General features: G+C 62.4%; 55 protein-coding genes, 1 tRNA gene and 1 riboswitch (2 of these 57 running past the window's edge). Of the genes, 15 read left to right on the plus strand and 41 right to left on the minus strand.

What is annotated here, in order from left to right:
• The 4 genes in view from EU811_RS19145 to EU811_RS19160 are tightly spaced (at most 9 nt apart) and all read left to right on the plus strand, a layout consistent with a single transcriptional unit that may run on beyond the window.
• Nucleotides 1–292, plus strand: the 3' end of a protein-coding gene (locus EU811_RS19145; RefSeq protein WP_142939894.1) for a branched-chain amino acid ABC transporter permease. It extends 1,106 nt beyond the left edge of the window; the window shows 292 of its 1,398 coding nt (coding positions 1,107–1,398); its start codon lies off the left edge, out of view; its stop codon occupies nt 290–292.
• 9 nt (nt 293–301) lie between these two features.
• Nucleotides 302–1,270 carry a branched-chain amino acid ABC transporter permease gene (locus EU811_RS19150; protein ID WP_142939895.1) on the plus strand — a complete coding sequence of 323 codons (969 nt, stop codon included), beginning with the start codon at nt 302–304 and terminating at the stop codon, nt 1,268–1,270.
• Entirely contained in the window at nt 1,267–2,250 is a 984-nt protein-coding gene (locus tag EU811_RS19155) for an ABC transporter ATP-binding protein (RefSeq protein ID WP_142939896.1), read from the plus strand. The genes EU811_RS19150 and EU811_RS19155 overlap by 4 nt, the downstream gene beginning before the upstream one ends.
• On the plus strand, nt 2,247–3,020 hold the full coding sequence (locus EU811_RS19160) for an ABC transporter ATP-binding protein (RefSeq protein WP_017198706.1): 774 nt from the start codon (nt 2,247–2,249) through the stop codon (nt 3,018–3,020). The genes EU811_RS19155 and EU811_RS19160 overlap by 4 nt, the downstream gene beginning before the upstream one ends.
• A 79-nt stretch (nt 3,021–3,099) precedes the next feature.
• On the opposite strand, the gene EU811_RS19165 is transcribed toward EU811_RS19160, so the two are convergent.
• The 25 genes from EU811_RS19165 to EU811_RS19285 all read right to left on the minus strand — a co-directional run bounded on the left by EU811_RS19165 (nt 3,100) and on the right by EU811_RS19285 (nt 29,148).
• Complete coding sequence (locus EU811_RS19165; RefSeq protein ID WP_142939897.1) at nt 3,100–4,038, minus strand: lipid kinase; 939 nt, start codon at nt 4,036–4,038, stop codon at nt 3,100–3,102.
• A gap of 123 nt (nt 4,039–4,161) precedes the next feature.
• Complete coding sequence (locus EU811_RS19170) at nt 4,162–5,517, minus strand: ABC transporter substrate-binding protein (RefSeq protein WP_142939898.1); 1,356 nt, start codon at nt 5,515–5,517, stop codon at nt 4,162–4,164.
• A 223-nt stretch (nt 5,518–5,740) separates the two neighbouring features.
• A tRNA-Leu gene (locus tag EU811_RS19175) sits at nt 5,741–5,814 on the minus strand.
• Nucleotides 5,815–5,835: 21 nt separating this feature from the next.
• Complete coding sequence (locus EU811_RS19180) at nt 5,836–6,756, minus strand: N-acetyltransferase (RefSeq protein ID WP_142939899.1); 921 nt, start codon at nt 6,754–6,756, stop codon at nt 5,836–5,838.
• A gap of 105 nt (nt 6,757–6,861) precedes the next feature.
• Nucleotides 6,862–8,316 (minus strand): NAD(P)/FAD-dependent oxidoreductase, encoded by a 1,455-nt coding sequence (locus EU811_RS19185; RefSeq protein ID WP_142939900.1) that lies wholly within the window; start codon nt 8,314–8,316, stop codon nt 6,862–6,864.
• Nucleotides 8,317–8,354: 38 nt separating this feature from the next.
• On the minus strand, nt 8,355–9,761 hold the full coding sequence (locus tag EU811_RS19190) for a S8 family serine peptidase (protein WP_142939901.1): 1,407 nt from the start codon (nt 9,759–9,761) through the stop codon (nt 8,355–8,357).
• Nucleotides 9,758–10,723 (minus strand): Ppx/GppA phosphatase family protein, encoded by a 966-nt coding sequence (locus EU811_RS19195; protein ID WP_142939902.1) that lies wholly within the window; start codon nt 10,721–10,723, stop codon nt 9,758–9,760. Before EU811_RS19195 ends, EU811_RS19190 begins: the two co-directional genes overlap by 4 nt.
• Nucleotides 10,720–11,403, minus strand: coding sequence for a DUF501 domain-containing protein (locus EU811_RS19200; RefSeq protein ID WP_187697251.1), 684 nt, complete (start codon nt 11,401–11,403; stop codon nt 10,720–10,722). Before EU811_RS19200 ends, EU811_RS19195 begins: the two co-directional genes overlap by 4 nt.
• A 69-nt stretch (nt 11,404–11,472) precedes the next feature.
• Nucleotides 11,473–12,279, minus strand: coding sequence for an FtsB family cell division protein (locus tag EU811_RS19205; protein ID WP_142939904.1), 807 nt, complete (start codon nt 12,277–12,279; stop codon nt 11,473–11,475).
• 148 nt (nt 12,280–12,427) lie between these two features.
• Nucleotides 12,428–13,708 (minus strand): phosphopyruvate hydratase, encoded by a 1,281-nt coding sequence (eno, locus tag EU811_RS19210; protein WP_142939905.1) that lies wholly within the window; start codon nt 13,706–13,708, stop codon nt 12,428–12,430.
• Between the two features lie 116 nt (nt 13,709–13,824).
• On the minus strand, nt 13,825–14,514 hold the full coding sequence (locus EU811_RS19215; RefSeq protein WP_142939906.1) for a MazG nucleotide pyrophosphohydrolase domain-containing protein: 690 nt from the start codon (nt 14,512–14,514) through the stop codon (nt 13,825–13,827).
• Nucleotides 14,492–15,634, minus strand: coding sequence for an adenosine deaminase (locus EU811_RS19220; protein WP_142939907.1), 1,143 nt, complete (start codon nt 15,632–15,634; stop codon nt 14,492–14,494). The genes EU811_RS19215 and EU811_RS19220 overlap by 23 nt, the downstream gene beginning before the upstream one ends.
• 28 nt (nt 15,635–15,662) lie before the next feature.
• On the minus strand, nt 15,663–16,355 hold the full coding sequence (locus EU811_RS19225; RefSeq protein ID WP_142939973.1) for a DedA family protein: 693 nt from the start codon (nt 16,353–16,355) through the stop codon (nt 15,663–15,665).
• A gap of 192 nt (nt 16,356–16,547) precedes the next feature.
• Entirely contained in the window at nt 16,548–17,198 is a 651-nt protein-coding gene (locus EU811_RS19230) for a DedA family protein (protein WP_142939908.1), read from the minus strand.
• Between the two features lie 89 nt (nt 17,199–17,287).
• Nucleotides 17,288–18,598, minus strand: a complete 1,311-nt coding sequence (locus EU811_RS19235) for a thymidine phosphorylase (RefSeq protein WP_142939909.1) — start codon at nt 18,596–18,598, stop codon at nt 17,288–17,290.
• On the minus strand, nt 18,595–18,999 hold the full coding sequence (locus tag EU811_RS19240) for a cytidine deaminase (RefSeq protein WP_142939910.1): 405 nt from the start codon (nt 18,997–18,999) through the stop codon (nt 18,595–18,597). The genes EU811_RS19235 and EU811_RS19240 overlap by 4 nt, the downstream gene beginning before the upstream one ends.
• A 2-nt stretch (nt 19,000–19,001) precedes the next feature.
• Complete coding sequence (locus tag EU811_RS19245; RefSeq protein ID WP_142939911.1) at nt 19,002–20,291, minus strand: ABC transporter permease; 1,290 nt, start codon at nt 20,289–20,291, stop codon at nt 19,002–19,004.
• Complete coding sequence (locus EU811_RS19250; protein ID WP_142939912.1) at nt 20,288–21,643, minus strand: ABC transporter permease; 1,356 nt, start codon at nt 21,641–21,643, stop codon at nt 20,288–20,290. Before EU811_RS19250 ends, EU811_RS19245 begins: the two co-directional genes overlap by 4 nt.
• Nucleotides 21,636–23,153, minus strand: a complete 1,518-nt coding sequence (locus EU811_RS19255; protein WP_142939913.1) for an ABC transporter ATP-binding protein — start codon at nt 23,151–23,153, stop codon at nt 21,636–21,638. The genes EU811_RS19250 and EU811_RS19255 overlap by 8 nt, the downstream gene beginning before the upstream one ends.
• 134 nt (nt 23,154–23,287) lie before the next feature.
• Entirely contained in the window at nt 23,288–24,394 is a 1,107-nt protein-coding gene (locus EU811_RS19260) for a BMP family lipoprotein (RefSeq protein ID WP_446698065.1), read from the minus strand.
• 244 nt (nt 24,395–24,638) lie between these two features.
• Nucleotides 24,639–25,658, minus strand: coding sequence for an NADP-dependent oxidoreductase (locus EU811_RS19265; protein WP_142939914.1), 1,020 nt, complete (start codon nt 25,656–25,658; stop codon nt 24,639–24,641).
• The gene (locus EU811_RS19270; protein WP_142939915.1) at nt 25,655–26,086 is read right to left on the minus strand and encodes an organic hydroperoxide resistance protein; all 432 of its coding nucleotides are present in this window, start codon (nt 26,084–26,086) and stop codon (nt 25,655–25,657) included. The genes EU811_RS19265 and EU811_RS19270 overlap by 4 nt, the downstream gene beginning before the upstream one ends.
• Nucleotides 26,087–26,140: 54 nt before the next feature.
• The gene (locus tag EU811_RS19275; protein WP_142939916.1) at nt 26,141–26,575 is read right to left on the minus strand and encodes a MarR family winged helix-turn-helix transcriptional regulator; all 435 of its coding nucleotides are present in this window, start codon (nt 26,573–26,575) and stop codon (nt 26,141–26,143) included.
• A 123-nt stretch (nt 26,576–26,698) separates the two neighbouring features.
• Nucleotides 26,699–27,904 (minus strand): amidohydrolase, encoded by a 1,206-nt coding sequence (locus tag EU811_RS19280; RefSeq protein ID WP_142939917.1) that lies wholly within the window; start codon nt 27,902–27,904, stop codon nt 26,699–26,701.
• Between the two features lie 110 nt (nt 27,905–28,014).
• Nucleotides 28,015–29,148 carry a mannose-1-phosphate guanylyltransferase gene (locus EU811_RS19285; RefSeq protein WP_142939918.1) on the minus strand — a complete coding sequence of 378 codons (1,134 nt, stop codon included), beginning with the start codon at nt 29,146–29,148 and terminating at the stop codon, nt 28,015–28,017.
• Between the two features lie 254 nt (nt 29,149–29,402).
• On the opposite strand from EU811_RS19285, the gene sdhC reads away from it, so the two are divergent.
• From sdhC to EU811_RS19310, 5 genes are all read left to right on the plus strand, one after another.
• Entirely contained in the window at nt 29,403–29,783 is a 381-nt protein-coding gene (gene sdhC / locus EU811_RS19290; protein ID WP_011773978.1) for a succinate dehydrogenase, cytochrome b556 subunit, read from the plus strand.
• A 3-nt stretch (nt 29,784–29,786) separates the two neighbouring features.
• Nucleotides 29,787–30,263, plus strand: coding sequence for a succinate dehydrogenase hydrophobic membrane anchor subunit (locus EU811_RS19295; protein WP_142939919.1), 477 nt, complete (start codon nt 29,787–29,789; stop codon nt 30,261–30,263).
• Between the two features lie 100 nt (nt 30,264–30,363).
• Nucleotides 30,364–32,163, plus strand: coding sequence for a succinate dehydrogenase flavoprotein subunit (gene sdhA / locus EU811_RS19300; protein WP_142939920.1), 1,800 nt, complete (start codon nt 30,364–30,366; stop codon nt 32,161–32,163).
• A complete protein-coding gene (locus tag EU811_RS19305) occupies nt 32,163–32,945 on the plus strand; it encodes a succinate dehydrogenase iron-sulfur subunit (RefSeq protein ID WP_142939921.1) in 783 nt (260 codons plus the stop codon). Before sdhA ends, EU811_RS19305 begins: the two co-directional genes overlap by 1 nt.
• 147 nt (nt 32,946–33,092) lie before the next feature.
• Entirely contained in the window at nt 33,093–33,869 is a 777-nt protein-coding gene (locus tag EU811_RS19310; protein ID WP_142939922.1) for an alpha/beta hydrolase family protein, read from the plus strand.
• An 81-nt stretch (nt 33,870–33,950) separates the two neighbouring features.
• Here the strand turns inward: EU811_RS19310 and EU811_RS19315 are convergent, their stop codons facing one another.
• Nucleotides 33,951–35,252 carry an ABC transporter substrate-binding protein gene (locus EU811_RS19315; protein ID WP_142939923.1) on the minus strand — a complete coding sequence of 434 codons (1,302 nt, stop codon included), beginning with the start codon at nt 35,250–35,252 and terminating at the stop codon, nt 33,951–33,953.
• A 112-nt stretch (nt 35,253–35,364) separates the two neighbouring features.
• On the opposite strand from EU811_RS19315, the gene EU811_RS19320 reads away from it, so the two are divergent.
• From EU811_RS19320 to EU811_RS19330, 3 genes are all read left to right on the plus strand, one after another.
• Nucleotides 35,365–36,147 (plus strand): family 43 glycosylhydrolase, encoded by a 783-nt coding sequence (locus tag EU811_RS19320; RefSeq protein WP_238703463.1) that lies wholly within the window; start codon nt 35,365–35,367, stop codon nt 36,145–36,147.
• A 446-nt stretch (nt 36,148–36,593) separates the two neighbouring features.
• Nucleotides 36,594–38,690, plus strand: a complete 2,097-nt coding sequence (locus EU811_RS19325; protein ID WP_446698066.1) for a hypothetical protein — start codon at nt 36,594–36,596, stop codon at nt 38,688–38,690.
• Nucleotides 38,687–40,063 carry a Gfo/Idh/MocA family protein gene (locus EU811_RS19330; RefSeq protein ID WP_142939925.1) on the plus strand — a complete coding sequence of 459 codons (1,377 nt, stop codon included), beginning with the start codon at nt 38,687–38,689 and terminating at the stop codon, nt 40,061–40,063. Before EU811_RS19325 ends, EU811_RS19330 begins: the two co-directional genes overlap by 4 nt.
• 90 nt (nt 40,064–40,153) lie before the next feature.
• Here the strand turns inward: EU811_RS19330 and EU811_RS19335 are convergent, their stop codons facing one another.
• The 10 genes from EU811_RS19335 to EU811_RS19380 form a co-directional block, all read right to left on the minus strand.
• Entirely contained in the window at nt 40,154–41,797 is a 1,644-nt protein-coding gene (locus EU811_RS19335) for an extracellular solute-binding protein (protein WP_142939926.1), read from the minus strand.
• Nucleotides 41,798–41,810: 13 nt separating this feature from the next.
• A complete protein-coding gene (locus tag EU811_RS19340; protein WP_238703464.1) occupies nt 41,811–42,782 on the minus strand; it encodes a carbohydrate ABC transporter permease in 972 nt (323 codons plus the stop codon).
• The gene (locus EU811_RS19345) at nt 42,779–43,759 is read right to left on the minus strand and encodes an ABC transporter permease (protein WP_165450211.1); all 981 of its coding nucleotides are present in this window, start codon (nt 43,757–43,759) and stop codon (nt 42,779–42,781) included. The genes EU811_RS19340 and EU811_RS19345 overlap by 4 nt, the downstream gene beginning before the upstream one ends.
• Nucleotides 43,760–43,912: 153 nt before the next feature.
• Complete coding sequence (locus EU811_RS19350) at nt 43,913–45,832, minus strand: polysaccharide lyase family protein (RefSeq protein ID WP_160147665.1); 1,920 nt, start codon at nt 45,830–45,832, stop codon at nt 43,913–43,915.
• Between the two features lie 257 nt (nt 45,833–46,089).
• Nucleotides 46,090–46,242 (minus strand): glycine zipper domain-containing protein, encoded by a 153-nt coding sequence (locus EU811_RS23695; protein ID WP_142939928.1) that lies wholly within the window; start codon nt 46,240–46,242, stop codon nt 46,090–46,092.
• 13 nt (nt 46,243–46,255) lie between these two features.
• A complete protein-coding gene (locus tag EU811_RS19360) occupies nt 46,256–47,341 on the minus strand; it encodes a YihY/virulence factor BrkB family protein (RefSeq protein WP_142939929.1) in 1,086 nt (361 codons plus the stop codon).
• Entirely contained in the window at nt 47,268–47,945 is a 678-nt protein-coding gene (locus EU811_RS19365) for a 2'-5' RNA ligase family protein (protein WP_142939930.1), read from the minus strand. The genes EU811_RS19360 and EU811_RS19365 overlap by 74 nt, the downstream gene beginning before the upstream one ends.
• 4 nt (nt 47,946–47,949) lie before the next feature.
• The gene (trpS, locus tag EU811_RS19370; RefSeq protein WP_142939931.1) at nt 47,950–49,074 is read right to left on the minus strand and encodes a tryptophan--tRNA ligase; all 1,125 of its coding nucleotides are present in this window, start codon (nt 49,072–49,074) and stop codon (nt 47,950–47,952) included.
• Nucleotides 49,075–49,094: 20 nt separating this feature from the next.
• Nucleotides 49,095–49,928, minus strand: coding sequence for an exodeoxyribonuclease III (locus tag EU811_RS19375; RefSeq protein WP_142939932.1), 834 nt, complete (start codon nt 49,926–49,928; stop codon nt 49,095–49,097).
• 10 nt (nt 49,929–49,938) lie between these two features.
• Complete coding sequence (locus EU811_RS19380) at nt 49,939–50,505, minus strand: hypothetical protein (RefSeq protein WP_142939933.1); 567 nt, start codon at nt 50,503–50,505, stop codon at nt 49,939–49,941.
• A gap of 130 nt (nt 50,506–50,635) precedes the next feature.
• On the opposite strand from EU811_RS19380, the gene EU811_RS19385 reads away from it, so the two are divergent.
• On the plus strand, nt 50,636–51,085 hold the full coding sequence (locus tag EU811_RS19385) for a pyridoxamine 5'-phosphate oxidase family protein (RefSeq protein ID WP_142939934.1): 450 nt from the start codon (nt 50,636–50,638) through the stop codon (nt 51,083–51,085).
• 52 nt (nt 51,086–51,137) lie between these two features.
• A complete protein-coding gene (locus EU811_RS19390; protein ID WP_142939935.1) occupies nt 51,138–51,626 on the plus strand; it encodes a pyridoxamine 5'-phosphate oxidase family protein in 489 nt (162 codons plus the stop codon).
• Between the two features lie 5 nt (nt 51,627–51,631).
• On the opposite strand, the gene EU811_RS19395 is transcribed toward EU811_RS19390, so the two are convergent.
• The 5 genes from EU811_RS19395 to glyA form a co-directional block, all read right to left on the minus strand.
• On the minus strand, nt 51,632–52,465 hold the full coding sequence (locus EU811_RS19395; protein WP_142939936.1) for an ABC transporter permease: 834 nt from the start codon (nt 52,463–52,465) through the stop codon (nt 51,632–51,634).
• Nucleotides 52,462–53,301 carry an ABC transporter permease gene (locus EU811_RS19400; RefSeq protein ID WP_187697261.1) on the minus strand — a complete coding sequence of 280 codons (840 nt, stop codon included), beginning with the start codon at nt 53,299–53,301 and terminating at the stop codon, nt 52,462–52,464. Before EU811_RS19400 ends, EU811_RS19395 begins: the two co-directional genes overlap by 4 nt.
• Before the next feature lie 16 nt (nt 53,302–53,317).
• Nucleotides 53,318–54,247, minus strand: a complete 930-nt coding sequence (locus EU811_RS19405; protein WP_142939937.1) for an ABC transporter ATP-binding protein — start codon at nt 54,245–54,247, stop codon at nt 53,318–53,320.
• A 158-nt stretch (nt 54,248–54,405) separates the two neighbouring features.
• Nucleotides 54,406–55,299, minus strand: coding sequence for a bifunctional methylenetetrahydrofolate dehydrogenase/methenyltetrahydrofolate cyclohydrolase (locus EU811_RS19410; protein ID WP_011773960.1), 894 nt, complete (start codon nt 55,297–55,299; stop codon nt 54,406–54,408).
• Between the two features lie 149 nt (nt 55,300–55,448).
• Nucleotides 55,449–56,744, minus strand: coding sequence for a serine hydroxymethyltransferase (gene glyA, locus EU811_RS19415; protein WP_142939938.1), 1,296 nt, complete (start codon nt 56,742–56,744; stop codon nt 55,449–55,451).
• Nucleotides 56,745–56,860: 116 nt separating this feature from the next.
• Nucleotides 56,861–56,946: riboswitch (ZMP/ZTP riboswitch) on the minus strand.
• A 35-nt stretch (nt 56,947–56,981) separates the two neighbouring features.
• On the opposite strand from glyA, the gene purU reads away from it, so the two are divergent.
• Nucleotides 56,982–57,222, plus strand: partial view of a formyltetrahydrofolate deformylase gene (gene purU / locus EU811_RS19420; RefSeq protein ID WP_142939939.1) — the start only. Its footprint extends 611 nt past the window's final position; only the first 241 of its 852 coding nucleotides appear in the window; it begins with the start codon at nt 56,982–56,984; its stop codon lies off the right edge, out of view.

The raw sequence follows: 57,222 nt of genomic DNA on the forward strand, positions 1-57,222 counted from the left end.
CGGCGTCCTCGCTTCCCTCGGCGGCATCCTGTGGGCGTACTACCGTCCAGGTGTCACCTTCGACATGGGCTCGCAGATCCTGCTGCTCATCTTCGCCGGCGTGACCCTGGGTGGATTGGGAACCGTCTTCGGCGCCCTGATCGGCTCCATCGTCGTAGGTATCTTCGTGGAACTGACTACCGTGTTCGGCCTGCCCGCCGACCTCAAGTACGTCGGTGCGCTGTTCATCATGATTGTTGTTCTTCTGTTCCGACCGCAGGGTATCCTCGGCCGGCGTGAGCGTGTGGGTTAGGAGCGGGCCATGGACTTCGGATTTATTCTCTCCAGCGCCCTTGGCGAATTGTTCAGCCCAACGACGGCGGCTTACGCACTTGCCGCTCTGGGCCTCGCGGTGCACTTTGGCTACTCAGGGCTGTTGAACTTCGGCCAAGCCGGCTTCATGGCCGTGGGTGCCTACGGTTTCGCCATTTCCACCCTGACGTTCGACGCACCGTTCTTCCTGGCATTGATCATTTCTATTCTCTGCTCGGTCATCTTCGCGTTCATCCTGGGCATACCTACTCTGCGGCTCAGGGCGGACTACCTGGCCATTGTCACCATTGCAGCGGCAGAAATTGTCCGCTACGTAGTCACCACCAATCAGCTCACCAGTGTCACAGGCTCCGCCAACGGCCTGGCAGCGTTCGAGAACACCTTCTATGCCATGAACCCCTTCCCCGAGGGTTCCTATATGGGCATGAACAACCGCGACTTCTTTATCCGCGTGGTGGGTTGGGGACTGGTCATTGTGTGCTGCGTCCTGGTGTGGCTCCTGATGCGCAGCCCATGGGGCCGTGTCCTGAAGGGCATCCGCGAGGACGAGAACGCCGTCCGCTCCCTGGGCAAAAACGTCTACGCCTACAAGATGCAGGCCCTGGTCATTGGTGGCGTGCTGGGTGCCTTGGCGGGCATGATCTTCACGCTCCCCCGCGGTGCCGTCCAACCGTCCAACTACGGCACGGAACTGACGTTCTTCCTGTGGACCTGCCTCCTGCTCGGCGGTATGGCCACTGTCCTGGGGCCGGTTATTGGAGCCATGATCTTCTGGGTTGTGCTCTCACTGACGCAGAGCTTGCTCTACGGCCTCATCGAATCAGGAATCATTACCTGGCTGACCACCGTCCAAGCTGGCCAGTTGCGCTACATCCTGGTGGGTGTTGCGCTGATGCTGCTGATGATCTTCCGCCCGCAAGGCGTCTTCGGCAATAAGAAGGAGCTTGCTTTCGCATGAGTGAGACCAACGAAAACAACATTGACTACATGACCGATTCGCGGCCTATCGCCGTCGGGGAAAACACCCCCGGCTGCAAGAAGCGCGATCCCATTGTGGTGGCTGAGGACGTCACCCGTTCCTTCGGCGGCATCAACGCCGTGGACGTTGAATACCTCGAGATCCCGCGCCACAAGATCACCGCTTTGATCGGTCCCAATGGCGCAGGGAAGACCACGCTGTTCAACCTGCTCACTGGCTTTGACACTCCCAATACAGGTAAGTGGCAGTTTGAAGGCAACAGCCTGGCAGGGGTCTCCTCTTACAAGGTGGCCCGCATGGGCATGGTCCGCACCTTCCAGCTGACCAAGGTGATGGGCAAGCTGACCGTTATGGAGAACATGCGGCTCGGCGCGGCGAACCAGCCCGGCGAGCGACTCTCCAAAGCCCTGTTCAAGGGCATGTGGGGTGGACGCGAAAAGGAAATTACGGCCCAAGCCAACCTGCTGCTGGAAAAGTTCAAATTGGACGCCAAGAAGGACGACTACGCAGCATCCCTCTCCGGTGGCCAGCGGAAGCTCCTGGAGATGGCGCGTTCCTTGATGGTCAAGCCCAAACTGGTGATGCTCGATGAGCCCATGGCCGGCGTGAACCCGGCCCTGACGCAGTCGTTGCTGGACCACATCAAGAACCTCAAGGCGGAGGGCATGACCGTTCTGTTCGTCGAGCACGACATGAACATGGTCCGCCACATCGCCGACTGGGTAGTGGTCATGGCCGAAGGCAAGGTTGTTGCCGAAGGACCTCCGGGCGAGGTCATGAAGAACCCCGCTGTCATCGATGCCTACCTTGGTGCGCACCACGATGTGGACCTGGGCGACGCCGAAGGCATCAAGGAACTCGAGGCTGAACTGGAAGCTGACGAAGAGTCCGTGGTGGGAACCGAAGATGCAGGCATCCTGTCCGAAATCGAAGAAACCAAGAAGGAGGACGGGAAATGAGCAGCAGCATCAGCGAAATGCCCGCCTCGGCGGCCGCCCCGGCCGGTGATTCCGTAGTCAAGGTCACTAATCTCGTGGCCGGTTACATTCCCGGCGTCAACATCCTCAACGGCTGCAGCATTGAGGCCCGCAAGGGCGAACTCATTGGCATCATCGGGCCTAACGGCGCCGGTAAGTCCACGCTCCTGAAAGCCATGTTCGGTTTGGTGAAGGTCCACTCCGGCACAGTGGTGGTCCGGGGCCAGGACCTCACCGGGTTGAAGGCCAACAAGCTGGTTACCCAGGGCGTGGGCTTCGTGCCGCAAACCAACAATGTTTTTGCCACGCTGACCATTGAAGAGAACCTGCAAATGGGCATGTTCCAACGGCCCAAGGACTTCTCCGAACGCTTCGACTTTGTGACCAGCCTCTTCCCTGAACTGGGAAAGCGGCGCGCCCAGCGTGCAGGGTCCTTGTCCGGTGGTGAGCGCCAGATGGTGGCCATGGGCAGGGCACTAATGATGGACCCGGCCGTGCTGCTCCTTGACGAGCCGTCGGCAGGCCTCTCCCCCGTCAAACAGGACGAGACCTTCCTGCGTGTCCACGAGATCAACCGCGCCGGTGTTTCAGTGATCATGGTGGAACAGAATGCCCGCCGTTGTTTGCAGATTTGTGACCGCGGATACGTCCTGGACCAGGGCAAGGACGCGTACACCGGCACGGGGCGCGAGCTCATGAAGGACCCCAAGGTCATCCAGCTTTACTTGGGTACTCTGGCGGACGAGGTCTAGCTGCGTCAGCCCCGAAGGCCTGGTTCCGGTGTCGCTCCGGAGCCGGGCCTTCGGCGCGTCCAGGGACGTTCAGGAAAGCTCAGGGGCGTCCCTCAAATGTGGCGCTGGTGCTGTCCTTCGGCACCACCACATGCACCGCGTTGCGTTGAACAGTGAAGTCGGTGGGTGTCCCGGTGGTGATCTCGCCGTCGAGGTTCACCGGCAGTGGCGGGGTGGTCACCAGCCTGACCCTTTGGCTGGTGACATGGTGCACTCGCTCGTTCTCCACAAATTTGCCGTTCTTGAGCGAGCGAGCGATTTTTGCTTGCTCACGCAGGGGAGCCATCAGGATTGCGTAGATGTCCAGGGTGTGGTCATCAATCCCTGCGGTGGGAGAAACTGCATTGCCGCCGCCGTAGTAGCGTCCGTTCCCTACAGCCACCTGCAACAGGTTCTCCAGCTCCACAGGCTGATGGTCCCCCTCCGGGAACTCCAGACGGGCGTGGAATGGCTTGTGCTTGGCATAGGAGCGCACCGTAGCCACTCCGTAGGCCATGGGTCCAATGAGCCGCTTGAGACGCGGACTGAGGGCTTGGGTAACGGCTACGGACAGGCCGGCTGAAGCCACGTTGAGGAAGGGCTGCCCATTAGCCCGGCCGAGGTCTATATCCACTATTTTTCCCTCGGCGAGGGCTTTGCAGGCCTCACCCAGGTCCTTGGGGATCTCCAGCGTCCGGGCAAGATCGTTGGCGGTACCCAGTGGAAGCACACCCAACGCCACGTCCGTACCCGCCACCAGTCCTGCGGCGGAAGCAACCGTTCCGTCTCCTCCGCCCACCACCACAAGGTCATGCCCTCCAGTGACCGCCCGTTCCAAAGTCCGGTTGAGGTCCCCGGCCTCGTCCACCGTATACATGGCCGAAACCGGAAGCCCTGCCGCGTCCAGGCTCCGGACCACCAGCTCCCGGGCAGCAGAGCCTTTGCGTGAACCGGTATTGATGACCACCGCGATGGAGCGGGCTTCCCGGGTTAGCTTCATGTGGACATGGTAGGTCCACCGCCTGTGTGAAAGCTTTATTGAAGCTTGGGGAGACGCACAACGGGCCCCCTTCCTGGTGAGGAAGGGGGCCCGTCGCTAAAAGCGGCCTAGTTGGCGTTCAGCTTAGAGCTTGCCGAACTCTTCGCGGACCGGCTTGTAGGTGTTGTCGTCCTGGTATTCGTAGATACCGATGTATGCCTCGGTGGGGTCACCGGCATCGGAGAAGGTTACCGGACCGGACTGTCCGTCGTAGTCAATATCCTTGCCCTCGCGGAGCAAGGTGACACAGGACGGGAAGTTCGTGCACTTCTCGCCACCTTCAGAGACTTCCTTGAGCTTGGCTGCGATGTCCGTGCCCTTGGTGCTCTTGGCTGCCTCAGAGGCCAGCGCGATCAGATTCACGGCGTCGTAGGACTCACCTGCGTAGCTGTAATCCTTCAGCGCGGGATCGATTGCGAGGAGCTTCTTCTTGAAGTCGTCCTTGGCGAACGTACCGGGGATGGTTCCCTGTGCGCCCTTCATGGTTCCGGCTTGGAAGTCCTTGCTGTAGTCCGAGGTGTTGCCGTCAACCATGAACAGCTGCGTGGGCTTGACGCCCTTGCCGGTCATCAGCGGGACGATGCTCTTGGCTTGGTCGAAGGTAATCAGTGCGATTGCATCCGGCTTGGCTGCGAGGACCTTGTCCACCTGGCTGCTGAACTGCGAATCGCCCTCGTTGAAGAGCTCTTCAGCAACAACCTTGCCGCCGGCTGCCTCGAAGGCTTCCTTGACGTTCTTCTGCAGGCCGGTTCCGTAAGCGTCGTTGAGAACGATCATGCCAACGGTCTGGGCGCCACAGGTGGCCATGTAGTTGCCCAGGACCTTGCCCTGGAGCACATCGGAGGGTGCGGTGCGCCAGTAGAGGCCCTTGTCATCCCATGTGGTGAAGTCAGGCGAGGTGTTTGCCGGAGAGAAGTGGATGACGCCGGCGCCGGTGATCTGGTTGATGACCGTCTTGGAAACGCCGGACGAGGCCGCACCGATCACTGCGCTCACACCTTGGCCCAGCAGGGCCGTGGTGGACTGCGTGGCGATGTCCGTCTTGGTGTCGCCGGAGTCGCGGTGGGTTACTTCCACCGGCGCACCCAGAACGCCACCGGCGTCGTTGACTTCCTTGATACCGAGGTTGACGCCGGCAATTTCGGGCGGGCCAAGGAACGCCAGCGACCCCGTTGTCGGCAGGAGCGATCCAAGCTTAAGCGGCGTAGCCGTCGTTGTGGTCGAGGGAGGTACTGGTCCCGTGTTGGTGGCAGCCTGGCTGTTGCCGGCTCCCGCCCCGCCGCTCGGTGCCGGGCAGGCGATACCTGCCGCGGCGGCGGAAGAAGACCCAGTCTGGGTGGGCGTCGAAGACCCACCACAAGCTGTGGCCAAGAGAGCGACCCCAATGCCAAGCGCTGTTAGCTTGGCGGCTCGGGGCGCCGCTGGGGAAAGATCAAACATGCGTTGTCTCCTCGATCGAAAGGTGCGAACTGCCTTTGATGCGATTACTCAGGTGTTCCTGATTAGGACTCAAACTAGTGCAATTACCCCCGGAACATAAGTGATTCAGGTCACATCCCTATAACACTCGTTGCCTGTGGGGAATCTCCGAGGTGGCTGGGAAAATGCGCTGAGGAGAAGAACGATGCACTGGAAGGGAGAAAGAGCTCTCACCTTGCCGCTGTGCCCCAGGTGGGACTCGAACCCACAACACGCGGATTTTAAGTCCGCTGCCTCTGCCAATTGGGCTACTGGGGCGCCCGGACCATGGTATCTCAGCTAGAGCCTGTTGAATGGCGCGGCGTAGCGGAAGGTGCCGCTGGCGTCGTCGGGCCACCCCGGAAGGGCCAACAACTGGAAGTGGTCTCCCCACGCAGCCTCGGGCGGTTCAACGCCTAACGACGTAGCCGGAACATAGCCGAAACGCGGGTAATACAGTGGGCTGCCAAGCAAAGCGATCCCGGGCTCTCCAAGGGCCGTGGCGCGTGCCGCCGTTTCGCGCATCAACGCAGAACCCACTCCACGCCGCTGGAACGGTGGAAGCACGCCTATAGGGCCCAGTGCAAGGAGCTCCAGCTGGTCCACCCAGCCCCTGGTGCTGATGGCGTGCCCCACTATCTCCCCACCCATCTCAGCTACGATGCTGAGCTCCGGAATGTATTCGCTGCACTCAAAGAGCTCCTTCAGGAGCCCCACCTCAATGGGCGTACCTTCAACAGGTTCGCCGGTCACCGGTGAGACGGAAAAGGCCCGCGCAGTGAGTTCCAGGATCTCGGCCCGGTCCTCGGGCTGTTCGGAGCGCAGGACCACGCCGCGTGCCAGAAGCCTCAGCACATCCATGGCCCTGCCCGCGTCCGCCGATGGCACCAGGAGGTGATCGTGGTGGAACCCGGCAAGGACATTGCAGCTGATGCCCGCGTGCGTCAGCGCCGCGCTGACCGCTGCGGTCAGGCCCACGGCCTCCAGTGCCGAATGGACCTGCAGTGTGATCCAGGTGGCCACGAAATCGTAGCTAAGGCCCAACGAGTCCGCTTCGTCGCGGTGAAGGACAACAGTCAGGCCCTCAGCCTCCCGAACGGCCGCCTCGATGCCGCCCTCCAATGGCCGGCCGTGCGGCCACAGGGCGTACACGTACTCGCCGTCACGGGCTACGGGATGAAGGGATTCCAGGAGGGTCTTCAGATCGGTTTCACCGGACATGAAGACAGTCTAGGGGCAGCCGTGCAGCGGCACTTCTTAAAACGCAGACGGTTAAACGCCGACGGCGGCCACCCCCTCAAGGGGACGGCCGCCGTCGAGCGTGTACTACTTGGCGTCAGCAGTTACCGGAGTCTTGACTTCCTGGGCAACCGGCTTGGCTTCCACCGGTGCCGGAGCGGCAGCGGGCTTGGGAGCCGGAGTAGCCGCAGCCACGAAGGCACCGCGCGGGTTGTCCAGGTCCATCAGCTGCGTGGTGTCGCGGCCTGCGAAGAAGGCCAGGATCCAACCGAAGATCACACGGAACTTGCGCTCCACCGTGGGCATGGCCATGCCGTGGTAACCACGGTGTGCCAGCCAGGCGAGGCCGCCCTTGAGGCCGATGCGGCCGAGCAGGTTGATGTTGGCAACACCCTTCCACTCGCCGAATCCGGCTACGGCACCGAGGTTCTTGTGCTTGTAGTCGTGCAGCGGCTTGTCCCAGCGGGAAGCCCAGAGGTTCTTTGCGAGCTTCTTTGCCTGACGAAGTGCGTGCTGGGCGTTGGGGACGCAGGTGCCGTCCGGCAGGCCCTTGCCCGTGAGGTCCGGAACGGCGGCGATGTCGCCGGCGGCCCAGGCGTTCTCCACAATGCCTTCATCGCCGGCGATGCGGAGGTCCGGGAGGACGCGAACGCGGCCACGCGGTTCCAGCGGGAAGTCGGTGGAACGGATCATCGGGTTGGCCTGCACACCGGCAGCCCACACCAGGGTGTCTGCTTCAACTTCGCCGGCAGAGGTCTTGTCAGGGAGGTTGATCAGCTTGAGGTTGCCCTCGGCGCTGTCCAGGGAAGTGTTCAGGAGTACTTCGATGCCGCGGCTGCGGAGGTGCTCCACAACCCATTCGGCCTGCGAAGCGGTGACCTCGGGCATGATGCGGCCCATGGCTTCGACCAGGATGAAGCGGACTTCCTCCTGGCGGATGCGCGGGTTGTTCCGCACAGCTGCGCGGGCGAGGTCTTCCATTTCGGTGAGGCATTCGATGCCGGCAAAACCGCCACCGACAACTACGAAGGTCAGTGCCTTGGCGCGTTCTGCGGGGTCAGTCATGGTGGAAGCGGATTCAATACGCTCCAGCACCTTGTTGCGCAGTGCAACGGCTTCTTCGATGGTCTTCAGGCCGATGCCCTTGTCCGCAAGGCCCTTGATGGGGAATGTGCGGGTGATGGCGCCGGCTGCGATCACGACGTCGAAGTACGGGATCTCGAAGTTTTCGCCGCCATCGGAGGGGGCGATCACCGCGGTGCGGTTTGCGTGGTCGATGCTGGTGACGCGGCCCTGGATGAGCTCAGTCTGCTTGAGGTGCTGACGGTGGGAGACGACGGCGTGGCGTGCCTCGATGTTGCCGCCGGCAACTTCCGGAAGGAAGGGCTGGTAGGTCATGTACGGCAGTGGATCAACGACGGTGACGATTCCGCCTGCGTTCGCGATCTTCTTCTGCAGTTTGAGTGCTACGTACAGGCCGACGTAACCGCCGCCGACGACGAGAACCCGGGGACGGTCAATGAGCTCTGGGGTGGTTGCCATGATTCCAGAGTACAGCACTTTGTGAAAATCTTCACTAACTACGTCCGGGTGGGTGGATCCACCTTTACAAGGGCACCCGTTTCGGCCTCTTCGGGCACTGCGGGCGGGTTCTTTGAGACCCTTCGCAACTGGATCGCCGCACCTGAGACCAAGGCAATGAACAGGGCGCCAAAACCAAGCACGACGGCGGCAGGAAGGGCGTCGTCCATGGTGGCCGGCGTCTTCGCTACGGGAACAGTCGGATCGGCCAGCGTGGGTGCGGCACTGGTGGGGCTTGCCACGGGCGCCGGCTCGGGCTCGCTGAAGACACCACGCCGGTGGACGCGGATCCAGTCCCCGATGGAACCCAGCGGGTTAGTGCTGGTGACGGGTACGTCATTCTTCAACGCGGCTTCGGCGTTAAGGATGCCGTAGCCGTAAATTGGGTCCTTGCCGGGAGCGCCGGCGTCCTTGGCAGTGCTGACGATCCTGTTGATGACCTGGGTAGCGCTCATTTCCGGCCACTTGGAACGGATCAGTGCCGCCACACCCGACACGATGGGGGCCGCTCCGGACGTCCCAGCCCACTCGGCATAGGAACCTCCGGGGATGCCGCCCACCAGCTTTTCGGCCGGGGCAGCCACTCCAATGCTGATGCCCTGGGACGAGGAGTCAACGCTGGCGCGGCCCTCGCCATCAAGGCCTGCCACGGTGAGGACACCAGGAATGGTGGCCGGGGCGCCAACTTGAATATTGCCTCCAACGCGGTTTCCGGCGGCGGCAACAATCACCACGTCCTTCTGCTCCGCGTAAAGGAACGCTGCATCCCAGCTCTGCGGCCAATCCGGCGAGGTACTGCCCAGGGAAATGTTGATGACCTTGGCACCGTTGTCCACGGCCCAGCGGACGGCCTCCGGTATCTGCTCCTGGTCTGTCTTGCCGCCGGGGTTGGGTGAACCCAGCCAGGTTGAGATGGCCAGAATCTCCGCTTCGGGCGCAACCCCGGTGATGCCGTCCGGTCCCCCGGCAGGCGGAGTGGTTGGCGGCGGAGGCGGTGGGGCAGGTGACGCCGAAGCGGACGCTGAGGGCGACGGGGGCGGCGTGGGTGTTGTGTGGCCCCGCCCGGCCAGCATGGTGGCCACCAATGTGCCGTGCTCGGTGTTGGCACCGATGCTTTTTTGTCCGTTCGGAGCCCCGGCATTGGAGACGTCCGTTCCCCCGACCACAACTCCCTTGAGGTCCGGGTGGCTTCCGTCAACACCGCTATCGATGATGGCTACCTTGACTCCAGCACCCTTGGACACCTGCCAGGCGTTGATGACTCCAGATTCCTTGAGCCAGTACTCCTTGTCCCGCCACGCGTCAGCGTTGGCCGCCGGAGCCGACAACAGCGCACCGGCCAGCGTCGCACCGGCCAGCATGGTGGCAAGCGCAGCTGACAGGGCGCGCCGGTGCCGCTGTGTCATCGGCTGTCCCGGATACTCAGGGCGATGCCGTCCAGGATGTCATGTTCGCTGGAGACGGCCGCTTGGATGGTTCCTTGGCTGACAGTCGCCAAACGGTCCAGGATCCGGCGCCACACCAACGCTCCGGCGCCGATAACGTCCACGCGGCCCGGATGCATGTAGGGAAGCGCCGCGCGCTCGTCCCGGGTCATTTCCAGCAGGTTGGTGCACGCATCGGTGATGGTTTCCAGGTCCAGCGACGCACCGTGGATCCGGTTGGGCTGGTATTCGTCCAGGCCCAGCGCGTGCGCGGTGATGGTGGTGATGGAACCGGCAACGCCCACCACTGCCGTGGCGCGGGCCAGCGGTACCGTCTGCGCGGCAAGATCAAACGCGGCATCGACGTCGGCCTCCGCTGCGGCGATTTGCGCAGCGGTGGGCGGATCGCTGCGAAGGTGACGTTCGGTGAGCCGCACGCAGCCGATGTCCACGGAGCGTGCTGCGATGACGCCAGTGGAGTCGCCCAGAACGAACTCAGTGCTGCCGCCACCGAGGTCCACCACCAAGATTGGGTCCGCCCCCGTGGCCGGCAGGACACTGCTGGCCCCGGCGAAGGACAGCGCAGCTTCCTCGTCACCGGAAATGACCTCTGGCTCAACGCCCAGGAGCTCCCGTATGCCGTCCACAAAGACCTGCCGGTTGCGGGCGTCACGCGTGGCGGACGTCGCTGCGAAGCGGATACGCCCTGCACCGTGCTCCGTGATGAGTTCCGCGTAGTCACGTGTCGCAGCGAAGGTGCGTTCCAGGGCCTCAGGGGCCAGTTCACCCGTAGCATCGACGCCTTGGCCCAGCCTGACCACCCGCATTTCACGCACGACGTCCGTCAGGGGACCCGTCGCAGCGTTCTCTGATGCCGCAGAAGCATCAGCAATGAGGAGGCGGATGGAGTTGGTTCCGCAGTCAATGGCAGCAACGCGGCTCATGCAGTACCTTCCTGCTCGCCGTGGGATTCGCTCTTGGATTTCCGCACGGGCGCGGGACGCCCCACGATGTCCGGCAGTCCTTGCGGACCATGGCGGCTCAAGTCCCGCGAAGGGGCCTCGCCGGCTGTGTCCCAGGCGCCATCGCAATAACAGCGGTCCTTGGTCCACCACTCGGTGATCGAGGCCAGTGCCTCGTCCCCCAGCGGGTTGACGCCCGGTCCGGCAGCCAACGAGTGACCCACCAGGACATGGAGGCATTTCACGCGGGTGGGCATGCCGCCCGCGGAAATGCCGTCGATCTCCGGCACCGCTCCGGTGCCGGAGCGGCCGGCGATCTCGTTGCGGGCCTGGAGGTAGGCATCATGGGCGCCACGGTAGGCACCGGCCAGTTCCTGATCGGCGGTCAAACGCTCATTCATCTCGTTCATCAGCCCACCAGCTTCAAGCCGCGACACCGCGGAAGTAATGACGGGGTGGGTGAGGTAGAACGTTGTGGGGAAAGGTGTTCCGTTGCTGAGCCTGGGGGCCGTAGCCGCCACCAAGGGGTTCCCGCAGACGCACCTGGCCGGGATCTCCACAACATCCCGGACCGGCCTGCCCAATTGGCGGCTCAGGACCTCGAGATCGTGTGCTGATGGCTGGCGGGATTCCTGCGGCACGGCTGCCGTGTTCTGTTCCACTTGCGCTGCCAACCTTCCTGCCCCTTTTTGTCACGTCCCATGCGGACACGACGGCGGCGGGCACCGCGTCTAGTCAGTTGCCGATCGTCTGATTGACTCCCAGAGAGCATCCACCCAGGGCAGATTCTCCGGGTTGGCCGACGATCCGGAGCCGGTGCGGCCACCCGGTGTGCCGGCGGCTTCTTCTCCCCCAAACACCCAGTAACCTGTTTCACCCGGCATAACCATGTTAATGCGGTCCCGGGCCTGTTGTTTCACGTAGTTGGGGTCCTGCCACCGGGATAGCTGTTTGTTCAGCTCAGTTTGTTCAGCCTTCCGCCCGGCAATTTCTGCCTCCAGCGCGGAAATTTCGGCACGTTTCTCCAGGAAAATCTTCACGGTGGGGGCCAGCAGGATAGTGATGGCAATCATCACCACGGCCAGCGCAAGCATCCGGCCGGAGAATGCTTTTGCCGGTACGGGATCGAGGTCGCGGTCTTCCTTGGCAGGGCCCGACTTTCCGGAGCCCTGGTCCTTGCCCGGAGATTTAGTGTCCACACCCTTGGATGTAGTCCCCATTGGCTTCCTGCCGGCGGAGTTCTTGCCGGCGCCGGGGGCTTTGCTACCCACCGCGGGAGTCGATGCGTTCGACGGTGCACGCTCGCCGCCAAACTCGGCCTTGATGACCTGCGCGCCCTTGGATCCAGCCTGGGATCCCTTGCCGGACGCGACGTGGGAGCTTGCGCCTTCCCCGGACGGGCGGGAACCACTGGCGGATGGGCTACCACCGGAAGGTTGGCTACCACCGGGAGCTTGGCTGCCACCGGCGGGGCGGCTGCGGCTGGGCGTGCTGCCAAGGGCGTCGGCCCTGGGTACCTTTGGACGACGGGTGGCCATGACACTCCTGTAATGCCCGGTGCTTGCCTGGCGGGTTGCTGCGCTTGCTGTTGCTGACCTGGCCCGCGTTAAGCAGAACCGGAGTTAAACAGAACCGGCGGCCATGGTCTTTCCACCATAGCCACCGGTTAGCTGTTTTCGCTGAAGGCTAGCCCTTGAAACGCGGGAACGCACTGCGGCCGGCGTAGCGTGCGGCGTCGTCGAGTTCTTCTTCGATGCGGAGCAGCTGGTTGTACTTGGCCACGCGCTCGGAGCGGGCCGGGGCACCGGTCTTGATCTGGCCCGCGTTGGTGGCAACCGCGATGTCAGCAATGGTGGTGTCCTCGGTTTCGCCGGAGCGGTGCGAGGTGATGGTGGTGTAACCGGAGCGCTGGGCCAGGGACACGGCGTCGAGCGTTTCGGTCAGGGAACCGATCTGGTTGACCTTGACCAGCAGGGAGTTGGCCGTGGCGGCGTCGATGCCCTGCTGCAGGCGGACCGGGTTGGTGACGAAGAGGTCATCGCCCACCAGCTGAACCTTGTCACCGATGGTGTCGGTGAGGGTCTTCCAGCCTTCCCAGTCGTTCTCATCCAGCGGGTCTTCGATGGAAACCAGCGGGTAGTCGGCAACGAGCTCAGCGTAGTAGGCGCTCATCTCGGTGGCGGAAAGTGCCTTGCCTTCGAACTGGTAGGCACCGTCCTTGTAGAACTCGGAGGATGCAACGTCCAGCGCAAGGGCGATGTCCGTTCCCGGGGTGTAGCCGGCGTTCTTGATGGCTTCGGTGATCAGGTCCAGTGCAGCGCGGTTGGACGGCAGGTTGGGGGCGAAACCACCTTCGTCGCCGAGGCCGGTGGAGAGGCCCTTTTCCTGAAGGACAGCCTTGAGGTTGTGGTAAACCTCAACGCCCCAGCGCAGGCCTTCGGAGAAGGTCTCGGCACCGATCGGGGCGATCATGAATTCCTGGATGTCCACATCGGAGTCGGCGTGCGAGCCGCCGTTGAGGATGTTCATCAGCGGAACGGGCAGCACGTGGGCGTTCGGGCCACCCAGGTACTTGTACAGCGGAAGGTCAGCAGAAGCTGCAGCAGCGTTGGCAACGGCCAGGGAGACACCCAGGATGGCGTTGGCGCCGAGCTTGCCCTTGTTGGGGGTGCCGTCCAGGTCGATCATGGCCTGGTCGATGCTGCGCTGGTCGGTGGCGTCGAAACCAATCAGGGCCGGGGAGATCTCGTCGATGACGGCGTCAACAGCCTTCTGGACACCCTTGCCGAGGTAACGGCCTTTGTCGCCATCGCGGAGTTCAACGGCTTCGTGCTCGCCGGTGGAGGCACCGGAAGGAACTGCTGCGCGGCCGATCTGGCCGTCGGAGAGCAGGACCTCAACTTCTACGGTCGGGTTTCCGCGGGAATCAAGGATCTCGCGTGCGTGGATGGCATCGATAAGCGCCATGGATGTGCTCCTTATGGGCAAATTACAGGAATGAGGAGGGAAATTCTCAACGTCCTCGTCGCTACTAGCGTAGTCCAGAGTGGCTTAGGTTACGGCACGGCTTCCAACTGTTCACGTCATGAAGGCCGCGCCTGGGTGTTCTGAAACGATCGAACAGCGGCACGGAGGGCCCGTTCGGCGTCGAGTCCTTGCTCCCGGGCGCCGGCAACGACGGCGAGCAGCAACGCGCCGAGCTCCTCTTCCGAGTCCGGGACGACAGGAAGTACGACGTCGGCCGAGCGGGTTCTGGTGTCAACCGGCAGAACTGCGCGGGCCGCCCGGTCCAGGGACTTCTGCGCCGCTGCCAACGCAGGAAGGTGCGGCGGGATGCCTTCGAAGGGATCTTTCCGCTCCGGCTTCTCGGCGCGTTTGGCGGCGTCCCACTTGATGATGATTTCCTCCACGCTGGCCGGAAAACTGTCCTGCAGGGATCCGTCGGCTTTGAAGACGTGCTGATTTCGCCGGACCATCTTGGCGTTGATTTCCCGGGCTACGTCCTCGAAGTCAAAACTGCCGCGCTCCTCGGCGAGCCGGGCGTGAAGTACTACTTGAAGCAGCACATCGCCCAGCTCGCCGCGGAGCTCGTGGTCCCTGTCGAGGGAGTCGCCGGCCTCAATCGAGTCCACCACTTCATAGGCTTCCTCGATCAAGTACTCAACCAGCGATTCGTGGGTCAGCGCACCCATCCAAGGGCAGTGCTCACGCAGGGCGGCAACGGTCCCCAGCAGCTCCGCCAGGCCGTTGTTAGCCGAGATTGGCGTAGGCATCGTTGATGTACTCAACCAAGGCTTCGCGCTCGTCCAAGGGCAGGAAAGCTGCTTCTGCGGCGTTGAGCGTCAGTTCGAGCAGGTCATCGAGGTCGTAATCGAAAGTTTCCACCAGGAGCTCAAACTCATCCGTCAGGGTCACACCGCTCATGAGGCGGTTGTCCGTGTTGATGGTGACGTTGAAGCCCAGCTGGAAGAGCATGTCCACCGGGTGGCTTTCAATGCCCTCGCCAAAGCCGGAAATGGCACCGGTCTGGAGGTTGGAGGAAGGGCAAATTTCCAAGGCAATTCCGCGGTCACGGACCCAAGCGGCCACGCTGCCGATAGTCACCATGCCGATGGTGTCCTCGCCGTCGTCGTCGGAGTTGTCCTCGAACTCCACCGAGATGTCCTCGGCGATCCGCACACCGTGGCCCAGGCGCAAGGCGCGCCCATCCACCAGGGCGGACTGGATGCTGTCCAATCCGGCGGCCTCACCGGCGTGGACTGTGGCCGGGAAGTTGTTCTCTGCCAGGTAGGTGAACGCGTCCTTGAAGCGGGAGGGCAGGAAGCCGTCCTCAGCGCCTGCAATGTCGAAGCCGACGGCGCCGTTGGCGCGGTGGCGGACAGCGAGCTCGGCGATTTCCTGACCGCGGTCGGCGTGCCGCATGGCAGTGATGAGCTGCCCTACCTGGATCTGCTGGCCGCGTTCTTCAGCGGATTCCATGCCTGCCTCGAGGCCGGTCTGCACCGCTTCCACAACCTCGTCCAAGGTCAGGCCCTGCTGCAGGTGCTGTTCAGGTGCCCAGCGGACTTCGCCGTACACCACGCCGTCCTCGGCCAGGTCTTCCACGAACTCCTTGGCGACCCGGAACAGGCCTTCCTTGGTCTGCATGACGGCCACGGTGTGGTCGAACGTTTCGAGGTAGCGAACCAGCGAACCGGAGTCGGCGGATTCACGGAACCATTCGCCCAGTGCCACAGGATCAGTGGAGGGCAGGGTGTGGCCGGCGGCTTCGGCCAGCTCGATGATGGTGGCCGGGCGAAGTCCTCCGTCCAGGTGATCGTGGAGGGAAACCTTGGGCAGGGACTTCAAATCGAAATCAAGGGCAGGGGCAGCGTCAAGAATAGGCTCAGTCACGTACTAACTGTAGGGGGACGGCAGATGCTTAGCCAGCGGGTTTGGAGAGGTCGACGCCGGCGGCCGCCTTTTGCGACAAATCCGACGGTTCTGCTGCGGGTACCGCAGCCTCTGCAGCCGCTTCACGGGCGGCGTCCTTCTTCTCAAGGTACTTGTGCCACCAACGCAGGGCGTGATCGACAACAATTCCCAGGATCACGGCAAACGCGACGGCGATCCCCACGCCCAGCAATGGATTGTTGTGGACCCATTGACCCGCCAGCAAGCCAATGCCGATGGAATACGCAACCCAGGTGATGCACGCGAAAGCGTCCAGCCAGAAGAAAGTGCGGTGGCGGAAACCGGTTTGTCCGGCAACGTAGTTCACAGCTACGCGACCCCAAGGGATGTACCGGGCCGTGAAGATAAGGACCGCGCCGCGCTTGTCCAACTCGTACTGCGCCCAGGCGAACATCTTCTGGACTTTGGGCCTGCGCATCCACTTCCAGCGGGTGAGGCCGATTTTCCGGCCCAGCATGTAGGCCATATTGTCCCCGGCCATGGCGCCCACCAGTGCGGTGGCTCCCAGGATCCAGAGGTTGGGTTCTCCGCTGTGAAGGGACAGCGCCGAGAGGCCAACAATGGCTGTTTCGCTGGGAAGGATGGTGGCAAATCCGTCAATGAAGAAGAAGACCAGGAGTACCGGGTATATCCAGGGCTGCCCGGCTGCATGCTCGAGCATTTGGTTCAAAAACTCCACGCGACGGTAGCTCCTAGACGAATATGACTTGACGATGTGACCGAAGTCGCTCTAGTGTCCCACGGCCGGGACGTCGTTCGCTACGTCCCAGCCAAGGGATCACACGCTTAACGCTATAGGTGCTGATAAGGTGCCGTCGTCAACCGCCGGGCTGATCTTCGAGGTCCTGAAGCGTCATACCGTGGGTGGAGTCGGGGCATCTTCCTCCGGGATGTTTTTGCCGTCCAAGGGAACCGATCCCCGGACTTTACTGATGATCCGATCAATGATGATTCCCAGGATCACGGCCACAACGATCGCTATGACGGCGCCCAGCAGATGGTTGTCCTCGAACCAGACACCAAAGAAGTAGCCAAGGATCACCGAATACGTGGCCCAGAGGACGGCGGACATGGCAGTGAGGGCCACGAAGCGTCGGTGGTGGAAATGCGTGGCGCCGGCTGTCAGGTTCACAGCCACCCTGCCAATGGGGATGAAGCGGGCCACCATGATGAGCGAGGCCGACCGCCGTCGAAGTTCCTTGCCTGCCCAACGGAAGGCGCCCTGCATCCGCTGCGTGCGCATCCAACGCCAGCGCTGGATGCCGATGCGTCGGCCGATGATATACGCAATGTTGTCGCCGGAGAACGCTCCCAAGGCTGCCATCAAACCCAGCAGCCACACGTTGGGCGAGCCGCTGCTTCCGGAGACGGCGCTCAGGCCCACCACCACGGATTCGCTGGGGATGGGCGGGAAGAAGCCATCTATCACGCAGCAGGCCAGCACCAGGAACAACACCCATGGCTGCTCGGCTGCTGCGAGGATGAAATCGTTGATGCCCTGCACGGTTTCCTTACGGTAGCCGGCTCCCCCACAGGCGCCGGATGACTGGTGTTCCGGGCTGTTCCGTGGGGAACAGCCCGGAACACTTAAGCCTAGGCGATGCGGTCGATGATGAGCTGATGCGCCGGGCGTGAACCCTCGGGCGCGATCACCACGGCGTCCTGCAGCGCTTCCTTGGCCCGTGCGAACTTCTCCGGGGTGTCCGTCAGGAGCGTCATCAAGGGCTCTCCCGCACGGACCAGCGCACCGGGCTTGGCGTGCATCCGCACTCCCGCGCCGGCCTGCACCTGGTCTTCCTTGCGGGCACGGCCGGCGCCGAGGCGCCAGGCGGCGACACCGACGGAAAGCGCATCCAGTTCCACCAGGACACCGTCTGCGGGTGCGTAAATAACCTCGGATTCCCTGGCCATGGGCAGAGCGGCCCGGGGATCTCCCCCTTGTGCTTCGATCATCCGGTTCCAGACGTCCATGGCACGGCCGTCCTTCAAAGCAGCTGCGGGGTCGGCGTCGTGGATGCCGGCACCGGCCAGCATCTCCTCGGCCAAGCGGACGGTCAGTTCGACGACATCTTCCGGACCCCCGCCGGCAAGGACCTCCACCGATTCCTCCACTTCGATCGCGTTTCCCGCGGTCAATCCCAACGGCGTGGACATATCCGTCATCAGAGCGACAGTGTGCACACCTGCGTCCTTGCCCAGGGCCACCATGGTCTCGGCAAGTTCCCGGGCACGGGCTTCGTCCTTCATGAACGCTCCCGAACCCACCTTGACGTCCAGCACCAGGGAGCCCGTTCCTTCGGCGATCTTCTTGCTCATGATCGAGGAAGCGATGAGCGGGATGGCTTCAACAGTTCCGGTGACATCACGCAAGGCATAGAGCTTCTTGTCCGCCGGAGCCAGCCCCGAACCTGCCGCACAAATGACCGCACCCACGTCCTGGAGCTGGGCCATGATTTCGTCGTTGCTCAGGTTGGCCCTCCACCCGGGAATGGCTTCAAGCTTGTCCAGTGTGCCGCCCGTGTGGCCCAGTCCGCGGCCCGAGAGCTGCGGGACCGCCACGCCAAAAACGGCTACCAGCGGGGCCAGCGGAAGGGTGATCTTATCCCCCACCCCACCGGTGGAGTGTTTGTCGCTGGTAGCCTTCCGGCCGCCGTCGGGCGTTGTCAGCGACGAAAAGTCCATCCGCTCGCCCGAGGCGATCATGGCGGAAGTCCAGCGGGAAATCTCACCACGGTCCATGCCGTTGAGCAGAATGGCCATGTTCAGTGCCGCCATCTGTTCCTCGGCGATCACCCCGCGGGTGTACGCGTCTATGGTCCAGTCGATCTGCTCGGGAGTGAGCGTGCCCTTGTCGCGCTTGATGGAAATGATCTGGACGGCGTCGAAGGCTTCGGTGCTGGTCACGTGGTTTCCTCCAGATGTTCAGGACCAAACGCATCAGGCAGCACCTGGTCCATGGATTTGATTCCCTGAGTTGTCATGAGCTGCATTCCGGGTGCCCTGAATTCGTAGAGCAACTGGCGGCAGCGCCCGCACGGCATGAGGATATTTCCTTGACCGTCCACGCAATAAAACGCGGCGATCCTGCCCCCGCCTGTCATGTGAAGCTGGCCCACCAGTGCGCATTCGGCACACAGGGTCAGGCCGTAGCTGGCGTTCTCCACGTTGCAGCCACTGACGATCCGGCCATCCTCGGTGAGGGCCGCAGCCCCCACCGGGAACTTCGAGTAGGGCGCGTAGGCGTTCTTCATGGCCTGCTGGGCTGCCGCCTCCAGCGTCTGCCAGTCAATATCATTTGCCGGCATCGTCAACCCTTCACGTACGGTATACCGCTCGCGGCCGGTGGCCGTGACTTACCCACCAAACCCGCGACGGCGAAGATGGTCACCAAGTACGGCAGCATGGCCATGAACTGGCTCGGAACCGGGGTACCAATGATGCCAAGGATCGACTGCAGGTTGTAGGCGAAGCCGAACAACAGCGAGGCCAGGAAGGCGCCGATCGGATTCCAACGGCCAAAGATCAGGGCCGCCAAGGCAATGAAGCCGCGGCCACCGGAAATGTCCTTGGTGAAAGAGTCGATGGTCACCAGGGTGAACACGGCACCACCGATTCCCGCGATGGCACCGCCCAAGGTGACGTTCCAGAAGCGGGTTGCATTGACGTTGATGCCCAAGGTGTCCGCAGCCTGCGGGTGTTCGCCCACGGCGCGGACACGCAGTCCCCAGCGGGTCTTGAACAAACCGAACCACACCACGGCCACGGCAATGTACATGAGGTAACCAGCGATGGACTGCTCGAAGAGGATGGGCCCGATAATGGGGATGTCCGAAAGCAGCGGGATCGGCAGGATATCCAGACGTCCCGGGGTGTTGAACTGTTCCTTGTTGGGCACCATCAAGGTCCCATACAGGAAGCCGGTCAGGCCCGATACCAGCACATTGAGGACCACGCCCACGATGATCTGGTTGACCAGGTACTTGATGCTGAAAACAGCAAGGACCATGGACACGGCAGCACCGGCAGCAGCTGCTGCGATCAGCCCGATGTAAGGGCTTCCCGTCATGGTGGCCACCAGCGCGGCGGTGAAGGCACCACCCAAAAGCTGGCCTTCAATGGCGATGTTCACCACGCCCACACGTTCACAGAGCACGCCTGAGAGGGAACCGAAAACCAAAGGCACCGCCAGCGTTACTGAACCGGCAACGAGGCCGGCCAACGAGATGGAGGGTTGGCGTGCGCCTGCCACGATCCAGACGAGCAGTGCAAAGACAAAGACCACGGCGAACGCTATGGGCAGCCACTTGGGTGACCGCTCCCCCTGGGTCCAGAGGTAAATCGAGTAGGCGGCCATGGCCAGGAGCAGAATGCCGAAGACGATCCCGCCCACCTGGCCGGGAATCATGAGAGCCGGCACAGCGACGGCGTCCCCGGCGTCGCTGATTTTCATCTCGGCGGTTTGGTCCGAGCCCAGGAAGCCGAAGAAGACCAGGGCTACAAGGGCCAGGATGCCCAAGGACAAGGGGACCTTCATGGAAGGCCTGAAGGAGGGCAAAGTGGTGGATCCCGGCTTCGGAGCGGTGGTTGTCGCGCTCATTTGGCACCTCCGGAGGCGTTGGCGAGGGCAGCCTTGGGAGCCGCTTTGGGTGTCTTGTTCTTCTTCTTGGGCTCAAGGCGGAAGATGGACCTGATCAGTGGCGGTGCTGCGATGAAGAGGACAATCAGGGACTGGACCACCAGCACGATGTCGATGGGTGTTCCGGTCTGGATCTGCATCTGCACCGCGCCAGCACGGAAGGCACCGAACAGCAGGCCGGCGAAGAATGTGCCCCACGGCGTACTGCGGCCCAGCAACGCAACAGTGATCGCGTCAAAACCGATCTGGGCAGCGACGCCACCGGTCAGCACCTTCTCGGTACCGGCCACCTGGGCGATGCCACCAAACGCGGCAAGCGCACCTGCCATGGCCATGACAAGGATGGTGGCGCGGGATACCTTCACGCCAGCCGTCCGCGCTGCGATGGGGTTCGCCCCTACGGCGCGGAATTCGAAGCCGATGGTGGATCGGTTCAGCAGCCACCACACGCCAAAGGTCAGCGCAATGGCTATCAGGAAGCCAAGGTGGAGCCGGGATCCCGGAATGAGGACGGGGTAGGTGGCGGACTCGTCCAGGCGGGGCGAGATGGGGCTGTTGTCCCCGGGCCGCCGGAACGCAGCCGTGTTCAGGAGGAAGTCCAGCAGGAACAGGGCCACGTAGTTCAGCATGATGGTCACGATCACCTCGTGCGCACCGGTCCTGGCCTTGAGGATTCCGACGATTGCGCCCCAGAGTGCACCGCCCAGGACGCCCATGATGATGACCACCAGCAGGTGCAGCCCGAACGGCAGGTGCCAGGCGAACCCGACATACGCCGCGAGGGTTGCACTGATGATGATCTGGCCTTGGGCGCCGATGTTGAACAGGCCGGCACGGAAGGCCAGGGCAACACCCAGCCCCGCGCAAATGAGGGGTGTAGCCACCGTCATGGTTTCGAGCAGGGGCTGCAGTCCCTGCCGGGGGTTGAAGACCGAGCCCTGGAAGAGCGCAACGTAGCTCTCGGTCATGGCTGACCACAACGCACTGAGGAAGTCCGTGGGCCTCGCGAACAAGTAGCCCGCGGTCTTGGCGACCTGCGCATCCGTGCTGGCGATCAGCAGGCCACCCAGGAACAGCGCCACGATGACCGCAAGGACGGAGACGAATCCGTTCCCCATGACGATCCGGCGGACTACGCTGCCCTGGTGCGTACCAGCGTCCCCGCTTTGGGAGGACACCGGCACGATGGAGGGCTCCATCGCGCCCCCTGCGGTATCGAGTGAGACATCTGCGGCCCGGAGATCAGCGGTGGATTGGTCCTCAGCTGGCTGGGCCGGTTTTTGCTCGTTGCTGGACTGGTTGTTCTCAGTCATCGGAGCCTCCTTCAGGGCCGACGCCGGCCATCATCAAGCCAAGGGTGTCGCGGGGCGTTCCACCCGGGACGATGCCCACGAGTTTGCCCTTGTAGAGCACTGCAATCCGGTCGGCGAGTTCAACCACTTCATCAAGCTCAGTGGAGACGATCATGACCGGCGTTCCGACGTCGCGCTCGGCCACGATGCGCTTATGCAGGAATTCGATGGACCCTACGTCCACGCCGCGGGTCGGTTGGCTGGCAATGAACAACCGCAGTGGCCTGGACAGTTCACGGGCCATCACCACTTTCTGCTGGTTGCCACCGGACAACGTTCCCGCAGCAGCTCCGGCAGAGGGAGTGCGGATGTCGAACTCGTCGATTTTTGCCTTGGCGTTTTCCATCACCTTGGCAGGTTTCATGCCAATTCCGCTGGCAAAAGGTGCCTGGTCGTAGAGGTCCAGGATCAGGTTCTCTGCCACCGAGAAAGGACCCACCAGTCCATCGACGGTTCGGTCTTCCGGGACGAAACCCACGCCCGAGCGCAGGACATCCTTGACCGGGAGGCCCAGCAATTGCTTGCCGTCAAGCGTCACTGAACCCGTGACGTGCTCCTGCACGCCAAGGATGGCTTCGGTGAGTTCGGTTTGCCCGTTGCCCTGGACACCGGCGACGGCGAGAATCTCGCCTTGGGCGATGGAGAAACTGATTCCGTCCACCACATTGGTTCCGTTGGCGGCACGGACCGTGAGGTTTTCGACCACAAAGGTGGTTTCCTTCGGCTGTGCCGGGGCCTTGTTCAGGCTCAGGCTCACCGGGCGGCCCACCATCATGGAGGCCAGTTCAGTGGCTGATGCCGTGGGTGGCGCGTCACCCACCACTTTGCCGCGGCGGACCACGGTAATGACGTCGGAGACAGCTTTTACTTCGCGCAGTTTGTGCGAGATGAACACGATCGATGTGCCGCCGGCCTTGAGCTGACGCATGATGTCCAGGAGTTCATCGGTTTCCTGAGGCGTCAGCACAGCAGTGGGTTCGTCCAGAATCAGGACCTTGGCTTCGCGCACCAGTGCTTTGATGATTTCCACGCGCTGCTGGACGCCCACTGGCAGTTCCTCCACCAAGGCATCGGGATCGACGTCGAACCCGTATTTATCGGAGATTTCCCGGATTTTCTTGCGGGTCTCCTCAATGCTCAGCACACCGCCGAATGTGGTTGGTTCGGCTCCGAGTGCCACATTTTCTGCCACGGTGAAGACGGGAACCAGCATGAAGTGCTGGTGCACCATGCCGATGCCGGCTGCCATGGCGTCGCCGGGTCCACGGAAGGTGACCGGTTGGTCGTCCACCAGGATCTGGCCTGCTGTGGGCTCATACAGCCCGTACAGCACGTTCATGAGGGTTGACTTGCCGGCACCGTTTTCACCGAGGAGGCAATGGATCTGGCCGGATTCGACCACGAGGTCGATGTCTTGGTTGGCGTAGAAGGTCCCGAAGGCTTTCGAGATCCCCTTCAATTCGAGTTTCACAACTCCCACCGTTCTGTGAGTCCGAGGGACAGCCGAACAGCTCCAAAGCCACGAGCTTTGGGTTCAGCCTAGTCAGGGCAAAAACGCGCCGCCAGTACCGGGGCTCGGTACTGGCGGCGCGTCCAGGAATTGAATTACTTCTTGGGGCTCGCTGCCGATTCGACAACCAGCTTGCCGGAGACGATGTCCGCCTTGAGAGCATCGAGCTCGGACTTGGTCTCTGCGGTGACAGCGGAGTCGAAGTCGTGGAACGGAGCGATGGCAACGCCATCGTTCTCCAGGGTGCCCACGTAGGCTGCGTTGTTGAACTTGCCTTCGGTATCGTCCTTGACCACTGCTTCGACGGCTTCGCCCATCTGCTTGACCACGGAGGTCAGCATCAGGTCCTTGTACTCAGGAGCGGTCAGGTAGCCATCGGAGTCAACCCAGATGAGCTTGACGTCCTTGCCGGCAGCCTTGGCTTCCTTCAGCGCAGCACCGGCACCCTTGCCCACCGGTCCGGCCACGGGCATGATGATGTCCGCGCCCTGGTCCAACAGGTTGATGGTGACCTGCTTGCCGGTGTCCTGCTTCTCGAAGTCGCCCGTGAAGGAGCCATCCTGGGTGGTCTTGTCCCAGCCGACTACCTGGACGGTCTTGTTTTTGGCCTTGTTGTAGGCCTGAACACCGTCGTAGAAGCCATCCATGAAGATGGTGACCGTGGGGATCTTAATACCGCCGAAGGTACCTACCTTGCCGGTCTTGGTGGTGGCCGCGGCCGCATATCCTGCGAGGTAGGCCGCCTGTGCCGTGTCATAGACAATCGGCTTGACGTTGGCGATCGGGGTCTCGTACGTGTAGTCCACGATCGCGAAGTGCTTGTCCGTGTTCTTCTCCGCGGCGGCCTTGGTGGCGTCGCCCAGGAGGAAGCCGACCGTCACGGTGAGGTTGCAACCGGCCGAGATCATGCCGTTCAGGTTGGTCTCGAAATCGCTGTTGGCCTTGGATTCGGCCGACTTTACGGTGATGCCGAGGTCGGTTTCAGCCTTCTTGAGGCCCTCGAAGGAGGACTGGTTGAAGGACTGGTCATCGAATCCGCCGGAGTCAGAGACGATGCAACCCACAAAGTCGCTCTTGGTGGCCGCGCCGGATCCGGCGTCGGGAGCCTGGCCACAGCTGGTCAGCAGGAGCGCGGCTGCACCGAGGGTGGCAACACCGGCCATTGAACCGCGCTTCAGGGTGGCACGCAGTGGTTTCTTCAATTTTCCTCCAGGAAGAAAGTGATGGCGCTACGACGGATGGTCAATGAGTGTCCGTTTCCTATACCTGAGGCAGAAACTCTGTTTTCACTGATGCTCGCAGCTGCGCCGAAGCGCATTGATGAAACCAACACTAGTGGCCTGGAACACACCCAGCTACCACAAATGATCCCTCCAGGTCAGATTGTTGACCTTTTGTTACCAAGCAGTAGCCGGGTGCGCAAGTCACGTGGCGCTGGGCTCTAAATTAGAGCCGGACCAGCATCTTGCCGGTGTTGGCACCGTCCAGAAGGTCCATGAATGCCTGCGGCGCATTCTCCAGACCGTCAACGATCGTCTCGTCATAGCTCACTGAGCCATCGGCCAACCAGCCGGCCATCTTCTGGGCGAACTCGGCAGCGTGCTGACGCTGGCCGCCCACCAGGAATCCGCGCATGGTCAGCTGCTTGCCGATTGCCTGCATGAGGTTGCGGGGAGCTGCGGGAGGCTCGGTGGAGTTGTACTGTGCGATCGCACCGCACATGGCAATGCGCCCGCCCACAGTCAAGGTTGCCAACGCAGCCTCAAGGTGCTCGCCACCAACGTTGTCGAAGTACACGTCGATCCCGCGCTCCCCTGCTGCTTCACGCAGCTGGTCAAGGACCGGACCATCGTTGTAGTTGAAGGCGGCGTCGAAGCCGAGCTCCAGCAGGCGGGCAACCTTTTCCGGCGATCCGGCACTGCCGATGACCCTGGAAGCGCCCATGGCCTTGGCAATCTGGCCCACCATGGAACCCACGGCACCTGCGGCGCCGGAGACGAACACAACTTCGCCTTCCTTGAACTCCGCCACTTTGAGCAGACCGGAGTAGGCAGTGAGGCCGGTCATGCCCAAGGCGCCAAGGAACGCGGAGGTGGGAGCAAGCCCACTGGGGACCGGGGTGGTGGCTGCGGCATCCACTACTGCGTGCTCGCGCCATCCGAGTGAATGCACGACGACGTCACCCACCTTGTGCGCGTCCGAACGGGACGCGATCACCTCGCCCACCGCACCGCCGTCGAGCGCTGCATCGATCTGGAACGGAGCCGAGTACGACTTGACGTCGTTCATGCGCCCACGCATGTAGGGGTCAACGGACATGAATTGGTTCTTGACCAGGATCTGTCCGTCGCCGAGCTCAGGCAGCTGGGCCTGGGTGAGCCGGAAGTTATCTGCCACCGGGCGGCCCTTGGGGCGGGAAGCCAGCTGGATTTCGCGGGTCTCTACGGGCATGGAAACGGCGCTCATGCTGCGAACTCCACGAGCTTGAGGTCTACGGCCATGTTGCCGCGGGTGGCGTTGGAGTAAGGGCACACCTGGTGCGCTTTGTGCATGAGTTGCTCAGCCGTCTCGCGGTCCAGGGCAGGCAGGGCGATTTCCAGTTCGGCAGCGAGGCCGAAGCCTTCGCTGTCGGTCAGCGGGCCGATGTGAATCCTGGCGGCGACGGCCGAATCGGTCAGGTCAACGCGCTCCTTGCGCCCTACCAACCGCAAAGCGGAGTGGAAGCAGGCTGCGTAACCGGCGGCGAAGAGCTGCTCCGGATTGGTGCCTTCGCCGTTTCCGCCGAGCTCCTTGGGGCTGGCAAGTGCGACATCCAGCTTGCCATCATTGGTGCGGGCGTTGCCGTCGCGGCCTTCGCCGGAGGCCAGTGCCTCAGCAGTGTAGAGAGTCTTCATGGTGTTTCCGTTCTCTTAGGGAAGGGATGTCCCGGGATTTTCCGGGAGGTCTGTTCAGAGTGAGCTGTTCAGCGCTGCCGTGAGCTTGCCGAGCGTGGCGTGCAGCTGCCCGATTTCCTCGGCCGAGAGGCCGGCAGCGTCAGCGAGGCGCTGGGGTACAGCCTGGGCGTTGGCGCTCAAGGCGGTGCCTGCGTCGGTCAGGACTACATCCACCCGGCGCTCATCCTCGGCCGAGCGGTGGCGTTCCACCAATCCCATGGCCTCCAGGCGCTTGAGCAGGGGGGACAACGTTCCGGAATCCAAGCCCAGTTCCGCACCAAGCTCACGGACACTCCGTGGCTCCTGCTCCCAGAGCACCAGCATCACCAAGTACTGCGGGTAGGTCAGGCCGAGGTCCTCCAACACGGGGCGGTAGACCGCCGTCGCCGCTTTGGACGCCGAGTACAGCGCAAAGCAGACCTGGTGGCGGAGGCGGGGTGCATCACTCATGACTAAAACGATAGTGCACAATTTAATTGTGCACAACTCATCCCATCCAAAAGCACCCAACCGAGTCGCAGTTAAGCGCGTTTTGAGGGGTCAAAACGCGCTTAACTGCGGACTTAGTTGGGTTTACTGCTCGAGGTCGCGGATGGTGCGGAGGGCGGCGGCGGTCAGGACGCGGATGGCGTATCCGAGGGCGCGCTCGTCAACAATGAAGTCACCGCGGTGGAGGTCGTACTCTTCGCCGCCAGGAGTGTGCGTGCCCAGGCGCATCATGGCACCCGGAATGTCGGCAAGGAACCAGGCGAAGTCCTCGCCACCCATGGACTGCGGCGTGAGGACCACTGCGTTCTCACCCAGCTCAGCGCGGGCAGAGGCTTCAATGAGGGCGGTCTCATGCTCAGAGTTCACCACGGGCGGCACACCGCGGGTGTGTTCCAGGTGCACATCAACGCCGTAGGGCGCGGCAACCTGCCGGACCACGTCGTCCAGCAACTTCCCCGCGCTATGCCAGGCATCACGGTCCAGGCAGCGCATGGTCCCGGCCATATAGCCGGAGCCCGGTATGGCATTCGGCGCGGAACCAGCGGAAATTTGGCCCCACACCACCGACACACCGCTGCGGACATCCACCCGGCGGGAAAGCACTGCCGGCACATTGACCGCAATCTGGGCCAACGCGAACACAAGGTCCTCGGTCAGATGCGGCCGTGATGTGTGGCCGCCGCGGCCGGAAAGCTCAATTTTGATGGTGTCCGAGGCCGAAGTGATGGCACCAATGCGGGTGCCGATCTGCCCCACATTAATCCTCGGATCGCAGTGCAGCGCAAGGATGCGCGGCACGCCCTCAAGCACACCCTGCTCAATGCAGGACAGGGCGCCGCCCGGCATGGTTTCCTCGGCCGGCTGGAAGATGATCCGGACCGTGCCACCCAGCGGGTTGTTCTTGTGCATCCGCTGCAGCGTCAAGGCGATGCCCAGCATGGCGGTGGTGTGGACGTCATGCCCGCACGCATGCGTAACGCCATGGTTCTTCGACGCGAAGGGCAGGCCGGTTTCCTCAATGATCGGCAATGCGTCGATGTCCCCGCGAAGGGCAGTGGCAATGGGGCCCTCACCCACGTCAACCGTCAGTCCGGTCTCATCCAGACGCCGCGGCTTCAGCCCGGCTGCTTCCAGCCGCTCCACGAGCTTGTCCGTGGTGCGGAATTCCTTGAAGGACAACTCCGGGTGCGCGTGGAGGTCCCTCCTGAACTCGATCAGTCCGGGGAGCAGTTCATCAACCCAAGGACTCACAACGGGAGCGGGCTCGGTTTCAGTGGTGTAATTGCGCACGTCACAACTCTAGCCATGCGCGGCACCTGAAGAACGAAAGCCACCTCTTGGTTACGCTGCGTTCAGACGCAGGACAACCAAAGAGGTGGCTCACGGTATAAGCAGATGTACTACAGCACGTCCGTATCGCCGCTGGCCTTCAGGGCGTCAACAGTGCCCTTGACCAGTTGCGCGTGTTCCTTGGTGGTGACAAGGAGCGCGTCCGGCGTGTCCACAATGACCACGTCCTTGATGCCGATCAAGGCAATAACGCGCTTGGTATCGGAGACCACCACGCCGCTGGCGTTCTCGGCGAACACACGGGCCCCCTCACCCAGCACCGTCACTTCGTCGACGTCGCCTGCGTTGTTAAGGCGGCCGATCGCGGCGAAGTCGCCAACGTCGTCCCATCGGAAAGTACCAGGCACGACGGCGACATCGCCGGCTTCCGCTGCTGGCTCCGCCACGGCGTAGTCAATGGCGATTTTCGGCAGTGTTGGCCACACGCGCGAGGTCACTTCGGCGCGCTGCGGCGTATCCCAGGCCTCAGCGATTTCCTGAAGGCCCTTGAACAGTTCAGGCTGATTGGCCTCAAGGTGCCGGAGCATAAGCGCCACGGGGGCAACGAACATGCCCGCGTTCCAGACGTAGTCCCCTGCCTCGACGTATTTGTTGGCCACTTCCTGGCTGGGCTTTTCCACGAACTCCGCAACAGCAAGCGCGTTCGGGGCGCCTTCCACGTTCAGGGCCGCACCGGAGCGGATGTAACCGAATCCGGTAGAGGGGTGGGTGGGCTTGATGCCGATGGTGACAATCTTGCCAGTGGCCGCGGTAAAGATTGCCTCGCGCACGGTCTCCAGGAAGAGATCGTCCGGGCTGATGACCTGGTCTGCAGCGAACGAACCCATGATGGTGTCAGGATCGCGGCGGTAAAGGATGGCGGCGGCAAGGCCGATTGCAGCGCCGGAGTCCTTGGGCTCGCTCTCCAGCACCAGTTCGTCGTCACCTATTTCGGGGAGTTGGCGGCACACGGCGGCGCGGTGCGCCTCACCGGTAACAACAAGGACCCGTTCACCGGCCAGCGGTTCCAGGCGGTCATAGGTAGCCCTCAACAACGTGCTGCCGGAACCGGTCAGATCGTGGAGGAACTTGGGCGCAGCGGCACGCGAGAGTGGCCATAGCCGGGTCCCCACACCGCCCGCCGGAATAACCGCATGGAAGCGGTTCAATGGCGATTCCGGGTATTTCGCGTCTTCTGTACTCACCGCAACACTTTATCCTGTGCCGGCGGGAAGCCCTGCAGCAGGACACACGTGTGGCGTTCGTCTCAGCCAGTTCCCAAAAATCGCCTGAATATCGGCAGGAAACATGGAATTAACAAGGAGAGAAGCCCGTCCTAAATTGAATATGCTGTTAGCGAAGCCTAGATTTAGGCGTGAGCTACGAGTGCTCTCGCAGCAGGCGTTCCCCCCGCGTGGATCCCATGCCAGCGCCGCTGTGTTGCAGGAAGGTTTAATCAGTGCCGACAAAACCAGCTGGCACCTTGTACCGCGGCCGTGAAGGCATGTGGTCCTGGGTTGGACACCGCATTACAGGTGTAGTGATCTTTTTCTTCTTGTTGGTCCATGTGCTGGACACCTCATTGGTGCGCGTGTCCCCTGAGGCCTACACCGCCGTCATTGGCGCCTACAAGAACCCCCTCATGGCCCTGGGTGAAACGGGCCTGGTCGCCGCGATCATCTTCCACGCCTTCAACGGCCTGCGTGTGATTGCCATCGACTTCTGGAAGAAGGGCGCGAAGTACCAGCGCCAGCTGCTGTGGGTCGTGCTTGCACTGTGGCTTGTCACGTTCGCAGGCTTCGCTATCCGCCACCTTTCCCTCGCGCTGGGAGGCCACTAAGCCATGACAACCATCGAATCCCCACGCAGTGGAAAAATCGGGAGCGGCAAGATCGCACCGAAGTACAACCGCACCGGCACCAGCCGTGGCAACTTCGAAATGATCGCCTGGCTCTTCATGCGCCTCTCCGGCATCGTCCTGGTGGTGCTGATCTTCGGCCACCTGTTCGTGAACCTGCTGGTAGGCGAGGGCATCCATGCAATCGACTTCGGTTTCGTAGCCGGCAAGTGGGCCGATCCTTTCTGGCAGTTCTGGGACCTGGCCATGCTGTGGCTTGCCATGCTGCACGGCACCAACGGTGTCCGCACCATCATCAACGACTACGCCGAGAAGGATTCCACGCGCTTCTGGCTGAAGATGGTCCTTTACGCGGCAACCTTGGTCATCATCATCCTTGGCACGCTGGTGATCTTCACCTTCAACCCGTGCCCCGTCGTCGACGGCGTTCAGTTGCCTGGCGGTTTCTGCCCGGCCCCGTAGCGGCGCCTTCCGGGTTACTCCCCCGAGTGAACCGGTTCGCCTGACGTAGCGGAGCAGCCTCCGCCGACCATCTGAATTTTTGAAAGAGAGAGCATCTGGTATGCAGGTCCATAAGTACGACGTCGTCATTGTCGGTGCAGGTGGCGCCGGCATGCGCGCCGCGATCGAATCCGGTCAGCGAGCACGCACCGCGGTACTGACCAAGCTCTATCCCACCCGCTCGCACACAGGTGCAGCCCAGGGTGGAATGTGCGCAGCACTGGCCAACGTCGAAGAGGACAACTGGGAGTGGCACACCTTTGACACCATCAAGGGTGGCGACTACCTGGTTGACCAGGATGCCGCCGAGGTCATGGCGAAGGAAGCCATTGACGCCGTGTTGGACCTGGAAAAGATGGGCCTTCCGTTCAACCGCACGCCCGAGGGCCGGATTGACCAGCGCCGCTTCGGTGGCCACACCCGTGACCACGGCAAGGCTCCTGTCCGCCGTGCATGTTACGCAGCTGACCGTACCGGTCACATGATCCTCCAGACGCTGTACCAAAACTGCGTCAAGCACAACGTTGAGTTCTACAACGAGTACTACGTCCTTGACCTGCTGATCGTCGAAGAAGACGCAGTGCGCGAAGACGGTACCCCGTACAAGCAGAAGCGTGTTGCCGGCGTTGTCTCCTATGACCTCGCCTCCGGTGAACTGCACGTCTTCCAGGCCAAGTCCGTAGTGTTCGCCTCCGGCGGCGCCGGCAAGGTCTTCAAGACCACGTCCAACGCCCACACCCTCACGGGCGACGGCATGGGCATTGCGTTCCGCCGCGGTATCCCCCTGGAAGACATGGAGTTCTTCCAGTTCCACCCGACCGGCCTTGCCGGCCTGGGCATCCTCCTGACCGAGGGTGCACGTGGTGAAGGTGCCATCCTGCGTAACTCCGAGGGTGAGCGCTTCATGGAGCGCTACGCCCCCACCATCAAGGACCTTGCACCCCGTGACATCGTGGCCCGCGCCATGGCCAACGAAGTGCGTGAAGGCCGCGGTTGTGGCCCTAACAAGGACTACGTCCTCCTGGACCTGACGCACCTTGAGCCTGCCCACATCGAGGCCAAACTTCCGGACATTACGGAGTTCGCCCGCACCTACCTTGGTGTGGAACCGTTCACGGATCCCGTCCCCGTGTTCCCCACCGCGCACTACGCCATGGGCGGCATCCCCACCAACATCACCACTGAGGTGCTCCAGGACAACGACACCATCGTCCCGGGCCTCTACGCAGCCGGTGAAGTTGCTTGTGTCTCCGTACACGGTTCCAACCGCCTCGGCACCAACTCGCTCCTGGACATCAACGTCTTCGGTAAGCGCGCCGGTATCGCCGCTGCGGAGTACTCCAAGACAGCTGACTTTGTTGAGCTCCCCGAGGACCCCGAGGCAATGACCCGTGGCATCCTCAGCGGCTTGCTGGAAGGCAACGGCACCGAGCGTGTGGCGCAGATCCGCAAGGAACTGCAGGACACCATGGACGCCAACATGCAGGTGTTCCGCACCAAGGAATCCCTGGAGCAGGTCCTCCGCGACATCGCTTCCTTCGAAGAGCGGTACAAGCACGTCACGGTTCAGGACAAGGGCAAGCGCTTCAACCTGGATCTCCTGGAAGCAGTGGAGCTGGGCTTCCTCCTGGACATGGCCAAGGTCATGACCGTTGGTGCACTGCACCGTGAAGAGTCACGTGGTGGCCACTACCGCGAGGACTTCCCGGACCGCAATGACGAAAAGTTCATGAAGCACTCCATGGCTTACCTGGACACTTCCGTCACCGTCGACTCCTCGGCGGAATCTGTTGCGGGCATCCGTCTTGAGACGAAGCCCGTGATCTTTACCCGTTACGAGCCGATGGAGCGTAAGTACTAATGACCACCGAAATGGCAGAGCCCGCTTCCAAGATCGAGCTCCCGGCAAGCGTTGCCGGCGACGGTGAAATCCCCACATTCCACATCACGCTCCGCGTGCGTCGCTACGATCCCGAAATCTCGGAAGAGGCACGCTGGGATGATTACAAGCTGACCATGTACGGCACGGACCGCGTGTTGGATGCCCTCCACAAGGTCAAGTGGGAGATTGACGGCAGCGTTTCCTTCCGCCGTTCCTGCGCCCACGGCGTGTGTGGCTCGGATGCCATGCGCATCAATGGCCGCAACCGCCTCGCCTGCAAGACGCTGCTGAAGGACCTGGACACCTCCAAGCCCATCACCGTCGAGCCGATCAAGGGCCTCCCCGTGGAGAAGGACCTGATCGTGGACATGGAACCCTTCTTCCAGTCCTTCCGCGAAGTCATGCCGTTCCTGATCAACAAGGGCCACGAGCCCACCAAGGAACGTCTGCAGTCCGTTGAGGACCGTGAGCGCTTTGATGACACCACCAAGTGCATCCTTTGCGCTGCCTGCACCTCGTCCTGCCCGGTCTTCTGGACCGACGGCCAGTACTTTGGTCCGGCCGCGATCGTCAACGCCCACCGCTTCATCTTTGATTCGCGCGATGACGCTGGCGACATGCGCCTTGAGATCCTGAACGACAAAGAAGGCGTGTGGCGTTGCCGCACCACCTTCAACTGCTCGGAAGCATGCCCCCGCGGCATCCAGGTAACCCAGGCAATCGCCGAGGTCAAGCAGGCCATCCTGGCCCGCAAGATCTAGTTCAGCAGTTTCTTTCAAGAACAGCACGACGACGGCGCCGCTCACCACTGATGGTGAGTGGCGCCGTCGTCGTTAATCCAGTGCCGTACCAGTCCACAGACGCCCATCCACCACCGCAACCGGTGCTGGCAAGACAAGGAGACCAGCGTGTCACGCTCTGAGAAGATCAGCTTCACGGGAAGCACCGGCGACACCCTGGCCGGCATCATCGACGTCCCGGAAGGTCCTGTCCGCGGCTGGGGCTTGTACTCGCATGGCCTGACCCTTGGCAAGGACAGCCCTGCAGCATCGCGCATCTGCAAGGGCCTGGCGGACCAGGGAATCGGCATGCTTCGCTTTGACAACCTGGGGCTGGGTGGCTCTGCCGGTGAGTGGTCGGCTGGATCCTTCAGCGTCAAGGTGGCCGACACCATCCTCGCTGCCGGGTTCATGCAGGAGCAGGGCCGGGGCATTTCTTTGCTGGTGGGCCACTCATTCGGGGGTGCCGCTGTATTGGCCGCAGCGCGCGACATTCCCGGACTCAATGCCGTGGTGACGGTTGCCGCGCCCTACGAACCCAAGCATGTGGAGCACATGTTCGACACCGAGATCGAGGACATCCTCCGGGATGGCAGCGCCGTGGTGGACCTTGGTGGACGCCCCATGGAGGTTCGGCGCCACTTTGTGGAGGACGTGGAACGCGCTGACCTGCGTGACTGCATCCGCACCCTGCACAAGCCCTTGATGGTGATGCACTCCCCCACTGACAACACCGTGGGGATCGATAACGCCAGCGAAATTTTCCAGACTGCCCGCCATCCCCGGAGTTTCATCTCCCTCGAGGGAAGCGAGCACCTCCTGACCGGTAGGGGCCAGGCAGCACGGGTAGCGCGCATCATCGGTGCGTGGGCAGACCCCTACATGGAAGTCCGCGACTCCAACTAAAGGCCCGTACCCGCCCAAGTAGGTAGCAGCAGAGCGCGTTCTGAGCCCTCAAAACGCGCTCTGCTGCGACTGAGTTGGGTGCTACTTGCCGATGGCTGCCTTGCTCTCGCTGAGCCATTGGTCGGCAGCCTTTTCCGGGGAAAGCCGCTTGAAGAGAACTTCGGTATTGATGCGGGCCGTGATCTCCGATACGGCGGTGGAACCCGTAGGACCAATGAAGGTGGGAGCGAAGTCCATCTTGCCGATCTGGTCAATGTAGGCAGCTTCAACCTTTCCCTGCGGTGTCAGCAGATCCTGGATCGCCATGCGCATTCCGGCGTTGCTGGGTACGCCACGGTCACTCTGGATGATCTTGGCCGCGGCCTCGTTGTTCACCATGAAGCTGACCAGCTTGGCGGCGGCCTCCGTGTGCCTGCTGCGGGCTGAGATCGTGTAGAACTGCGAGGACTGCAGCCAGATGCCGGGGGTCGGTTTTTCACCGGGAAGCTTAAGCAGCTTCAGCTCGGCCCCGGAAGCTTTGCTGAGGGCCGTCAGGGAGTTGGTCCACGTGAGCATCATGCCCGCCTGCCCCATACCCATGAGGGTTTGTTCAGTGCTGACATTGAGCTTCTCAACTGTCTCGGAGGCGCTGGGGGCTGCGCCTGATTCACTGAGCCTCAGCGAGAAGTCGAAATATTCCTTGACGGTGTCCTTGTCCAGCCCCAGCTGACCGTCCTGGGTGTACAAGGACTTGCCGCGTTGTCGGGCGAAGGCATCCAGGGAGTCGTGCGTGAGGACGGTGGCTGTCCCATAGGTGCCATTGGGGCTTTTTGCCGTGATGTCCGCGGCGGTCCGGGCGAAGTCGTCCCATGACCAGGTGCTGTCATCGGGAAGGGCAACACCGGCGGCCTGGAACACTGCTGGGTTTACAACGATCGCCAATGCATTGGCCCCCGTGGACACACCGTACTGCTTGCCTTGGACCTGCCCGTTTTCCAGCGCTCCCTGGTCCATTTTGGAGAGGTCCAGTGCGCCCTCCACCGTAGACAGATCCAGGAGTGCGCCACGGTTGGCGTATTCGGCAGGGTACGCACCACCCATGGTGATGACGTCGGGAGCATCGTTGGCAGCCACTTGGGTGGCCAGTTTGTCGAAGTAGCCGCCAATATCACCGTATTCCGGCTTGACCTTGATGTTGGGGTTGGCGGCCTCGAATTCCTTGATGGCCTTGTTGGTCAGTTCGGCCCGGGTGGCGTTGCCCCACCAGGAGAACCGGATCTCCACAGGGCCGTCTTCGGACTGGTTGGAGGAGGGACCCGAGCAGGCCACAGTCATGCCGAGCATGCCGACGGTGGCCAGGATAGCTATGGACTTTCGCATACGACGGAGAGATTTACGCGCCATTGGGTAAGCTTCTTTCAAATCATGAGAAAACGGTTCCTGAAACGTATCAAGGGTCATAGTAACCGTCAATAGTTTTGACCATGAACTATTTCGTAGCCCCAAGGAGTACGCCATGTCCCCACGCCTGGACGACATCCAGATCCGCGACCCGTTTGTCCTCACCCAAGCGGACTCAGGGCAATACCTCCTCTTCGGCAGCACTGATAAGAACATCTGGTCCGGACAGGCCACCGGATTCGACTGCTACCGCAGCACTGATTTGTTGAACTGGGAGGGCCCCATCGAAGCCTTCCGCCCCGCCGCCGACTTCTGGAGCCAGGAGCAGTACTGGGCACCCGAGGTCCACGAGTACCATGGCCGCTTTTACCTGTTTGCCACCTTCACTGCCCCGGGACGCCTTCGTGGAACGCAGATACTCTCCGCCGAAAAACCGGAAGGACCCTACACGCCGTGGAGCGATGGCCCCGTCACTCCAGCCCATTGGCAATGCCTGGACGGCACCCTCCACGTGGACGCGGAAGGAAACCCCTGGATGGTTTTCTGCCATGAGTGGAAGCAGGTGCACGACGGCGCCATGCTGGCCCAGCGGCTCAGCGGCTCAGCCCGGACCTTCGCACGGCCGCGGGCGTGCCGGTCTTCCTCTTCAGCGCCTCGGAGGCACCGTGGTCGCGTGCGCTGGACGCCCCCTCCGCCAGTGACCGCGAGTTCCCCGTCTACGTCACCGATGGGCCCTTCCTGTTCCGCCTCGCTAGCGGAAACCTCATCATGCTGTGGTCCAGTTTTGGCGACCATGGCTATTCCATGGGCATCGCCCGCAGTGAATCAGGAACCGTGCTTGGCCCGTGGGCCCAGGAAGCCGAACCACTGTGGGGCACTGACGGCGGCCACGGAATGATCGGACGGCACTTGGATGGCAGCCTCTTCCTAACCCTCCATCAGCCCAACAAAAGCCCCCATGAGCGCGCATCCTTCTTTCGGCTGATCGAGCGTGAGGACACGGTGACCCTGGCCCCTTGAGAGCAGGACATCCCGGACTCCGCCATGTGGGGGGGGTTGACAGCCACGTACACCACGACAAGGATTGAATCGTTTCGGAAAACGGTTTCTCATGTCGGCTGACCGCTGACGGAGACCTGCACCGGACACCATTTGACCGGATTGTCCCCAGCAGCAGTCAAAGCAGACAGCATCAGGAGGGCGTGCAGAGTGCACAGCCACAGCAAGAGTCCGCAATCCCCCGCCATCGACCGCAAAGCGCTGGTCCAACGGCACAACGTCCGCCAGCACCAGTTGGACCCGCGCAGTCCGGTGTCCGTTGGCAATGGCGAGTTCGCGTTCACCATGGACCTCACCGGGCTGCAGTCGCTGCCCGCCGAGTACCCTGTGGGTGCGCGCGACGAACTGCCACCGGGAACACTCCTGGGAACGCAGTCGCAATGGGGCTGGCATTCCGTTCCACCGCCCCAGCCCTACGATCTGGCCGGCTCTACGGTCCTCTACGATTCACCGCGCGGCCCAGTCCCCTATGTGGACATGGTGGGCGGAATCGTCAACGACAGGGAAACCGGTACCTCCCGGGCCGAAACTTGGCTGCGGGCCAACGCACACCGACTTGATCTGGGACGCATCGGCTTCCGTTGGACCGAAGAGGGAACTGACCGCCCCCTCACCGCGGCAGACATCTCCGGAACCGCGCAGACACTGGACCTCTGGACTGGAACGGTCACCAGCCGTTTCGTCCTTGCCGGGCACCAGGTCACAGTGACGACGGCGTGCCACCCCTACCGTGATGAGCTAGGCTTCCGTATCGAGTCGACGGCGGTTGGCGCCGGCTTAAGTGTCAGCATCGGCTTTCCCTACGGATCCGAAGCCTGGCATGACGCGGCGGATTGGAACCGTCCAGAAGCCCACACCACCACCCTCACCGGGCCCTCCACCACCACAACATCTCCCGGAACAACGTCCTGGCAGGCGCACCGCTCGCTGGACGACTCCCGGTACCAGGTGGTGGTTACCGGGCAGGGCCTGGAGGTGGAACAGCCAGAGGAACACCGGCTGCGCATAGTTCCCGGCGCCACGTGTGATGCCGGTCCTGCAGGGGTGCTGGACTTCACCGTCGCCTTCCACCCTGCCGGCGACGGCGACTGCATCCCCCGCGGAACCACCAAGCCTGCCAGCCACGCGGACCAGGTGAGTGGACAGGCAGCGGCCACTGACGGCGTCGAACGTTCCACCGCGCAGTCCGTGATCACGGCCGCCGGGACCTACTGGCCCGCATTCTGGACCTCAGGCGGGGCGGTCGAACTGGACGCCACGGACGACCCCCGCGCCAAGGAGCTGGAACGCCGAATTGTGCTCTCCCAGTACCTCACGGCGGTCAATTGCTCGGGCTCGTTGCCACCCCAGGAAACCGGGCTCGTGTGCAATTCATGGCGAGGCCGCTTCCATCTGGAGATGCACTGGTGGCATGGGGCGCACTTTGCCCACTGGAACCGGGTGGAGCTGCTACTGCCCTCATTGCGCTGGTACTCCAGCGTGCTGGAAACCTCCCGTCAAACTGCCAAAGCGCAGGGATTCGACGGCGTTCGCTGGCCCAAGCAGGTGGGACCGGACGGGCGGGAGAGCCCCAGCCCCATCGGGACCTTCCTGATCTGGCAGCAGCCGCACCCCATCCACATGGCCGAACTGGTGTACCGGGCCAACCCCAGCCGCGAAGTCCTGGCGGAATTCGCGGAAATCGTGTTCGAGTCAGCAGCCTTCATGGCCTCGTTCGCGCACCCCACCTCCCGCGGTTTCGAACTGGGGCCACCCTTGATTCCCGCCCAAGAAAGCTACGGGTCAATTCGCGCCAAGGTCACCAACCCCACCTTTGAGCTTGCCTATTGGCAATGGGGCCTGCGAACGGCAGCGACCTGGCGGGAACGCCTCGGGCTCGAACCTGTGGCGGAGTGGTCCGAGGTGGCAGAGGGCATGGTGCCGCCCCGTGTGGTGGATGGGGTCTACGCAGCAATCGACGTGGAGCCTTTCACCATCCGCACTGACCACCCCTCCATGCTGTGTGCCCTCGGCGTTCTCCCCCTGACCGACATCATCGATCCGGAGATCATGCGCGCCACCTTGGCCGGTGTTCTGGCCGATTGGGACTGGGGCAGCACCTGGGGCTGGGACTACCCCGTGATGGCCATGACCGCAGCACGGCTCCAAGACCCGGAAACCGCGGTGGATGCCCTGCTGCTGAGCGCCGGCAAGAACACAGTCCTTGCCAACGGGCACAACCGCCAGACCAACTCGTTGCCCCTGTACCTCCCCGGCAACGGCGGTCTGCTCTCAGCGGTGGCCCTCATGGCATCAGGCTGGGACAACGGACCGGACCGCCACGCACCCGGCTTTCCGGCCGACTGGACCGTGGCGTGGGAAGGGCTGGTGCAGGCGCCATGAGCCACACTGCAGAATCTCCTCGCCGCTACGCCATTATCGGGACGGGCAGCCGCTCCGAAATGTACGTCAGGGCACTGCTGGGAAGCCATTCCGACGTCGGCACTCCGGTGGCGTGGGTCGATTCCAACCCGGTACGGATGGCTTACTACGACCGCCTCTTTGGCCAGTTCCGGCCAGGAGCCGCCCTGCCGTCGTCGTATGCACCCACAGAGTTGGAGCGCACGAGGGACGAGACGGGTGCCGACGCGGTGGTGATCACCACCCCGGACTTCACGCACCACGAGTACGTGATGGCTGCGCTGAAGCTGGGCATGGACGTCGTGGTGGAGAAGCCCCTGACCGTCAATGCGCAGAACGCCGCGGCGATCGCCGAGGCCGCCGCAGCCTCGTCCGCCAATGTCACCGTCACTTTCAATTACAGATACTCACCGAGGAACACCCTGGTCCGCCAACTGATCGACGCCGGCGAAATCGGCAGCGTGACCTCAGTCCATTTCGAGTGGCTTCTGGACACCGGACACGGCGCGGATTATTTCCGGCGCTGGCACCGGGAGAAAGAGAAGTCCGGCGGCCTCCTGGTCCATAAAGCCACCCACCATTTTGACTTGGTCAACTGGTGGACATCCGGCGTGCCGGAGACAGTTTTTGCTGTGGGAGGGCTGCGGTTCTACGGGGAAGGCAACGCCGGCGCTTCCTCCCCGGGAGCACGCGACGGACGATTCGACCTCGATCTTGGCAACGACCCCAGGATGCGGCAGTTGTTCAAGGATGCCGAGCACGTGGATGGCTACCGCCGCAACCAGGACGTGTTTGCCCCCGGGGTCACCATAGAGGACAACATGAGTGTCCTGGTGGGCTACCGGAGCGGGGCCAGCCTGGCCTACACGCTGCACGCACACGCGCCGTGGGAGGGGTATCGGGTGGCCATCAACGGAACACGTGGCCGGTTGGAACTGGACGTGGTGGAAAAGCCCCACCGTGCCCGGGGAGCGGACCAAACGGTGGACCCGAGCGCGCAAGACGATGGGACAGCTGACGGGGCGGCACGGGACTCGCTGCGCCCGCGATCCAGCAGGCTGCTCCTGCAGAAGCACTTTGAACGGCCCGTGGAGATTCCCATTCCCGAAGGCGTGGGCGGACACGGTGGCGGCGACCTGAAACTGCTCGACGACGTCTTCCGTGGTGGGGTGACTCCGGGCACGCATGGATCCCTCGCCGGCGAAGAAAAGCTTTCACGCCGCGCCGGTTACCTGGACGGATTGCGGAGCATCGCGGTCGGGATCGCAGCCAACGCGTCCATTGCCACCGGCGAGGTGACACGCATCAGCGAGTTGGGCTTCCCCATCGACCAGCCCGCCCTTCACGACTCCTGACACCAGGAAGGCCCGCTGTGACGCCCTGGGTCAGGGGCTGTCACAGCGGGCCTGCCTCGTTCCCGAGCCGGGAACCGTGCTGATGGGTCCTCAGGCCTTGCTGGCCGCGAGCGCTTCTTCAAGCTCCGAGCGGATCTTGTCACCACCGCCGGATCGCCATTCCTTGACGGCGTCGTCCCAGGCGGCGACCGGCTGGCGGTCCTGGAGGATGTCATCGCGGACGGAGCGGAGCTTCTTCTCCAGCTGGCTTCCCTTCCTGACCTCGGTCTCGGAATACAAGCCCTCCACCGGGCTTGCCGAACCATCGGGCAGGACGCGGTTCATTTGCTCATACTGGGCTTTCACCACGTCTTCCTCACCGGGGAGGTACAGCACCGTGGGGGCGTCTGCCAGGTATTGCTGGCCCAACTGGGTTTGCCCTACTCCGGAGTCCAGGGGCACAGGATCGGTCCCTGAGAGTTGATAGTGGACTCCCTTCACTCCGTATTTGCGGAACAGATACTCTTCAGTGCCGAACGGAGCCGCCAGCCAGTTGGCCACCTGCAGGAATGTCTCCAGCCTGTCCCCGGCGTTCTTGTTGAAAGCCACCACACTGTGGGTGGGTGAGCCGATCCATAGCGAGCCCTTGCCGCCGTCGAACCCTGGAACGTCCAAAGCGGAGATCTTGAAGCCCTCCTGCCCTGCGGCCTGTTGGTAGTACGCCGGCCAGGCGCTGTAGGAGTCGCCGGTGAAGTATGCAGTCCCGGCCAGGAACCACTGTTTGTACTGGCCCGCGTTGGCTGCGAAGGCGTCCGGATTTACCACGCCTTCAGCAAACATTCTCCGCCCGGCTTCCAATGCTTCCTTCATCTCGGGTGTTTCATCCTTGTTGGTGAGCTGCCCGTTTTCCTCACGCCAGCCGTTGGGCACGTTGAGGGTCTGGGCGATGAAGTTGATGGGAACCTGGGTCAGCGCCCAGGTGTTGGCCTTAGGGTCGCTGAGCTCTTTGCAGAGTGAGAGGTAGTCCTGGAAGCTGGCCGGTTGGGCTGTGATGCCTTTGGCTGCCAGCAGGTCCTCCCGGCGGTATTGGATGGTGCTCTGAAGGACACCGCGGGGAATGGGGATGGCAAAGATTTCGCCCCCGAACATGGCCGCAGACCATGACTCCGAGGGGATGTTGGCCAGGAAGGGGTAGTCCTTGATGGCATTGCCGGAGAGGTGTTCGGTGAGGTTTGCAGCTTTGGCCCGGAGTAGTTGCGGGACGGAGTTTGCACCGCGTGCCACTTGGAAGATGTCCGGCAGGGTGTCTCCTGCCACCACGGTGGCGAACTTACTGGGATAGTCGGTGGCCGGCGTCATGGAGATCTGGAGGTCCGAGCCCAACCGTCGGTTCAGTTCCTGCCAGTAGGCGTTCTTATCCACCCCCGGCGGAATGGGCGAGGACGTCTGCACCATGGAGGTGATGGCCTTCCCGTCACCGGGAGCCTGGGCCAGTGCTTTCACGGGCTGCGCCGGGTAGCGGTAAAAGACGTCAGGGATGCCAAGGTCGGTGCCTTTGAGGTCCGGGGTCACTCCCTCATAGCGGATGAAGTCCGGCAGTGCACCTTTGCCCTGGGCGCCTGCGGCTCCCCCTTGGGCACCGGGTGAGCAGGCGGCCAGCAGGGGGCTGCCCAACGCCGCGAGGGCCAATATTCCCAGGGAACCGCGAGCAAAACTCCTGCGGCTGAACTGTTTCTGTGAGACGGCTTCGTGCATGACCGTGACCTTTCTAACCTTTGACGGCGCCGGTGAGGACGCCCTTGGCGAAGTGCTTTTGGAGGAAGGGAAAGACAATGAGGATCGGGACAAGCGAGAGGACCAGGATGGCCATTTGGATGGAGGGCTGCGGTGGCATGCTCTCCATGACCCCGCTCAGGTCTCCTTGATCCAGTTGCGCGTTGTTGACCACGTAGGTTCGCAGCACCAGTTGGAGCGGCCATTTGGCACTGTCATTGAGATACAGCAGGGCATTGAAGAAGGCGTTCCAGTAGCTGACTGCATAGAAGAGGCCGATCACGGCGAGCACTGCTTTGGAGAGTGGCAGGCAGATCCGGCTGAAGATCTGCCACTCCCCTGCGCCGTCGATCCTCGCCGATTCCAGCAGCTCTGAAGGGATCTGACTGAAGAACGCACGGATCACGATCACGTTGAAGCCGCTCACCATGGACGGAACGATCAGGGCCCACAGGGAGTCGATGAGGCCCACTTCCTTGACCACCAGATAGGAGGGAATCATGCCCGGGGAGAACAGCAGGCTGAAGAGCACTAACAGCAGCATGGTCTTCATCCCGAAGGCCCCGGGCCGCGCCAGGGCGTATCCGAGCAGGCTTGTCACCAGGAGGGATAACAACGTCCCGGCGATGGTGACAAAACCAGAGACGGCCAAGGCCTGGGTGACCACGCCGCCGGACAGGATGGACTGGTAGGCGCCGAAGTTCAGGGTGTCGGGCAGGATCACGAACCAGCCGTTGCGGGTCACGTGTTCGGGACTGGAGATGCTGGTGGACAGGATTCCAAGGAAGGGAAGCACGACGGCGGTACACGCCACTGTGAGGAGCACACCTTTGAACGCACGCATCATCAGCCCTGGCGGTTCGACTCCGTTAACGGTCCTGCGTTTCCTGCGCTTGGCGGGTATCCCCCTTTCGGCAACGCTGGTTCCGGACGTGCTTTGACGAGTGGCGTCCTGGGTGGTGGTCATGCTTTGTACACTCCGTTCTCGCCGAAAGCGTGGGCGATCTTGTTGGCTGCCAGGACAAGGACCACGCCGATGAGTCCTTTGACCAGTCCGACGGCTGTGGAGACACCCCAACTGCCTCCGACGATTCCGTTGTTGTAGACGTAGGTGTCCAGCACCTCTGAGGCCTGGACGCCCACGGCGGCCTGCTGCAGGATGATCTGTTCGAATCCCACACTGAGCGAGTCACCGAGCTTCAGGATGAGGAGCAGGATGATGATGCCCCGCAAGCCGGGGAGCGTTATGTGCCATAGCTGGCGCCATCGTCCTGCACCGTCCACCGCGGTGGCTTCGTACAGTGACGAATCGATCTGGGACAGTGCAGCCAGGAACAGAATGGTTCCCCAGCCGGTGTCCTTCCAGATCACCTGTGACGTCAGGAGTGCGAAGAAGGTATCCGGGTTGCCCAGGATGTCCAGGGCAGCCCAACCATTGGATCTGAGGAAGTTGTTGACCATTCCCGAGCCACCGAACATCTGCTGGAAGATAGCCACCACGATCACCCACGAGAGGAAATGGGGAAGGTACAGGATGGACTGGACGAGTCTCTTCACCCGCTCTGAAAGCAGGCTGTTGAGGAGAAGCGCCAGGACGATGGGCACCGGAAAGACGAAGACCGTCTGGATCAAGGTCAGGACCAACGTGTTCCGGAGTGCGTTCAGGAAATCGGGATCGCCATTGAACAGCACCTGGAAATTCTCCAGGCCGGTCCACATCGACTCCCAGATCCCCAGGAACGGCTGGTAGTCCTTGAAGGCTATGACATTGCCCAGGAGGGCAACGTAGTGGAACAGCAGCAGAAGGATCATTCCGGGTAAGGCGAACGCCAAGAGCATCCGGTCCCGCCACATCCGCTGCCACCAAGGCTGTTTCCGACGCCCTTCCGGCGCTTGGGCCACAGCCGGCGATCCGGGCGGTTTCCTGCTGGTTTCGATCGTCATGCAACACCTTTCACGGGCTCGTTGGCTGGGAAGGCGAGCGGTTGTTGATACGTTTCATAAATGGTGTGACCGGAGCGGACACCAGCGTCGGCAAGTTCCCAGCAACCCCGACGCGGCCGGTAAGGAGCCCGGCCCGTGCCCGCTCCGGAGCTTTTAGTCCAGCTCGAGCCTGATGGCGTCGTAGGCGGCCTGATTGACGGCCACCGGGTCCGCCCCCTCGTTGATGGTGAACGTCACCGTATTGACTCCACGCTTGAGCAAAGCGGCGTCAAAGCGGAACTCACGGGAGTAGTTCCGCCCGGCATGGGAGCTGCGGTACGTGGCGCCCTTGGCATCGGATGGCTGAAATTCCCACACGAAGGGTTGCCCATTGATCCGGATGGTGAGGTTGGTGGTCACATTCGGAACAGGAACAGCGGACCCCATGGCCCACGCAGCCAAGGCCACCGTCAGCGTGGCCTGCTGCCCTTTCCGTGAGGCTTTTTCCGCGTCGAAGGTATCAAGGGTGAACGACACCGACCACGGAGCCTGCGTTTTTCCGTCCAGGACCTGGTGCTGGATGTAACCCCAGTCCTCAGGGCCGCTTTCGCCCACCACATAGTGCACACCGTCCGGGAAGTCGCCGTCGAAGAAGGTGAAGGCATCATAGCGCCGGGATTCCTGGCCCCGCCGGAATTCAGCCGACGTCCTGTCCGGGGTGCCGAGCTGCCATACGGTCCTGCCGTGGGCAACGGGCTTCCACACCATGTTGGCGAGCCTGACGACACCCTGGTCCACCACAACGTCGTCGATGACGTGCTCACCCCAGACTCCGGGCTTGACCACGGTCACGCGGTAGGTGCCGGGACGGACATTCTTGAGCTCGAAAGACCCGTTGCGATCCACCTCGGCCCAGTACTGGAAGCCTTCGGTGGTGTCCTGTGCCGGCACCCGGTTATCCGACAGGATCACCAGCGCGCCCTCCATGCTCTTTTGCCCTGGCACCTTTGCCTTGCCGGACACTGTGACGCGGGAAGCGGTAGGAACCCATCCTTCCAGCGCCACCCGATCATAGAATGCGGCATGTTTGTCGAAGCGGGCATACGAGACCGCTTCTTCGCGCATGCGCTGCGGATCGCTTCCCTGGGTGAGCAGGACGAAGTATGGTCCGTAGGTTTTCGCCCAGTCGCCGTAGGTGTCCACGGGCATGGCCCCGAAGTGCGTGGCATGCGGCTCTACGAGCAACACGGGCGCTTCAGTGGTTTGATGCAGGGTGAGATCCTGCCGGAACGGACCACCGTTGAAGGACTCGCGGTTGGGCGTGACGGACCAGATTCCGTAGCCATTACCGTACAAGCCGTGCACCGAGTGATCCTTCATGGAAACAGCCCAGTCGTACTTGGTGTAGTACCGGCGGGCATAGGCGCTTCGGGTTCCCGCCAGATCATGCGTGGCGTCCATGACCATCGGACCGGCCTGGAGGTCCTGCGGTGTGGGCATCCGCGCCGCGTCAGCTCGCCACGGCTGGCCAAAGGTGTCCTCCTCCACGCTGGCGTGCGTGAAAATCTCCGGGTCCACCCATGCGACGAAGCGGTGTTGTTCCAGATGCACCCCCGCGTGCTTGGAACTGTGCGAGAAGCGGGGCGCCAGATGGAATCCTGGCTCTCCTGAGCGGAAGATGAAGTTCCATTGCCGCGCATAGGGACCCGAAGCCGAGGCATTGAGGACAGCCGATACCACCACAAAGTCCTGCTCCTGGCGCACGGCGAAAGTGGTTCCCGGCGTGTAGTCGCCACCGGGCGCCCCCAAGACGCTGGTTACCTGATCGAACCGGCCGCGACCGGTGGTGCCGAGCAGTTCCTGCCCGTCCAGCTTCAGGGAGACGAGGCGGGCGTTGCTGGCTTTGTCGAAAACGGCTTGGACACGGCCGTTATCCACGGTGATCTGGGCGGAGTTCTCGGTGAATGACGGGGCCGGGCCACTGGAGGGAGCCTCCTCAGCGGCTACGGCTGGCGTTTGCACTGTAGCGACGGCGGCCAGTGCCAGTGCGGTTCCTGCGGCGCTGAAGGCGTGGAATTCCCTGCGGGAGATCATCGTCGATCCTTTCGAAGGCGGAGGGGTCAACAACATTCATCCACCGCATGACAAGACCGTCAAGATCTTTGACACGTTTCAGGATGCACTGAGAAACCGGTTTCCGCAGAATGACGCGTAAAAACTGACATCGGATGTTTAATTCTTTATCTCACGATGTGAGACGAAAAGCGTTGCCTGAAGGAAAATGGGAGCGCTTACATCCGATCAATTGGTCCTCAAGGTGACTCGCAGCTCCCTCATGGACGGAGGGGACTTCAGTTTTTCCGGGGACCCATCGACGCCCCGACGAGTGCGCCAAGCCCCACCCCGATGAGGATGCCCAAAAAGGGTGACTTGAACACCAACTGGCCAACGATGAGTCCGGCCGCGGCTCCGAGGAGGCAAGCGATCCACAGTGGGTTGTTCATGGCGGCCTCCAGATCAGGTGCGGGGCGCTACTCGACGCGAGCCGAGGACTTTCTTGTGCGGGGAACCCCCCGACTCCGTGTCAGCCTCGCGGATTGCTGACCACGACGCCGAGACGAGATACACCTGGCTCACAAGGTTGAACCAGATCAACAATCCGATGATGATGGCAAACGACGCCAGCACCGGATTGTTTCCGGAACGTGCCAGAAGTTCGGTGCTGAAGAACTGCAGGACCGTGGTGCCGACACCCGCCAGCACCACTCCCTCCAGGAACGCGCGGCGCCCCAGCTTCAGGCCACCGGCAATCCTGAACAGCACGGCCGCCGTCGCGCAGTTCAGCAGGAGCGGAACCACAATCTTCACGGTGGCCGCTATGGGCTCGGTGACGCCCTCGTCCAGGTTGAGCAAAGCGATGAACCAGTCGGCCGCCGTACCAAAGACGAGCGAGACGCCTGCGCTGATGACAAGGATGACGCCGAGGAGCAGCAAGGTGCTGGCATCAATGAGTTTTTGAAGGATGGGGTTGCGTACCAAAGGGTCAGCTTCCATGACCCCCCGGAGCCCTTCCCTGATGCTGGCGATCCAGCCCAGGGAGACGAATATCGTCACAACCGCTGCGATGAGGGCCGTCCATCCAAGTCCGGACGGGTTGAGCAAGGATTGTGGATCCACCAGTCCTTCGCCGCCGTCCACCTGCAGGAGTCCGGGGGCAGCCGCTGCAACACTGTCGATGACGGCGTCCTGCAGGGCAGGGTTGCCACCCAACACGATCCCTGCGATGGCGAAGCCGGTGGTGAGCAAACCAGTCACGGAGAAGAACATGTTGAAGCCGATACCGGCCGCCAGGAGTGGCCCGTGCTGGCGCGTGTAGTGCTGAAAGGAGCGCAGGGCACGGATCGTGTTAAGCCTGGCGAGGACGAGCGCAAAGAATGCGCCGGCTTTCTTTGGCAGTCCCCCGCCCGTGCGCTTCGCAGAGCCCCATTCCTGCCTCTTGCGGAGAAGCTGGAGTTTGAGTTTTGCCAGCTCAGTGGGCAGCGGAGGAACGTCCGCCTCTGTGGCTTGGATCCGTTTGCTGTTCCTCGTCAGTATCGCCGCCAAAGTCGAGCTCTTCCCGTAGCTGCCAAATTCCATTGGTGTCGTGCTCGTAAAGTCCCATGCTAACCACAGGGAAGGTCGCGCGGTAATCTCTGAGAACCGTTTCGGCCTCGTCAAGGTTTTCCTGGGCAACATCGTGAGCCACAGTGACGTGCGGGTGGTACGGGAAAGGGAGCATCCGTTCAAGCGGACCGCTTTGAAGTTTCTCGTGCAATTGCACGCACTCTTCGAAGCCTTCTTCCACGTTAACGAACACCACCGGCGAGATGGGACGGAAAGAACCCGTGCCGGAAATGGTGATGTTGAACGGCTCCTGAGTCCGCGCAACTTCCCTGACGTGTTCGCGGGTAGCGCCCCAGTCCTGGGTGGGTGTGGTGGTGATCAGGGTAATGTGCGCAGGAATGACCTCTGCCATCGGATCGCCGAAAGAGGCCCTCCATTCCTGGAGTTCACGGGCGATCTCGGGCGGGAACCCCAGGATGACACCGACGCACATGGTGTCACCGGTGCCGCAATCGGTCCCGGTAGCAGCGGGCTGGCGGGAGTCGTCCGGACCGGCACCCTGACGGGTGCCGGTGGTGACATTGAGCTGGCCAGCGGAGCACATGGGCTTAGCGGACTCCCTGGATTCCGTGGGAGGCCTGGCCGCGGTACGGCAGGAATCCGACCTTGGAGTAGACGTCCGCGAGGGTTGCGGCAGCGATTTCACGGGCCTTGTCCGCGCCGAGGGCCAGGAGCCGATCCAGTTCCGCAGGATCGGCCAGGAGTATGTTGGCACGCTCCCGGATGGGCGCCAGGTGACCGGAGACGAGTTCAGCCAGGTCGACCTTCAGGTGTCCGTACATCTTGCCCTGGTAGTCCGCCACGATCTTTTCCACCGGTGTGCCGCTGATGGCTGAGTAGATGGTCAGCAGATTGGAAACGCCCGGCTTGTTCTCGCGGTCGTACCGGATCTCCGTCTCGGTGTCCGTGACGGCTGACTTGATGCGCTTGGCGACGGTCTTGGGATCGTCCAGGAGGTTGATCAGGCCGGCCGGCGACTCCGCAGACTTGGACATCTTGGCGTTGGGATTCTGGAGATCGTAGATCTTGGCCGATTCCTTCTGGATGAAGGCCTCAGGCACTTGGAATGTCTCGCCGAAGCGGCTGTTGAAGCGGTTGGCAAGGTCCCGGCTGAGCTCAACGTGCTGACGCTGGTCCTCGCCCACCGGAACACCGTGCGGCTGGTAGAGGAGGATGTCTGCAGCCTGCAGGATGGGGTAGGTGAACAGGCCGACACTGGCGTGGTCCGAACCCTGCTTCTGGGCCTTGTCCTTGAACTGGGTCATGCGGGCGGCTTCACCCATGCCCGTGATGCAGTTCAGGACCCACGCCAGCTGGGCGTGCTCGGGAACCTGGGACTGGACGAAGAGGGTGCACTTATCCACGTCCACGCCACCGGCGATGTACTGGGCTGCGGTGACCCGGGTGCGCCGGGCGAGTTCTGCAGGGTCCTGCGGCACTGTGATGGCGTGCAGGTCAGGAATGAAGTAGACGGCATCGTACTCTTCCTGCATCCGGACCCAGTTGACCAGGGCGCCGAGGTAGTTGCCAAGGTGCAGGGAGTCGGCGGAAGGCTGCATACCGGACAGGACCCGGTGCTTGGCGCCCACGGGGAGCTTGGTGGACGTTACGGGCTGCGGTTGGGCCGCAGCATCAGCCGATGCGCCGGTTTCAGTCGTGGTGGAACTAGTCATGGAGCAATACCTTAGGAAGCTTAGAGCCGGTAGTCGACTACCAGCGGTGCGTGGTCAGAGAAGCGGGTGTCCCACGAAGGCGCCCGGTCAACCACAGCCGAGAAGGCGGCTGCCGCGAGGTCCGGTGTGGCCAAGTGGTAGTCGATGCGCCAGCCCGTGTCAGTGTCAAAGGCCTTACCGCGCTGGGACCACCAGGTGTAGGGGCCGGCGACATTTCCTGCCAGGCCCCTGTGGACATCCCTCCATCCGATTTCTTCGCCGAGGAAGCGGTCGAAGTAGGCACGCTCCTCCGGGAGGAAGCCGGCACGTTTGACGTTGCCCTTCCAGTTCTTGATATCGAGTTCAGTGTGCCCGACGTTGAGGTCGCCAACAACCAAAGCATGGTCACTGTGTTTGGCGAGCTCAGGCAGTCGAACGGTCATGGCATCCAGGAAACGGAATTTGTCGTCCTGTTTGGGGGTTCCCACTTCACCGGAGTGCACATAGGCGCTGACAACGGAGAGAGTGGTGAACTCACCGGCAGCATTTTGCACGGTGTAGTCGGCTTCAACCCAGCGCCCGGACGTATCGAAGTAGTCGTCGCCAACGCCAATGCGGGTAGCGGTTGGCTCCTCACGGGATGCGATGGCCACGCCGGCACGGCCCTTGGCTTCGGCTTCGGTGTGGAGGATGTGCCACCCTTCACCGATGAGTTTCCTGACGATGTCATCAGGCGCCCGGACTTCCTGCAGGCAGAGAATGTCTACCTCGCGCGGCTCCAGCCATTCCGCCATGCCATTCTTGTAGGCAGCCCGGAGGCCATTGACGTTTACTGATGCGATGCGAAGGAAGTCCTTCTTCAATGCCGTACTCACCCGGTCCACTCTAGTCGATGATGGTGCCGGCCACGGGCTCGTCCGAGCCGCCGGAAGACTTGATCATGTCCCGCGCATTCGTCGCCGTAATGGCAATGGTTTCCAGCGCACGGTTGATAGTGTCCTGGTCCGCCGTTGCGCCTTTGGCCCGTTCCTCATCCACCACGCGGACCTGCACCTGGACAATCTTGAATGAATGGTCCAGTTTGAGGTCCCGCACCTCATCAGCTTTGCTGCGTTCGGCAACAACGCGCGTGCCTCCACTGTCAGCAGCGGACGACGACGGCGCGCGGCCGGCTGCGGCATTGAACGCATTTTGCGCTTCGGTCAACTTGGCACCGGCCCGCTGCGCGGCCTTGCGAATACTCACCACCACAAACGTTGCCAAAGCCAGCCAGCCGAAAGCGATGACAGCAACAACCCAGCCCACCACGTCATTCTGGTTGGCCGCGAAGATGACGGCCACCAGGAAGGCAATGATGACAACTGTCATCCCCAGGCCACCGATGCGGAAGCCCTTGAAGATGCCTTTGCCGGCGGGAGACGTGGACGGGTGCGGGTCACCGAGAGATTGCATGTACCCATTCTCTCAAATGAGCAACGGTGCCCTGTCCGCTTCCACGGACGGCGAACAAGGGCTCCAAGGGCCACCAAACGCTGCGGGCGCCCCTCTATGGCTATGCCCTTCCTCTGGGTATGCTCGCCTCATGAGCACCGTTGAAGATCGCCCAGATGTACAAATCCTCAAGGTTCACGAGTGCTGGAGGCTGCTGCGTTCCTCGTCGTTGGGGCGCTTGGCTTTGACCACCGGGGACGGCCCCGAGATCTTTCCGGTCAACTATTTTCCGGAGGACGGCACTCTCATCCTCCGTACCGCTCCTGGGACAAAGATGGATGCATTGTTGGGCAATGAGCCTGTGGCTTTGGAAGCGGACGGCTTCAACGCCTATGGAACCATCGCGTGGAGCGTGATAGCCAAGGGGCTTGCGGAAGCGATTCCCGCGGATGACCCCAGCCAGCAAAGTGCGGCCCACGAGCTCACGCCCTGGGAACCCGGGACCAAGGATCACCTTTTCCGCATCACACCAACAGTGTTGTCAGGGCGGCGTTTTGTCATCAACGATTCACAACGATGGTGGCCTGCCCGGGAACCGTAAGAATGTGCCTCGTGCCAGTCCATACTTCAGCGACCGTACATGAGAGGAAACCATGACAGATTCCACGGAAACCACCGGTTCTCCCCAGCACCAAAGCGACCCGACCTTGGCATTCGATGACTGCTGGGACCTGCTGGCGGCTGCAACCATCGGCCGCATTGGTTTGGTGGTGGATGACCACCCGGAGATCTTTCCTGTAAATTACGTTCTGTTTCAAAGGCATCTCGTATTCCGCAGCAGCCCTGGCAGGAAGCTGTGGGGAGCATTGGCTTCCCGGCCGGGGGTTCTGGAAATCGATGGGTACGATGCCCCCAGCGGGGAAGCATGGAGCGTGGTTGCCCGGGGCGAAACGGAGCTCATGACAGACCCCGACGAGATCGCACAGGTGAACGCATTGGGTCTTGAACCCTGGCAACCCGGAGCCAAGGACAACTACATCCGGCTGGTGCCCCGGGCTTTGACGGGACGAAGGTTCAAAGTCAACGCACCGGATGTGTGGAAGACCAGGACCAACGACCCCCGGCGGGCCTCGTTCGAATAAGGTCCTCACTTGAGGAACAGCTGGCGCAGCCTTCCCGTGGTCAGCATGATGCCGAGGGCGATCATCACCACGTAATAGCCCACATGAATGGCCGTGGCCGGGCTGAACGAGCCCACGCTGATCTGCCGCAGCAGCTCCACTCCGTGCCACAGGGGCATGGCCTGAATGAACCACTGGATGACCTGCGGGTACACGCTGAGCGGGTAAAAGGTGGCACTGAAAAGGAACATGGGCAGCAGGAAGAAGTTGATCCAGTCCATCTGCTGGAAGGTCTTCATGAAGCTGGTGATACCCATCCCGAAGCTCGCGAAGCCGAAGGCGATCAACACCGAGGCTGGAATGACCAGGATGGCCCACCAGGTGGTAATCAGTCCCATCACTCCCATGACAGCGGTGAATCCCGTGGCGTACAACAGCCCCCGAAGGAGGGCCAGGAAAATCTCGCCGATCGCCACGTCAAGTGGCCCCAAGGAGGTGTAGAGCATCCCTTGGTACAGCTTGGCGAAGTTCATCTTGAAGAAGACATTCCACGTCGAGTCATAAATGGCCCCATTCATGGCGGAGACGGCCAACAGTGCCGGGGCAATGTAGGCGGCGTAGCTGATTTCCTCACCACCTGGGCCCTGAACCGTTCCCACAATCGAGCCCATGCCCACACCCATGGCAAGCAGGAACAGCACAGGTTCGAAGAATCCGGAGACCATCACCAGCCACGTACTGCTCTTGGCCGCCATGAGCCCACGACCCACAACAGCCTTCGCATTGCGCGAGTACAGCGAACCGAACTTACGTTCGCGGGCAAGGTCGGTGGCGCTGTGGCCACCTGTCAGGACACTCATGAACCCATCCTTTTCACAAACTGGCGGCGCACCAGAACCCAGCCCACCGTTGCCGTCGCCACCAGGTACACCACGTGGGTGATGGTCAACAGCGGGTTCTGGTCCATCCCGTAGGTGAATACCCTGCCCAGCTCAGTTCCATGCCATACCGGTGAAATCCAGCCGATCCAGCGGACCGCTACCGGCAGGGAATCCAGCGGAAAGAATGTCCCCGAGAACAGGAACAGCGGCATCACGATGAAGCGCTGCACCAAAGCGAACTGCCCTTTGTCCTGTTTGATGCTGGCCGCATAAGCCATGAGCGGGAGCCCGAAGGACAACGCCGCCACCGTGGCCACGATGGCTGCCACCCAACCCCATGGGCTGGGTGAAGCCCCAAACAGTGCCACCACCACGAAGTAGACCACCGACTGCAGCAGGAACCTCACCGTGCTGGCCATGATGTGGCCGCTGGCAATCTGCTGCGGAATCAGTGGCGAGGCATGTGGACCGTAGAACACGCGGCGCCATTTAAAGCCATCCATGATGGGGTAGGAAAATTCTCCGGACGCGGTCATCACTGCCGCTGAGACCAATAGGGCCGGAGCCACGAACTCCAGGTAGCTGACGCCACCGAACGCTGCCTCGCTGTTGGCATCCACCAAGCTGGCGAGACCGACTCCCATGGCGAAGAGGTACGCCACCGGCTGGCCCACGCTATACAGGACGACGGACCAGCCGTAGTTCCGCATGACACGGAGGACCTGCTCCGCGTAGAAGAACGAACCCCAGCGTCGCGCCCTGGCAGCCGAAACCTCAGGTGAGTGGGCTCGCAAGGGACGCTCCGCCGTCGTGATCGGTTTGTCGGTGCCGCTAGTCAACAAGGCTCCTCCCCGTCAGCCGCAGGAACACGTCCTCCAGCGACGAGCGGCGCACCAACGATGTCAGTGGCCGCAGCCCACGCGCAGTGACCTGCTCCAGCGCGGCCTCGCCGTCATGCGCGTAGATAAGTACGCGGTCAGGCAGCGTCTCCAGCCGCTCACCGATGCCGTGAAGTTCGACGCCGATTGTCGCGTTCCGCTCGGACCCGAACCTAAGCTCCAGTACTTCGCGCGACGAGTGTTCACGGATGAGGTTGGCCGGGGAGCCTTCGGCCATGATGCGGCCTTTGTCCACCACGATCAGGCGGTCGCACAGTTGCTCGGCCTCATCCATGTAATGCGTAGTGAGGATGAGCGTCACACCACTTTCCTTGAGCCGGAACAGCCGGTCCCAGAGGATGTGGCGGGCTTGGGGATCCAGGCCGGTGGTGGGCTCATCCAGCAGGAGGATCCGTGGCTCGTTGATGAGGGAACGGGCGATGGTGAGGCGGCGCTTCATGCCACCGGAGAGGGCGTCCACCTTGGAATTGGCTTTGTCCGTCAGCTGCGCGAATTCCAGGAGCTCGTCCGCTTTGGGCCGCAGGTAGCTCAGTGGCAGGCCGAAGTATCGCCCGTAGACGATCAGGTTTTCCCGGACTTTGAGTTCTTCATCCAGATTGTCCTGCTGCGGTACGACGCCCAAGTGCGCCCTCACTTCAGGGCCGTGGGATTCGGGGTCCAGGCCCATGATGGTGAGCGATCCTGAGGTGCGCTGGGAGACGCCGCCGATCATTTTCATGGTGGTGGACTTGCCCGCGCCGTTGGGGCCCAGCAGCCCGAAGGACTCCCCCGCCGGTACGTCGAAGGAGATGTTGTCCACGGCGGTGAGGTCACCGTAAGCCTTGGTGAGATTCCGCGCGCTGATGACGGTGGGTCGGTTCATGTCAAAACTGACTTGCGACGATTCTGACGGTGTTGGCGACGGTGTAGGAGAGCGGGTTGCTTCATTGTGCACCCTCAGCAGACTAGTAGCACCCACTGACATGTGAAAGGGCTCTTGCAGATATTTTGCAAGAGCCCTCTCATTTAGAACGTGTGAATTTAGGCGATGCCAGCCTGGCGCTCAGCGCTCTCCACAACATTCGCGAGCAGCATGGCGCGGGTCATCGGACCTACGCCGCCCGGGTTCGGGGACAGCCAGGCGGCGACGTCGGCAGCTGCCGGGTCCACATCTCCGGTGACAACAGCCTTACCGTTGCCGTCGTCCACACGGCTGACGCCGACGTCGAGCACTACTGCGCCCGGCTTGAGGTCTTCAGCCTTGATCATGTGCGGCACTCCGGCGGCGGCAATCACGACGTCGGCCTGCTTGAGTTCCGCGGGCAGGTCCACCGTGCCGGTGTGGGCCAGGATCACCGTGGCGTTGACTTCCTTGCGGGTCAGCAGCAGACCGATGGGGCGGCCGATGGTGACGCCGCGGCCAACCACCAGGACACGCTTGCCCTTGAGTTCGATGTTGTGGCGCCGCAGCAACTCCACACAGCCCTTGGGCGTGCAGGGCAGCGGAGACTTCATCTCGCCGTTCACATTGGCCACCAGGCGGCCAAGGTTCATGGGGTGCAGTCCGTCGGCGTCCTTATCCGGGTCCATGGCTTCCAGGATGACGTCCTGGTCAATGTGCTTGGGAAGGGGCAACTGGACGATGTAGCCGGTGCATTCCGGGTTGTCGTTCAGCTCACGGACAACCTCCAGGAGGTCCTCCTGGGAAATGTCTTCGGGGAGGTCTCGGCGGATGGACTGGATGCCAACCTCGGCGCAGTCCTTGTGCTTGCCGCCGACGTACCAGGTGCTGCCGGGGTCCGAGCCCACCAGGATGGTGCCCAGGCCGGGGACGATTCCCTTGGCGGCCAGGACGGAAACGCGAGTGGTCAGTTCTGCCTTGATGGCTGCGGCGGTGGCCTTGCCGTCGAGGATCTGTGCGGTGGACTGTGTCATTCCATCTGCTCTTTCTGGTGGGTGACCTGTGTGGGGAAGCCTCATAGGTGGCTCATGCCAACGGGACCCGCCGCCGTAGGTGTGGCGGCGGATCCCGTCGACTCCGGTTCAATGACCGGGCATTGCTTGTTGATCCGCGGGAGCGTGGGTTACCACTGCTCGTGCTGCGGGTACAGCGGGAAGTCAGCGGCCAGTTTGTCGACGCGGGCCTGGAGGCTTTCGACGTCGGCTGAGGAACCTGCCTTGAGCGCCGTAGCGATGATCTCGGCAACCTCGGTGAACTCGGTTGCACCGAATCCGCGGGTAGCCAGGGCAGGGGTGCCGATGCGGAGGCCGGAGGTGACCATCGGCGGGCGGGGGTCGAACGGAACAGCGTTGCGGTTCACGGTGATGCCCACCGAGTGCAGGAGGTCTTCTGCCTGCTGACCGTCCAGCTGCGAGTTGCGCAGGTCCACCAGGACCAGGTGAACGTCGGTACCGCCGGTGAGGACAGAGACGCCGGCCTCGGCAACATCGGACTGGTTCAGGCGGTCAGCGATGATCCTGGCACCTTCGAGGACACGCTCCTGGCGCTCCTTGAACTCTTCGCCGCCGGCGATCTTGAAAGCAACAGCCTTGGCGGCGATCACGTGCATGAGCGGCCCGCCCTGCTGGCCGGGGAAGACGCTGGAGTTGAGCTTCTTGGCCCACTCCTGCTTGCCAAGGATCACACCGGAACGGGGGCCGGCCAGGGTCTTGTGGACCGTGGAGGTGACGACGTCGGAGTACGGCACCGGGTTGGGGTGCAGTCCTGCTGCAACCAGGCCGGCGAAGTGCGCCATGTCCGTCCAGAGGAGCGCGCCGACTTCGTCAGCGATGGAGCGGAAGGCAGCGAAGTCCAGCTGGCGGGGGTACGCGGACCAACCGGCAATGATGACCTGCGGCTTCTCGGCAATGGCCTGCTCGCGCAGCTTGTCCATGTCGATCCGGAAGTTGTCCTCCTCAACCTGGTAGGCAGCTACGTTGTAGAGCTTGCCGGAGAAGTTGAGCTTCATGCCGTGGGTCAGGTGTCCACCGTGTGCAAGGGACAGGCCCAGGATCTTGTCGCCCGGGGTGATCATCGCGGACAGCGCAGCAGCGTTTGCCTGCGCACCGGAGTGCGGCTGGACGTTCGCGTACTCAGCGCCGAAGAGTTCCTTGACGCGGTCGATCGCAAGCTGCTCGGCGACGTCGACGTACTCACAACCGCCGTAGTAGCGGCGGCCCGGGTAGCCCTCGGCGTACTTGTTGGTCAGGACGGAGCCCTGGGCTTCCATGACGGCGCGGGGAGCGAAGTTCTCCGATGCGATCATTTCCAGGGTGCCGCGCTGGCGGCCAAGTTCCTGGTTGAGGACTGCTGCAATCTCGGGATCGAGATCGGCGAGCGACTGGTTGCTGACAGACGCGGAAGTGGTTGTGGTAGTCACGGAATTCTCCTGGCTAGGCAACGGGTGGTGCTACAGGTCAGGCTACCGGCAGCAGCATTCCCGCGTCCCCTTTTTTGACGGAGGGATCGGTCACGTGCGTGCAGCGGTAAGACATGACCCTCGGCCCAGGCGTACGATCCGTGGTCTTCATGATTGCCGCTCCCTGGTGGTAGTCCACCCAACGCCAGTTGCGACCCGTTAACAGTACAACAACGCGGCACAGGTAGGCTTGATCGTGTGACTGACTCCACCGCTTTCGTTGTAACACTCTCCTGCCCCGACCGCCCCGGCATCGTCCATGCCGTCGCGGGAGCATTGCTTGAGGCCGGCTGCAATATTGCCGACTCCCAGCAGTACGGAAGCCCCAGCACCGGCAACTTTTTCATGCGCGTGGAGGCAACGACGTCGAACTCCCAGGCGGAACTGACGGCCGCACTGAAGCCGGTGGCCGAATCCTTCGGAATGACCTGGCAGATCA

The sequence above is a fragment of the Arthrobacter sp. TS-15 genome (assembly GCF_006964045.1).
Classification (GTDB): Bacteria; Actinomycetota; Actinomycetes; order Actinomycetales; family Micrococcaceae; genus Arthrobacter.

What these genes read in the sequence shown, in the direction of transcription:
- EU811_RS19180 (WP_142939899.1), bottom strand. Translation starts at nt 6,756, where the DNA reads ATGTCCGGTGAAACCGATCTGAAGACCCTCCTGGAATCCCTTCATCCC.
- EU811_RS19185 (WP_142939900.1), bottom strand. Translation starts at nt 8,316, where the DNA reads ATGGCAACCACCCCAGAGCTCATTGACCGTCCCCGGGTTCTCGTCGTC.
- EU811_RS19320 (WP_238703463.1), top strand. Translation starts at nt 35,365, where the DNA reads ATGTCCCCACGCCTGGACGACATCCAGATCCGCGACCCGTTTGTCCTC.
- EU811_RS19380 (WP_142939933.1), bottom strand. Translation starts at nt 50,505, where the DNA reads ATGCAATCTCTCGGTGACCCGCACCCGTCCACGTCTCCCGCCGGCAAA.
- EU811_RS19150 (WP_142939895.1), top strand. Translation starts at nt 302, where the DNA reads ATGGACTTCGGATTTATTCTCTCCAGCGCCCTTGGCGAATTGTTCAGC.
- eno (WP_142939905.1), bottom strand. Translation starts at nt 13,708, where the DNA reads ATGGCGCTTATCGATGCCATCCACGCACGCGAGATCCTTGATTCCCGC.
- EU811_RS19270 (WP_142939915.1), bottom strand. Translation starts at nt 26,086, where the DNA reads ATGAAGACTCTCTACACTGCTGAGGCACTGGCCTCCGGCGAAGGCCGC.
- EU811_RS19170 (WP_142939898.1), bottom strand. Translation starts at nt 5,517, where the DNA reads ATGTTTGATCTTTCCCCAGCGGCGCCCCGAGCCGCCAAGCTAACAGCG.
- EU811_RS19405 (WP_142939937.1), bottom strand. Translation starts at nt 54,247, where the DNA reads ATGAACCGACCCACCGTCATCAGCGCGCGGAATCTCACCAAGGCTTAC.
- sdhA (WP_142939920.1), top strand. Translation starts at nt 30,364, where the DNA reads ATGCAGGTCCATAAGTACGACGTCGTCATTGTCGGTGCAGGTGGCGCC.
- EU811_RS19385 (WP_142939934.1), top strand. Translation starts at nt 50,636, where the DNA reads ATGAGCACCGTTGAAGATCGCCCAGATGTACAAATCCTCAAGGTTCAC.
- EU811_RS19205 (WP_142939904.1), bottom strand. Translation starts at nt 12,279, where the DNA reads ATGGCCACCCGTCGTCCAAAGGTACCCAGGGCCGACGCCCTTGGCAGC.
- EU811_RS19240 (WP_142939910.1), bottom strand. Translation starts at nt 18,999, where the DNA reads ATGCCGGCAAATGATATTGACTGGCAGACGCTGGAGGCGGCAGCCCAG.
- EU811_RS19340 (WP_238703464.1), bottom strand. Translation starts at nt 42,782, where the DNA reads ATGACCACCACCCAGGACGCCACTCGTCAAAGCACGTCCGGAACCAGC.
- EU811_RS19190 (WP_142939901.1), bottom strand. Translation starts at nt 9,761, where the DNA reads ATGACACAGCGGCACCGGCGCGCCCTGTCAGCTGCGCTTGCCACCATG.
- EU811_RS19265 (WP_142939914.1), bottom strand. Translation starts at nt 25,658, where the DNA reads ATGAGCGCCGTTTCCATGCCCGTAGAGACCCGCGAAATCCAGCTGGCT.
- EU811_RS19395 (WP_142939936.1), bottom strand. Translation starts at nt 52,465, where the DNA reads ATGAGTGTCCTGACAGGTGGCCACAGCGCCACCGACCTTGCCCGCGAA.
- EU811_RS19160 (WP_017198706.1), top strand. Translation starts at nt 2,247, where the DNA reads ATGAGCAGCAGCATCAGCGAAATGCCCGCCTCGGCGGCCGCCCCGGCC.
- EU811_RS23695 (WP_142939928.1), bottom strand. Translation starts at nt 46,242, where the DNA reads ATGAACAACCCACTGTGGATCGCTTGCCTCCTCGGAGCCGCGGCCGGA.
- EU811_RS19315 (WP_142939923.1), bottom strand. Translation starts at nt 35,252, where the DNA reads ATGGCGCGTAAATCTCTCCGTCGTATGCGAAAGTCCATAGCTATCCTG.
- EU811_RS19295 (WP_142939919.1), top strand. Translation starts at nt 29,787, where the DNA reads ATGACAACCATCGAATCCCCACGCAGTGGAAAAATCGGGAGCGGCAAG.
- EU811_RS19195 (WP_142939902.1), bottom strand. Translation starts at nt 10,723, where the DNA reads ATGAGCCGCGTTGCTGCCATTGACTGCGGAACCAACTCCATCCGCCTC.
- EU811_RS19390 (WP_142939935.1), top strand. Translation starts at nt 51,138, where the DNA reads ATGACAGATTCCACGGAAACCACCGGTTCTCCCCAGCACCAAAGCGAC.
- EU811_RS19275 (WP_142939916.1), bottom strand. Translation starts at nt 26,575, where the DNA reads ATGAGTGATGCACCCCGCCTCCGCCACCAGGTCTGCTTTGCGCTGTAC.
- EU811_RS19335 (WP_142939926.1), bottom strand. Translation starts at nt 41,797, where the DNA reads ATGCACGAAGCCGTCTCACAGAAACAGTTCAGCCGCAGGAGTTTTGCT.
- EU811_RS19165 (WP_142939897.1), bottom strand. Translation starts at nt 4,038, where the DNA reads ATGAAGCTAACCCGGGAAGCCCGCTCCATCGCGGTGGTCATCAATACC.
- EU811_RS19155 (WP_142939896.1), top strand. Translation starts at nt 1,267, where the DNA reads ATGAGTGAGACCAACGAAAACAACATTGACTACATGACCGATTCGCGG.
- EU811_RS19365 (WP_142939930.1), bottom strand. Translation starts at nt 47,945, where the DNA reads ATGTGCTCCGCTGGCCAGCTCAATGTCACCACCGGCACCCGTCAGGGT.
- EU811_RS19325 (WP_446698066.1), top strand. Translation starts at nt 36,594, where the DNA reads ATGGACCTCACCGGGCTGCAGTCGCTGCCCGCCGAGTACCCTGTGGGT.
- EU811_RS19410 (WP_011773960.1), bottom strand. Translation starts at nt 55,299, where the DNA reads ATGACACAGTCCACCGCACAGATCCTCGACGGCAAGGCCACCGCCGCA.
- EU811_RS19330 (WP_142939925.1), top strand. Translation starts at nt 38,687, where the DNA reads ATGAGCCACACTGCAGAATCTCCTCGCCGCTACGCCATTATCGGGACG.
- EU811_RS19215 (WP_142939906.1), bottom strand. Translation starts at nt 14,514, where the DNA reads ATGCCTACGCCAATCTCGGCTAACAACGGCCTGGCGGAGCTGCTGGGG.
- EU811_RS19345 (WP_165450211.1), bottom strand. Translation starts at nt 43,759, where the DNA reads ATGACGATCGAAACCAGCAGGAAACCGCCCGGATCGCCGGCTGTGGCC.
- EU811_RS19245 (WP_142939911.1), bottom strand. Translation starts at nt 20,291, where the DNA reads ATGAGCGCGACAACCACCGCTCCGAAGCCGGGATCCACCACTTTGCCC.
- trpS (WP_142939931.1), bottom strand. Translation starts at nt 49,074, where the DNA reads ATGACTAGTTCCACCACGACTGAAACCGGCGCATCGGCTGATGCTGCG.
- EU811_RS19225 (WP_142939973.1), bottom strand. Translation starts at nt 16,355, where the DNA reads ATGCTCGAGCATGCAGCCGGGCAGCCCTGGATATACCCGGTACTCCTG.
- EU811_RS19250 (WP_142939912.1), bottom strand. Translation starts at nt 21,643, where the DNA reads ATGACTGAGAACAACCAGTCCAGCAACGAGCAAAAACCGGCCCAGCCA.
- EU811_RS19350 (WP_160147665.1), bottom strand. Translation starts at nt 45,832, where the DNA reads ATGATCTCCCGCAGGGAATTCCACGCCTTCAGCGCCGCAGGAACCGCA.
- EU811_RS19305 (WP_142939921.1), top strand. Translation starts at nt 32,163, where the DNA reads ATGACCACCGAAATGGCAGAGCCCGCTTCCAAGATCGAGCTCCCGGCA.